The 49,407-nt window shown below is 54.2% G+C and carries 46 protein-coding genes and 1 pseudogene; 24 read left to right on the top strand and 23 right to left on the bottom strand.

Going from position 1 to position 49,407, the window contains the following annotated elements; genetic code table 11:
- Nucleotides 1–288 precede the first annotated feature (288 nt).
- Complete coding sequence (locus IEW12_RS28635) at nucleotides 289–1,116, top strand: SprT-like domain-containing protein (protein ID WP_188569582.1); 828 nt, start codon at nucleotides 289–291, stop codon at nucleotides 1,114–1,116.
- Nucleotides 1,117–1,182: 66 nt separating this feature from the next.
- Here the strand turns inward: IEW12_RS28635 and IEW12_RS28630 are convergent, their stop codons facing one another.
- From IEW12_RS28630 to IEW12_RS28610, 5 genes are all read right to left on the bottom strand, one after another.
- A complete protein-coding gene (locus IEW12_RS28630; RefSeq protein ID WP_188569581.1) occupies nucleotides 1,183–2,331 on the bottom strand; it encodes a TIGR03118 family protein in 1,149 nt (382 codons plus the stop codon).
- Nucleotides 2,332–2,481: 150 nt separating this feature from the next.
- Nucleotides 2,482–3,150 carry a TorF family putative porin gene (locus IEW12_RS28625; protein ID WP_188569580.1) on the bottom strand — a complete coding sequence of 223 codons (669 nt, stop codon included), beginning with the start codon at nucleotides 3,148–3,150 and terminating at the stop codon, nucleotides 2,482–2,484.
- 34 nt (nucleotides 3,151–3,184) lie between these two features.
- Nucleotides 3,185–4,474 (bottom strand): S8 family peptidase, encoded by a 1,290-nt coding sequence (locus IEW12_RS28620; protein WP_229751410.1) that lies wholly within the window; start codon nucleotides 4,472–4,474, stop codon nucleotides 3,185–3,187.
- Complete coding sequence (locus IEW12_RS28615; protein WP_188569579.1) at nucleotides 4,471–5,121, bottom strand: zf-HC2 domain-containing protein; 651 nt, start codon at nucleotides 5,119–5,121, stop codon at nucleotides 4,471–4,473. Before IEW12_RS28615 ends, IEW12_RS28620 begins: the two co-directional genes overlap by 4 nt.
- The gene (locus IEW12_RS28610) at nucleotides 5,118–5,723 is read right to left on the bottom strand and encodes an RNA polymerase sigma factor (protein WP_188569578.1); all 606 of its coding nucleotides are present in this window, start codon (nucleotides 5,721–5,723) and stop codon (nucleotides 5,118–5,120) included. The genes IEW12_RS28615 and IEW12_RS28610 overlap by 4 nt, the downstream gene beginning before the upstream one ends.
- A 227-nt stretch (nucleotides 5,724–5,950) precedes the next feature.
- On the opposite strand from IEW12_RS28610, the gene IEW12_RS28605 reads away from it, so the two are divergent.
- From IEW12_RS28605 to IEW12_RS28580, 6 genes are all read left to right on the top strand, one after another.
- Nucleotides 5,951–6,472, top strand: coding sequence for a DUF2726 domain-containing protein (locus IEW12_RS28605; RefSeq protein ID WP_188569577.1), 522 nt, complete (start codon nucleotides 5,951–5,953; stop codon nucleotides 6,470–6,472).
- 137 nt (nucleotides 6,473–6,609) lie between these two features.
- On the top strand, nucleotides 6,610–7,119 hold the full coding sequence (locus tag IEW12_RS28600; protein ID WP_188569576.1) for a methylated-DNA--[protein]-cysteine S-methyltransferase: 510 nt from the start codon (nucleotides 6,610–6,612) through the stop codon (nucleotides 7,117–7,119).
- Between the two features lie 165 nt (nucleotides 7,120–7,284).
- Entirely contained in the window at nucleotides 7,285–7,539 is a 255-nt protein-coding gene (locus IEW12_RS28595; RefSeq protein WP_188569575.1) for a FeoA family protein, read from the top strand.
- Nucleotides 7,536–9,425: a ferrous iron transport protein B gene (gene feoB, locus IEW12_RS28590; protein WP_188569574.1), complete on the top strand. Its 1,890-nt coding sequence runs from the start codon at nucleotides 7,536–7,538 to the stop codon at nucleotides 9,423–9,425. The genes IEW12_RS28595 and feoB overlap by 4 nt, the downstream gene beginning before the upstream one ends.
- Nucleotides 9,426–9,427: 2 nt before the next feature.
- A complete protein-coding gene (locus IEW12_RS28585) occupies nucleotides 9,428–9,703 on the top strand; it encodes a hypothetical protein (protein ID WP_188569573.1) in 276 nt (91 codons plus the stop codon).
- A gap of 202 nt (nucleotides 9,704–9,905) precedes the next feature.
- Nucleotides 9,906–10,535, top strand: coding sequence for a hypothetical protein (locus IEW12_RS28580; protein ID WP_188569572.1), 630 nt, complete (start codon nucleotides 9,906–9,908; stop codon nucleotides 10,533–10,535).
- A gap of 41 nt (nucleotides 10,536–10,576) precedes the next feature.
- Here the strand turns inward: IEW12_RS28580 and IEW12_RS28575 are convergent, their stop codons facing one another.
- From IEW12_RS28575 to IEW12_RS28535, 9 genes are all read right to left on the bottom strand, one after another.
- Complete coding sequence (locus IEW12_RS28575) at nucleotides 10,577–11,704, bottom strand: ABC transporter substrate-binding protein (RefSeq protein WP_188569571.1); 1,128 nt, start codon at nucleotides 11,702–11,704, stop codon at nucleotides 10,577–10,579.
- 155 nt (nucleotides 11,705–11,859) lie between these two features.
- A complete protein-coding gene (locus IEW12_RS28570; RefSeq protein WP_188569570.1) occupies nucleotides 11,860–13,461 on the bottom strand; it encodes an ABC-F family ATPase in 1,602 nt (533 codons plus the stop codon).
- Nucleotides 13,462–13,665: 204 nt separating this feature from the next.
- Nucleotides 13,666–15,747 carry a 3-hydroxyacyl-CoA dehydrogenase NAD-binding domain-containing protein gene (locus tag IEW12_RS28565; protein WP_188569569.1) on the bottom strand — a complete coding sequence of 694 codons (2,082 nt, stop codon included), beginning with the start codon at nucleotides 15,745–15,747 and terminating at the stop codon, nucleotides 13,666–13,668.
- 218 nt (nucleotides 15,748–15,965) lie between these two features.
- The gene (locus tag IEW12_RS28560; RefSeq protein WP_188569568.1) at nucleotides 15,966–16,667 is read right to left on the bottom strand and encodes an ABC transporter ATP-binding protein; all 702 of its coding nucleotides are present in this window, start codon (nucleotides 16,665–16,667) and stop codon (nucleotides 15,966–15,968) included.
- 3 nt (nucleotides 16,668–16,670) lie between these two features.
- On the bottom strand, nucleotides 16,671–17,432 hold the full coding sequence (locus tag IEW12_RS28555; RefSeq protein WP_188569567.1) for an ABC transporter ATP-binding protein: 762 nt from the start codon (nucleotides 17,430–17,432) through the stop codon (nucleotides 16,671–16,673).
- Nucleotides 17,429–18,715 carry a branched-chain amino acid ABC transporter permease gene (locus tag IEW12_RS28550; RefSeq protein WP_188569566.1) on the bottom strand — a complete coding sequence of 429 codons (1,287 nt, stop codon included), beginning with the start codon at nucleotides 18,713–18,715 and terminating at the stop codon, nucleotides 17,429–17,431. The genes IEW12_RS28555 and IEW12_RS28550 overlap by 4 nt, the downstream gene beginning before the upstream one ends.
- A 2-nt stretch (nucleotides 18,716–18,717) precedes the next feature.
- Nucleotides 18,718–19,665 carry a branched-chain amino acid ABC transporter permease gene (locus IEW12_RS28545; RefSeq protein WP_188569565.1) on the bottom strand — a complete coding sequence of 316 codons (948 nt, stop codon included), beginning with the start codon at nucleotides 19,663–19,665 and terminating at the stop codon, nucleotides 18,718–18,720.
- Nucleotides 19,666–19,762: 97 nt separating this feature from the next.
- Nucleotides 19,763–20,935: a branched-chain amino acid ABC transporter substrate-binding protein gene (locus IEW12_RS28540; protein ID WP_229751413.1), complete on the bottom strand. Its 1,173-nt coding sequence runs from the start codon at nucleotides 20,933–20,935 to the stop codon at nucleotides 19,763–19,765.
- Between the two features lie 195 nt (nucleotides 20,936–21,130).
- Nucleotides 21,131–22,783, bottom strand: coding sequence for a 3-(methylthio)propionyl-CoA ligase (locus tag IEW12_RS28535; protein WP_308789162.1), 1,653 nt, complete (start codon nucleotides 22,781–22,783; stop codon nucleotides 21,131–21,133).
- A gap of 179 nt (nucleotides 22,784–22,962) precedes the next feature.
- Between IEW12_RS28535 and IEW12_RS28530 the strand changes: the two genes are divergently transcribed.
- Nucleotides 22,963–23,211, top strand: a complete 249-nt coding sequence (locus IEW12_RS28530; RefSeq protein ID WP_188569563.1) for a hypothetical protein — start codon at nucleotides 22,963–22,965, stop codon at nucleotides 23,209–23,211.
- A gap of 170 nt (nucleotides 23,212–23,381) precedes the next feature.
- On the opposite strand, the gene IEW12_RS28525 is transcribed toward IEW12_RS28530, so the two are convergent.
- The 6 genes from IEW12_RS28525 to mltG all read right to left on the bottom strand — a co-directional run bounded on the left by IEW12_RS28525 (nucleotide 23,382) and on the right by mltG (nucleotide 28,261).
- Nucleotides 23,382–24,296 (bottom strand): 23S rRNA (adenine(2030)-N(6))-methyltransferase RlmJ, encoded by a 915-nt coding sequence (locus IEW12_RS28525; RefSeq protein WP_188569562.1) that lies wholly within the window; start codon nucleotides 24,294–24,296, stop codon nucleotides 23,382–23,384.
- Nucleotides 24,297–24,551: 255 nt separating this feature from the next.
- Nucleotides 24,552–25,082 carry a GNAT family N-acetyltransferase gene (locus IEW12_RS28520; RefSeq protein WP_188569561.1) on the bottom strand — a complete coding sequence of 177 codons (531 nt, stop codon included), beginning with the start codon at nucleotides 25,080–25,082 and terminating at the stop codon, nucleotides 24,552–24,554.
- Nucleotides 25,083–25,087: 5 nt separating this feature from the next.
- Nucleotides 25,088–25,474 carry a PilZ domain-containing protein gene (locus IEW12_RS28515; RefSeq protein WP_188569560.1) on the bottom strand — a complete coding sequence of 129 codons (387 nt, stop codon included), beginning with the start codon at nucleotides 25,472–25,474 and terminating at the stop codon, nucleotides 25,088–25,090.
- Nucleotides 25,475–25,488: 14 nt separating this feature from the next.
- Entirely contained in the window at nucleotides 25,489–26,523 is a 1,035-nt protein-coding gene (holB, locus tag IEW12_RS28510; protein WP_188569559.1) for a DNA polymerase III subunit delta', read from the bottom strand.
- A 20-nt stretch (nucleotides 26,524–26,543) separates the two neighbouring features.
- Nucleotides 26,544–27,185: a dTMP kinase gene (gene tmk, locus IEW12_RS28505; RefSeq protein ID WP_188569558.1), complete on the bottom strand. Its 642-nt coding sequence runs from the start codon at nucleotides 27,183–27,185 to the stop codon at nucleotides 26,544–26,546.
- 89 nt (nucleotides 27,186–27,274) lie between these two features.
- A complete protein-coding gene (gene mltG, locus IEW12_RS28500; RefSeq protein ID WP_188569557.1) occupies nucleotides 27,275–28,261 on the bottom strand; it encodes an endolytic transglycosylase MltG in 987 nt (328 codons plus the stop codon).
- Between the two features lie 153 nt (nucleotides 28,262–28,414).
- Here mltG and ygfZ point away from each other — a divergent pair, with 153 nt between their 5' ends.
- The 3 genes from ygfZ to IEW12_RS28485 are packed head-to-tail and all read left to right on the top strand — an operon-like array spanning nucleotide 28,415 to nucleotide 30,558.
- Nucleotides 28,415–29,500, top strand: a complete 1,086-nt coding sequence (ygfZ, locus tag IEW12_RS28495) for a CAF17-like 4Fe-4S cluster assembly/insertion protein YgfZ (protein WP_188569556.1) — start codon at nucleotides 28,415–28,417, stop codon at nucleotides 29,498–29,500.
- A 36-nt stretch (nucleotides 29,501–29,536) separates the two neighbouring features.
- On the top strand, nucleotides 29,537–29,821 hold the full coding sequence (locus IEW12_RS28490) for a DUF4936 family protein (RefSeq protein ID WP_188569555.1): 285 nt from the start codon (nucleotides 29,537–29,539) through the stop codon (nucleotides 29,819–29,821).
- Nucleotides 29,812–30,558, top strand: coding sequence for an NRDE family protein (locus tag IEW12_RS28485; protein ID WP_188569554.1), 747 nt, complete (start codon nucleotides 29,812–29,814; stop codon nucleotides 30,556–30,558). The genes IEW12_RS28490 and IEW12_RS28485 overlap by 10 nt, the downstream gene beginning before the upstream one ends.
- Before the next feature lie 26 nt (nucleotides 30,559–30,584).
- Here IEW12_RS28485 and IEW12_RS28480 read toward each other — a convergent pair whose 3' ends face one another.
- From IEW12_RS28480 to IEW12_RS28470, 3 genes are all read right to left on the bottom strand, one after another.
- Nucleotides 30,585–31,835 (bottom strand): MFS transporter, encoded by a 1,251-nt coding sequence (locus tag IEW12_RS28480; protein WP_188569553.1) that lies wholly within the window; start codon nucleotides 31,833–31,835, stop codon nucleotides 30,585–30,587.
- A 125-nt stretch (nucleotides 31,836–31,960) separates the two neighbouring features.
- Nucleotides 31,961–33,271 (bottom strand): homoserine dehydrogenase, encoded by a 1,311-nt coding sequence (locus IEW12_RS28475; RefSeq protein WP_188569552.1) that lies wholly within the window; start codon nucleotides 33,269–33,271, stop codon nucleotides 31,961–31,963.
- A 92-nt stretch (nucleotides 33,272–33,363) separates the two neighbouring features.
- A complete protein-coding gene (locus IEW12_RS28470) occupies nucleotides 33,364–34,593 on the bottom strand; it encodes a pyridoxal phosphate-dependent aminotransferase (protein ID WP_188569551.1) in 1,230 nt (409 codons plus the stop codon).
- A gap of 586 nt (nucleotides 34,594–35,179) precedes the next feature.
- On the opposite strand from IEW12_RS28470, the gene IEW12_RS28465 reads away from it, so the two are divergent.
- The 13 genes and pseudogenes from IEW12_RS28465 to IEW12_RS28405 form a co-directional block, all read left to right on the top strand.
- The gene (locus IEW12_RS28465) at nucleotides 35,180–35,557 is read left to right on the top strand and encodes an Mth938-like domain-containing protein (RefSeq protein WP_188569550.1); all 378 of its coding nucleotides are present in this window, start codon (nucleotides 35,180–35,182) and stop codon (nucleotides 35,555–35,557) included.
- Entirely contained in the window at nucleotides 35,554–37,269 is a 1,716-nt protein-coding gene (locus tag IEW12_RS28460) for an ArnT family glycosyltransferase (protein ID WP_188569549.1), read from the top strand. Before IEW12_RS28465 ends, IEW12_RS28460 begins: the two co-directional genes overlap by 4 nt.
- Nucleotides 37,270–37,319: 50 nt before the next feature.
- Complete coding sequence (locus IEW12_RS28455; RefSeq protein ID WP_188569548.1) at nucleotides 37,320–38,447, top strand: DegT/DnrJ/EryC1/StrS family aminotransferase; 1,128 nt, start codon at nucleotides 37,320–37,322, stop codon at nucleotides 38,445–38,447.
- Nucleotides 38,448–38,463: 16 nt separating this feature from the next.
- Entirely contained in the window at nucleotides 38,464–39,429 is a 966-nt protein-coding gene (locus tag IEW12_RS28450) for a glycosyltransferase (RefSeq protein WP_188569547.1), read from the top strand.
- 13 nt (nucleotides 39,430–39,442) lie between these two features.
- Nucleotides 39,443–40,381: a formyltransferase gene (locus IEW12_RS28445; protein WP_188569546.1), complete on the top strand. Its 939-nt coding sequence runs from the start codon at nucleotides 39,443–39,445 to the stop codon at nucleotides 40,379–40,381.
- 96 nt (nucleotides 40,382–40,477) lie between these two features.
- Nucleotides 40,478–41,425, top strand: a complete 948-nt coding sequence (locus IEW12_RS28440) for a polysaccharide deacetylase family protein (RefSeq protein ID WP_188569545.1) — start codon at nucleotides 40,478–40,480, stop codon at nucleotides 41,423–41,425.
- A gap of 307 nt (nucleotides 41,426–41,732) precedes the next feature.
- Nucleotides 41,733–42,209 carry a peroxiredoxin gene (locus tag IEW12_RS28435; RefSeq protein WP_188569544.1) on the top strand — a complete coding sequence of 159 codons (477 nt, stop codon included), beginning with the start codon at nucleotides 41,733–41,735 and terminating at the stop codon, nucleotides 42,207–42,209.
- A 120-nt stretch (nucleotides 42,210–42,329) separates the two neighbouring features.
- On the top strand, nucleotides 42,330–44,039 hold the full coding sequence (locus IEW12_RS28430) for a PhoH family protein (RefSeq protein ID WP_188569543.1): 1,710 nt from the start codon (nucleotides 42,330–42,332) through the stop codon (nucleotides 44,037–44,039).
- Between the two features lie 168 nt (nucleotides 44,040–44,207).
- Nucleotides 44,208–44,687, top strand: a complete 480-nt coding sequence (locus IEW12_RS28425) for a MarR family winged helix-turn-helix transcriptional regulator (RefSeq protein WP_188569542.1) — start codon at nucleotides 44,208–44,210, stop codon at nucleotides 44,685–44,687.
- 1 nt (nucleotide 44,688) lies between these two features.
- Nucleotides 44,689–46,221 carry an efflux transporter outer membrane subunit gene (locus IEW12_RS28420; RefSeq protein WP_188569541.1) on the top strand — a complete coding sequence of 511 codons (1,533 nt, stop codon included), beginning with the start codon at nucleotides 44,689–44,691 and terminating at the stop codon, nucleotides 46,219–46,221.
- A complete protein-coding gene (locus tag IEW12_RS28415; protein ID WP_188569540.1) occupies nucleotides 46,221–47,429 on the top strand; it encodes an HlyD family secretion protein in 1,209 nt (402 codons plus the stop codon). The genes IEW12_RS28420 and IEW12_RS28415 overlap by 1 nt, the downstream gene beginning before the upstream one ends.
- Nucleotides 47,426–48,979 (top strand): DHA2 family efflux MFS transporter permease subunit, encoded by a 1,554-nt coding sequence (locus tag IEW12_RS28410; protein WP_188569539.1) that lies wholly within the window; start codon nucleotides 47,426–47,428, stop codon nucleotides 48,977–48,979. The genes IEW12_RS28415 and IEW12_RS28410 overlap by 4 nt, the downstream gene beginning before the upstream one ends.
- A 215-nt stretch (nucleotides 48,980–49,194) precedes the next feature.
- A pseudogene (locus tag IEW12_RS28405) lies at nucleotides 49,195–49,407 on the top strand (response regulator); the annotation flags it as partial.

Genomic DNA, 49,407 nt, shown 5'->3' with positions numbered 1-49,407 from the left:
GCTTTTGCTTCTTTCCCGTCTCATTCCGCTCGTAAAACTCGCTCTCAAACAACCCTGTTTCCTGCTGTTCGTTTCGCGTCATTTACTGCGTGTCGCGACGGGAGCCGAACTATAGCAAGCCACTTCTGCACTGGCAAGCTTTTTTGTAAATTATTTTAAAAATAGTATTTTGCAGTTCCCAAGTGAGTTTGCACCTTAGCCCGCCCCTATATATAGAGCGAATAACAGAGATAGCAGGAAAGCTTCTTTTTCTTTGACATTCAATGTTTCGTACGATACATTTTTTGAATGAAAGTTACAGAAATCAAACCAACCGACGAGTTTTACGGGCGTCTGCAGCATGCCTTTGATTACTTCAACATGCAGCTTTTTGAAAACAGCCTGCCGCACTGCCTTATTACAGTACAAAGAGAAAAGAACACCATGGGCTTCTTTTCTGCCGCGCGCTGGAGCAAGGATGGCAACAGTGAGGTACACGAAATCGCACTTAATCCTGCCTATTTTGCCAGGCGCAAGGTCATTGAAGTATTCCAGACCCTGGTCCATGAGCAATGCCACGTCTGGCAGCATGAATACGGCAATCCAAGCAGAACCGGCTATCACAACCGGGAATGGGCGGAAAAAATGGAGTCGATAGGCCTGATGCCCAGCTCCACCGGCGAGCCGGGAGGGGAAAAGATAGGTCAAAAAATGTCGGATTACCCTATCGAGGCCGGCCGTTTCAAGCAAGCCTGCATCAGGCTGATCATGAGCGGCTACCAGTTCAACTGGGTAGACAGGCGGGTCGCAAGGCAAATCGGCGACGAGATGGAGCATCCAACAGGAGAAATGGATGATATTGATGCAGAAGAAACCTATGACGAAGATCTGTCCGATACTACCGACAGTGTAGAAATCACAGAAGCGCCGCTTGCGGTCAGGGCCGCAGAGAATGTATTGAGCCTGCCCATGTCAAAGCTCATTCCCAATCTCGCGCTGCAACTGATTTCGCCATCCATCACTGTGGCTAAAGCCAAGACAAAATACTATTGCCCCGGTTGCGGCGTGAATGTGTGGGGCAAACCCAGTCTTGCCATACGCTGCGAAGAGTGCGAGCTTTCCTTTATTCCCGCATAGACATGCATGCACAGGTGGCGAAAATCTTCCTTTCGCCACCTTCCCGCCAAAGCGACTCAAACCACCCTACTGCACATCAATCCGCCCATATAGTCCGTGCGCCTCTTCTGCAGGGCCTGCTGTAAAGAACAGGGTATTCACGGGCTGGTTATTAATCCCGTTTCCAAACGCGATCCCCCATAATCCATCAATGACAATCGGTGTGCCGTCGGCCTTACTGATGGTTCCAGCAAAACTACCGTCAGCCGGATCATACGCATTGATTTTGCCATCGCCAAAATTCGCGACCAGCAACTTGCCGCTGAAAGGCCCGAAATTGGCCGGCGCCATCGCAAGGCCCCAGGGGGCATTCAACGCGCCGGCTTTTACCAGTTGCTTAAGAAAAGTACCGCTGCTATCAAACACGTCGACAATTCCAAGCCCTGCTCCCATCACATCATCATGCGCCTGGGCATCCTGCTTGGCATAGGTGACATAAATATTTGAGCCTATGGCCTGTATGCCAAAAGGCGCAAAGCCAGCAGGAATGGACGCGTCCTTGAAGCCACCCGGCAGCGATACCTGGGTAAAAGTACTGTCATAGACGTCGACGTTTCCATTATGAAAATCAGTCGCATACAGATAGTTCACGCCAAGATAGCTGGAAATCGCCAGCCCTTTATAAACCTTGCCGCCGGCACCACCATCAACCACATTGATCGTGCTATTCAGATTCACCGACGGCGACCAGCCCGATACCGTGCCGGATTCGCCGACAAAAATGAAAGCGCTCGCGCCTGTTTTTCCGCCTTGGCTTACCTTGAAGTCCTGGCTGGAGTTAAAAACAATTCCAGTGGGACTATTTGCGCCGGACTGGCCCGCAGGCAAGGAAACTATCAGTGTTTGCGGCACGCCATTGCCGTCATACAAAGTCGAAGTTGAGCTTCCATTGTTGGCAACCCAGACAAAGCCAGTCGGATTAAAGGCAATTCCCCACGCATTTTTCAGGTTGGCATCTGTATTGGCAGCATTGCCGACCACATCGGAAACGATGCTTTTTGCAGAATAAGCCATCGTCACAACAGGCGGCGTTACCGGTGGAAGCTGCGTAGGAGCCGCCGGCGTGGCCATGCCTCCCCCATAGTCACTACCGCCACAAGCAGCCAGGCTACCAGCCAAACCTAGGGCAAACAAATTTGCTGCCAGCCATCCTGCACTACGAGTTTGAGTTTTCATCACATCTCCTTTTTGCTTCGACAAAAAATGCACACGGTTTCCCGTGTATCCTTGGTCATGGCAAAAAGGTTCTGAATTTATTTTCCGGCAAGCGCCGTCTGTCGGTCTGTAAAAATCAATACGGACAGTAAAGCCAGGAAGAGGCCGGCTTTAAAATGAATAGGACGCACTCAGCGTCAATGCACTTGGGTTGTGCGCGCCATATAGATAATAGCGGGAGCGGGTTTTCAGAACACCGACCCATGCCAGTTGCACGCGCCAATCGGCCCAACTGCTACCGACACCAAGCAATGCATCGACGCGCGACAAGGGAACGATGCCTGGGCCGTCCGCTCCGGAAAAAGACCTCAGATACCCCAGATGCGCCAGCAAATGGGTTCGCTCTGCAATCAGATGCGATGCATTCAATTCTGCATAAACACTAGGCATCGCCTGGCCAAAATAATTCGGAGATACGTATATTCGCCCGCTCAGGTCTTCAAAGCCCAGGCCCGCATATACTTCGGCATAGTTATAGGCCGCCGTTTTGAGGAACACGGAGTTTGTAACCCCGACTTCCCATGTCAGGCCGAATGGCAGCCGCTGCGCATACCCGGCATAGGCGATCACTTGCACGTCACGCCGCTCGCGCAACTCGGTACCGGCCCCGAAAGCGCCGACATACCATCCTGCCGGGCTGTCGTAGCCAAGACTCAATTGCGGCTGGGGTTTTCCGTCGCTTAACGAGATACCGCGGAACCTGTAGTCGGAAAGCACAGACACGCTCCCACTGACCTGGGACCGGGCGTCCGCAGCAAGGGCGAGCAGCGCCCCGGCCACGCAAAGCAGCCAAACAGAAGCACCGTTCTTCAAGTCAAGGATTATGATTTACTTTCAATGCATGTGCCGAGGAGCATAAGCATAGACACTTTCCTGCCTGGTTGGCAACAGTCGCACAAACATCAATGGAACTCAGCAAAGCCGCGCCGCTGTCATTCCCATCTGCCGCGGTGAGAACTATGCCTTCGCGAATATGGGAAGTTCGCCCCGGGTGCAGCTCCAGCAACAATGCCATCATGCCCGACACATGCGCTGCAGCGTATGAAGGACCTGAAACAAAACGCCATTTGGCGCCCGGCACTGTAGTCGGGATATCTCGGCCGGGAGCGATTAGCACTTGGGCTGTAGCGGCTTTTGCCGCGTCATCGCTGACCGCCACCACCCCGGGATAAGACGCAGGGAATCCCCCACCCTTGACATGCGGATCTACCGCACCAATAACTATAATGCCGCGACTCAGCGCGGCATCCACCAGTCGTTGCAGCAGCCGGTCAGGGGGCCCGCTCAAACTCAGGTTGATAATCTGCGCATTGTGCAAGATGGCGAAGTTAAGCGCCTTCCCCAAGGTGAAGCTATTACACTCGGCAGTCTTGCCCGGATTTTCCCAGCACGCTCGCAGAGCCATCAACTTTGCATCCGGCGCCACGCCGGCAATGCCCACTCCATTTCCAGCACGCGCCGCAATAATGCCGGCCACCGCAGTGCCATGAGATTCCGGTACATAGGGATTACCGTCAATGAAATTCTCTTTGAGTTGGACTTGCCCCTGCAAATCGGGGTGCGTATCCTCTATGCCGCTGTCAATCACCGCCACGCGAATATTGCGGCCGGTAGAAACACTATGGATTTCCGCCAGGTGCCAGGCCTTGCCACCCGGTTGCACCGGATACAGAGGGTCGCTGCTTTGCTGGGCATGAAATACGCCCATCTCCTGTACCCACTCCACCCTGGCATCCTTGGTGAGCGTATCAACAATCTGCGCAACCGATTCACGCGACGCACGCGCAGGCGCAGGCACCGCCATCACATAGCAATCGACACCCAGCATGGCCATGGGCCAGTCGCCTACCAGCGTCAAACCATGCACCCGAGCCAGATCCTCAGCGATGCGGCGGCGCGCACTGCGGCCACTATCGTCCGTATAGCGTCCGCTATAGCTGTTATCCGGGCGAAAATGAGGTGCAGGCAAATGCAGCATCACCAGGATTTGCGCAGGAGCACCCTGCCCCGGACGCTCAGCGCTCGCCGCCCCCGTATCTGCTGCATAGCACGCGGAAATAGCAACGTGGACAGCAAAAACCCAGAATGCCCAGAATTTGATCAACGTCCGCTCCCGGAATCCAAGGGCTCCGCCAATGCCACGGCAGGCTCTGCACGCAACTGCACCAGCGCCTGTGCCACCGAGGCCTCTGGAACGCTCAGTAAATACGCGTCACTCACCGTTGGACCATCCACCAGCCTTGCATTGCTTGCGTGAAGTATCCGCCGCAGGTCCTGCTCTTTAACCTCGGGCCTGAACATGACGACCAGATTGCCGCCCGCTTCCTTCGGCGTGCCCAGCACATGGTAGGCTGAATGGTCGGCAACAGGCGACGCGACCTGGAATAGCAGCCCAACGATAATCGCACATTGGGCGGCCAGTCCCCAGCGCATCCATTGCACATTCTCGCTTGAAAACAAGGAGCGCACTATTGCCAGCAGATTGCGCTTTGGCGCCTGCGGCTGCGCCGGAAGCTTCGCCAGCAGTTGCGCAAACGCCTTATCAACATCCGGCGCTGCATCGCTCGGCAGGTAGACGGATTGGAACTTGCGCTGCCATGCGATATCGGCCTGGCACTGCGCGCAATTGCGTATGTGCTCCTGCACCATCGAAAGCTGCTCACCTTCCAAAGTATCCGTAACAAACCACGGCAGCAATTCCTGCGCTGCCTTGTGCACCGTGGCATCCAAAGTAACTATACGCGCGCTCATCCCTGCGCCTCCACATAATAAGAAAGCAAAGTTTTCAAACGGCGGCGCGCATGGAACATGCGCGTCTTTACCGTGTTGACCGGACAATCCATGATCTCGGCGATCTCGCCGTAGGCCATGCCGTGGAAATAAGTAAGATGAATCACCGCGCTTTGCTCTATTGGCAAGGCGTGCAAAGCCTGCTCTATACTCGCATGCAGTTCCTTATGCATCACACCCTGCTCCGGCTCGTTCAAGCTTTCATCCAGGCAGATCTCATCATTGTCCTGCTCAAGCGGCTCATCCATCTGGCGCAGCCCCTTCAAGGCCTTTCTATAGGCAATTGCGAAGATCCAGGTAGATACCTTACAACTGCCATTGAAGCTGAATGCCTTTTGCCAAACCGTGAGCATCGTGTCGTTGATAATTTCCTCAACCAAGGCAAGGCTACGTGTCATCCGGCCGAGAAACTTTACCAGCCGGGGAAAATAATTCCGGTACAAGGCCTCGAACGCACGCCTGTCCCCCTCAGCAATACGGCTGATGAGGTGTTGTTCATTTAATTCTGTTGCTGAAGCCCTGCTTTCAGTGCCCGTGACGTCTGCTTCGCGATTCTGCGCCATCAACTCCCCTTTGTCTTGTCCGTATATACCCTGACGAAGCAAGACGGTTCAATCTATTTACAGAAATCAATCCTCCATACCCGAATTACATAACCATAGCCTAAAAGTATCAAATTGTTGCTTTTTGACTATTTTGTTTCATTTGGTAAAGTTCGTTACATTTACTCGACAGAAAGTGCATGCTGTTACATATAGTATTTAATAGTCGATTCGCTCAAGGAACTGCAATGAACATGACTTATCTCGCTTATATCTTAATCGTCTTTGCCCTAGGTGCAGCAGGATGGTTCATTTATAGCCGTCAAAACCGGAGTGAATTCGACTTCCGCAAGAAAAAACCGTTGAGCGATAGCGGCGAGCTCATGTATTGGAGACTGGCCAAGGCCTTGCCGGAACACCTGGTATTCACCCAGGTCAGCCTGCCAAGGATACTCAGTTCATCCCATGCCGAAGCCAGAAGTTCGATCGCCATGCAGGCGGTCAGTTTTTTGATTTGCGAAAAAGACCTGAATATCGTAGCCGCCATCGACATCGAGGAAAAATCGCCCAGCCGCGGCAGGAAGCAGGCCGACGAGGCAAAGAAATTTGCCCTGGATAAAGCAGGAATCAAGCTGATCCGATGGAAATCTGCTGCCCTGCCGGTTGAAACCGAGATATTGAGCCGGGTTCTTGGCATACGCCCCAAGGCGCCGCCGCTAAAGGTCGTGCCTCAGCAAAGCTTCGATACCGAAAATGGCACGCACGGCTAACCAACAAGCCTCGTCCAATAAAAAGGGAGTGGCATGGCCGCTCCCTTTTTTTGTTGAAGCAGCCAGTTCAAACATCCGCAATTGCTTTATGATCAGCATATCAAAAAGATAAGCAAGCAATGGACTAGCCAGACGGCATGAAAACGCGGGACAAAATAGAACGGAACGCCGTTTACAAAACCATGGAAAGCCCGGTGGGGCTACTGGTCATGCTCGCCTCAGAACATGGCTTGCACGCAATCAACTGGGAGGGAGAAGATCAAGTCCGGGCAGAAGGCTTCCAGCCGGAGCCGGAGCATCCCTTATTGATGGAGACAGAACGGCAACTAAAGGAATACTTTGCCAGCCAGCGCAAAGTGTTTGATCTGCCGTTGGCGCCCAGGGGTACGCCATTTCAATTGCAAATATGGAAGCTGCTGCTTGATATTCCCTTTGGCCAGACAGTCACCTACGGCGAACTGGCCGCATCGGCAGGCGACCCCAATGCATCGCGCGCAGTTGGCATGGCCAACAACAAAAATCCCATACCAATTATCATCCCCTGCCATCGCGTGATAGGACGCTCCGGCGCACTGGTCGGTTTCGGTGGCGGCCTGGAGAACAAATCTATCCTGCTGGATCATGAGAGCCAGTTCCGCCTGTTCTAAAAGGCGGCAAACCTGCCTTACCCCCTGCTAAAGCCCCTTTTGAAATCCACGTCGAAAGACGAACTTGATCCAATTTGATATTTATTCTCATTATCATTTAGAATGGCATATCATTAAGTAAGAACGACTCATATGCCTGATGCTTCAAGGACTGTAAAAATCACGATGACCACCCTGGATCAATTGTCTGTAGGTACAAGTGCACTGGTAGATTCAATTGCAAGCATCAAGGATGGCGGCGATTTTGACGTAAGCCTGCGGCTGAAAGAGCTTGGCTTCGTACAAGGCGAGTCGGTCAAGGTATTACACAAGGGATATTTTGGTGGAGAGCCTATTGCGGTTCGCATAGGACAATCCACTTTTGCTTTACGCAAATTTGAGGCTGCCCTGATTTCTGTCACGCAGCCTGGATCAGTATGAACACAGTCAATATTGCATCGCCACTCACATCGCCTCGCATCGCCCTGGTAGGCAACCCTAATTGCGGCAAAACCGCACTATTCAATCGACTGACAGGCGCGAGGCAAAAAGTCGCCAACTACGCCGGCGTGACCATAGAACGAAAAGAAGGAAAATTTCGCTCCGAGTCCGGCCGCCTGTGGCATGTACTGGATTTGCCGGGCACCTACAGCCTGAACGCCATTACTCCGGACGAGAAAATCACCAGTGACGTCGTCAAGGGCTTGCGCCCTGATGAAGCCTTGCCCGATGCCGTAGTGTGCGTCGTGGATGCCACCAACCTGAAGCGCGGCCTGCGCATTGTGCTGGAACTAAAGAGCCTGTCCATTCCCATGGTACTTGCCGTCAATATGATGGACGTGGCGAAGAAGAGAAACATCCACATCAATATCCAGACCCTGCAGGAAATGCTCGGCGTTCCCGTGGTGGAAACCGTCGCCGTTGCCCCCAAGGGCGTGGACAGCTTGCTGACTGGCCTGGAAGATCTGGCCGGCAGCCTGCAGACCGCCGCCGCCCCAGTCAGCTCCGCGCTACCGCAATCGCCGGAAAATATCCAGCGTGAAGCAAATGCGATTCTGGCGCGCGCAGTCTCTTATGCCGATGTCAAAGAAGGCAGCCTCAGCCAGAAAATTGACAGCCTGGTACTGCATCCATTGCTCGGACCTGTCATCTTCGCAGTCCTGATGTTCCTTGTATTTCAGGCGGTATTTGCCTGGGCTCAGTGGCCCATGGACCAGATCAAGGATTGCATGGACAAGCTGGGCGGCCTGATCGAGTCAGTAATGTCGCCCGGCGCACTGCAAGGTCTGCTGGTCAAGGGAGTCATCGGCGGCGCCGGCAGCGTGCTGGTATTCCTTCCACAAATCCTGATCCTGTTCTTCTTCATCCTGGTGATGGAAGATTCAGGATATCTGCCCCGTGCGGCTTTCCTGCTGGACAGGATCATGGGCAAGGTCGGCCTCTCCGGGCGCGCCTTTATCCCTCTGTTGTCCAGCTTCGCCTGCGCCATCCCCGGCATCATGGCTACTCGTACGATACAGAACCCGCGCGACCGCCTGGTGACGATCATGATTGCGCCATTGATGACCTGCTCAGCCAGGTTGCCGGTCTATGCATTGATCATCGCCGCCTTCATTCCAGAAAAAATGATCTGGGGCTGGCTCAGCCTGCAAGGCCTGGTGCTGTTTGTTCTTTATATCGCCGGTATTGTCGCGGCCATGCTGGTTGCCTTTGTCTTGAAAAAACAATGGGGCGGCACGCAGCAACAGTCTTTGCTGCTGGAGCTACCAGACTATCGTTGGCCAAATTCCCGCAACCTGCTGATAGGACTGTGGGAACGGGTCAAGATATTCACTACCCGCGTCGGCACTATCATCCTGTCGCTGATGATCTTGCTGTGGTTCCTCAGCAGCTTCCCGGGAGCGCCGGAAAATGCCACGCATCCCGCCATTTACTACAGCATCGCGGGGCTACTGGGTCGCGCACTGGAAACCGTATTTGCGCCGATAGGCTTTAACTGGCAAATCTGTATCGCACTGGTTCCCGGCTTGGCGGCCAGGGAAGTCGCGGTCGCCGCGCTCGGCACCGTGTATGCACTGTCGCAATCCGGTGAGGAACTGGCCAGTTCGCTGCAACCGCTGATTGCGCAATCCTGGAGCCTGCCAACCGCCTTGTCGCTGCTGGCCTGGTATGTGTTCGCGCCGCAGTGCATCGCTACCCTGAGCGTGGTCAAACGGGAAACCAATACCCTACGCTATCCATTTCTGATGGCAGGCTATCTATTTGCGCTGGCCTATCTTGCCTCTTTCGCGACCTATCATATAGCTCGCCTGATTATGGGAACTTGAATATGCAAACCTTGATCACTGCGCTGATATTACTATTCGCTGCGGCCTACCTGGCCTGGCGCTGGATGCCTAAATCCTTGCGCGCAAGCCTGGGTGGCTGGATCTCCCGCAAGGCGCCAGCCTTGTCTCCGTATTTCTCAGCGCCGGCAGGCGGCTGCTCCAGCGGCTGCTCATCTTGCGGCAGCAGCAACGCCGACAACACAGCTTGCAGCAGCGACAGCATGCCCAAAACCAACAGCAAGGGCCGTCCGGTTATCCTGTTAAAACAAGAACAATAATTAGTGGTTCATCACGCTAATATTGCAGCCTATCCAACAATGGGCGCCACAGTGATTGGCGATATCCCCATATTTGGTGTATCCTAAAATCAATAATTAGTATTTTGTACAACGTGCTTCCCGGCACGCGTCATGGCAATGACTTGCTCCCCGCCATGACATGACAAAACATAAGAGACAATCAAGGATAGCGACAGCCGACATGAGCACGCTGATATACGACAAAACCGACAAGGGCCGCGAAGAAATAGCGACTCGCAAGTACCAGCTTGCGTCCCGCATCAGGACTCTGCTCGTGATGGTAGACGGCAAGCAGACTGAAGATGACTTGCTGAAGAAAGTCGCCGGACTAGGCTTGGGCCAGCAAAACATCGATGACCTCATCGAGCAGCAATTCATCGCTGCTGTCACGGCAGCTCCTGCTGCCGCCACTGCACCCAGGGCACCTTCAGTTAACAGCAGTCCGCCGGAGAACACCGCAGCGGCCACAGCCCCCTTGGCACCGATGGAAGATAACGGCCCCGACTCCGTCCTTGGATTGGGCGCTGGTCCAGAAACAGAACTCGATGAAGCTGCACGCTTCCAGGCCGTCTATAACTTCTTCAATGAGACCATCAAATCAACGCTGGGCTTGCGCGGCTTCACGCTGCAAATGAAAGTAGAACGTGCTGCCACGCTGGAAGATTTCCGCGAACTGCGCCGGCCGTATCTGGAAGCGATACAAAAAGCCAAGGGCAATGAAATGGCACGCAGCCTGCGCGACAGGCTGGATCAGTTGCTGGTGCGTCCAGGTGAAAAATTGCCTACCGATACCACCCTGCTGGGCTCATAAGCAGTATTTGGCAGGCTGCCCTGCATCACAAGTCAGTCACATCAAAACAGCAAACCGCCGCCCTTCCTGAACAAGGCAATATCCACGTAGCCGGATAAATGCAAATCGGGGTCGGCGGGATTGATCGTCAAACCACCCAGGTCTATCTGCCCCTTTTGCGCAAAGAAGTTCTGCGCCCCCGGCTTGCCTGCCCCCCCCATCTGTATTGCCTTCACCAGCGTTTTGCCGACAGCAAAGCCTTCCAAGGTCAGCGAGGAAATGCTTTCGTCGCGGTATTTCTTCATCATGCGCATATGGTCGTTCTGTATTACGGATACGCCGGCAGACGGATTAGGCACTACCTGCGCAAAGACCGTCCACTCCAGCATCTTGGGATTTGTCATTTCTGCCAGCGTGGTCAGATTAATCAGCGACGTGCCGGCCACAAAAGTCCTGGCTGCATGCTTGCGAAATTCTTTCAGGAACAGACCGGTACTGATCGTATCGGCGACGGCAATGACAATATCCGGTGCTGCTGCTGCCAGCTTCTTCGCTTCTTTTTCAGTATCGGCCGGCAGTCCCAATATCTTTGCAGTGCCGCTCAGAGTCAAATTTCGCCGTCCCAGCTCCGCCACCACATATTGGTAGGTTTCCTGGTTCAGCGAATTTTCCTGGTAGGCAATGCCTACCTTCTTGATTCCCAATTTGCCGAAATACGAAAAAATATACTGTATCTCCTGCTCCTGGCTGGGTCGCCAGAACAAGACTTTCTGGCCGAAATTTTTCGATGTGTTTACTAAGGGCGCAAACAGAACTTGCCCGCTTCTGGCAAAGCTGCCTGATGCAACGACGGATTGTACCGTATCACCGCCGATGCCGCCGATCAGATAGTCTGCCTTGTCCTGCTCCAGCAATTCAGTCACCGCCTTGACCGACTCTGCCGCATCGCCGCGATCGTCCTTGGCAAGGTATTTGATACGCTTGCCGTTGATGCCGCCGGAAGCGTTCACGCTATCGAAGTAAGTTGCCAGGCCGGTGACATAGTCGCGGCCTATGCTGCCGTTCTGGCCGGATAAATCGATGGCCTGTCCAATGACAATATTCTTTTCTGCCGCAGTTGCGACAGCCATATCAAAACCTGCGCTCAGCAGCGCAAAGACAGGAAACAGGTACCGGACGAAGATGGGCATGCAGTATTTTCCAGATAGAAATTCTGGAGTGTGCACACCGAATATGACCTGAGAATGACGCGCCCCAAAATATGCCGCGCAATGTCACGCAATGCCATGCGAATAAAAGAAAAAAGCCAGGGAAGTCCCTGGCTTTATATGCTGCAGATCCGGTATTACTGGATGCCCTGGCTGTTCAGGTACTCTTCGTAGCTGCCATGGAAATCAATAATTTCATTTTCCTTGACTTCCAATACGCGCGTCGCCAGTGAAGATACAAATTCGCGGTCATGCGAAACGAAGATCAGCGTGCCGGCATATTTTTCCAGCGCGATATTCAGCGATTCAATCGATTCCATATCCATGTGATTGGTCGGCTCATCCATCAGCAGCACATTGTGGCGGCCCAGCATCAGCTTGCCGTACATCATGCGGCCTTTTTCTCCACCGGACAGTACCTTGACCGATTTTTTCACGTCGTCACCACCAAACAGCAAGCGGCCGAGGATGGAGCGCACCGCCTGGTCATCGTCGCCCTCTTGCGTCCAGCGCCCTATCCAGTCCGTCAGGTTGCGGTCTTCGGCAAACTCTTCAGTAGGATCCTGAGGCATATAGCCGACGTTGGCGTTTTCCGCCCATTTGGACATGCCCTTGTCAGCCTGCAGGCCGGCAATATCGGTACCGCCTATGCAGCGCAGCAGTGTCGTCTTACCGGCACCGTTGGCACCAATGATCGCGATGCGTTCACCGGCTTCCACCATGATGTTGAAGTTGTTGAACAATGTCCTGTCGTAGGCCTTGGTCAAACCCTGCACTTCGACAGCCAGCCTGTGCAATTTCTTCTCGCCGTCAAAGCGAACAAATGGATTCTGGCGGCTGGAAGGCTTGATGTCTTCCACCTTGATCTTCTCGATCTGCTTGGCACGGGAGGTTGCCTGGCGAGCCTTGGACTTGTTTGCCGAGAAGCGGCGTACGAAATCCTGCAACTCGGCGACCTTGTCCTTGGCTTTTGCATTGTTGGCCATTTGCTGCGCACGTGCCTGCGACGATGCCAGCATGTAGTCATCGTAATTGCCCGGATACACTTTCAGCGTGCCGTAATCCATATCGGCCATGTGCGTACACACCTGGTTCAGGAAGTGGCGATCATGGGAAATGATGATCATTGTGGAATTGCGCTCATTCAGCACATCTTCCAGCCAGCGAATGGTATTGATGTCCAGGTTATTGGTTGGTTCATCAAGCAGCAGGATGTCTGGATTGGAGAACAGCGCCTGGGCCAGCAAGACACGCAGTTTCCAGCCTGGCGCAATCGCGCTCATCGGTCCCTGGTGCTGGTCGGTAGGAATACCCACGCCCAGCAGCAGCTCACCCGCGCGCGCTTCCGCCGTATAGCCGTCGTATTCGGCGAACTTGGCTTCCAGATCGGCGGCTTTCATATAGTCGTCGTCGGTCGCTTCCGGATTCGCGTAGATCGCATCCCTTTCGGCCATCGCTGCCCACATCTCGGTGTGGCCCATCATGACCACATCCAGCACACGCATGTCTTCAAAGGCAAACTGATCCTGGCGCAGCTTACCCAGGCGCTCATTCGGATCCAGCATGACGGTACCGGACGATTGTTCCAGGTCACCACCCAGAATTTTCATAAATGTGGATTTACCACAGCCATTGGCGCCGATCAGGCCATAGCGGTTGCCTTCACCAAACTTGACGGTGATATTTTCGAACAGCGGCTTGGGGCCGAACTGCATAGTAATATTTGCGGTGGATAGCACGAAAAACCTTTTGCAAGAGAATACAGGGAATAATCAACCTTACATTATACCATTCTCCCCTGCTTAAGCCCCAAAACAGCTTCTCAAGCATGGATTTTGACTCCAGAATCCACGTTCAACTCCCAAGCTAGCCTTCCCCCCATAAAAAAACCCGGCAAGCTTTTCAGCCACCGGGTTTTATTATTTTAGCAATTCACACGACTTTTAGCCGTTAAAACCCTTGCCTTCTGCTGCCAGCTTGGCCAGCAGTGGAGCCGGCTTCCATGCATCGCCATGGCGGCCTTTTGCATATTTGTCCATGGCCATCACAACATTTGGCAGACCAACGGTATCGGCGTAGAACATAGGACCGCCGCGGTGCAATGGGAAGCCATAGCCGGTCAGGTAGACCATATCGATATCGGAGGCACGCATGGCGATACCTTCTTCCAGGATATAGGCACCCTCGTTGGCCAGTGCAAACACTAGGCGTTCAACGATTTCCTGGTCACTGATCTTGCGGCGCTCCACACCCAGATCTGCCGAGTGCTTGATGATCATGTCATTCACCAGTTGCGAAGGATATGGTTTGCGGTCGCCCGGTTTGTAGTCATACCAGCCGGCGCCGGTTTTCTGGCCGAAGCGCCCCATTTCGCACAGCAAATCCGCTGTCTTGGAATAGCTGATCTGTGGCTTCTCTACATAACGGCGCTTGCGGATATACCAGCCAATGTCATTACCGGCCAGATCGCCCATGCGGAACGGGCCCATCGCAAAACCGAATTTTTCAACAGCCTTATCCACCTGCTCCGGCGTGCAGCCTTCTTCCAGCAGAAAGCCTGCCTGGCGGCTGTACTGTTCTATCATGCGGTTGCCGATAAAGCCGTCGCAAACACCGGATACCACGCCGGTTTTCTTGATTTTCTTGGACAATGCCAGAGTCGTCGCCAGCACGTCTTTCGCCGTTTTTTTGCCGCGTACGATTTCCAGCAACTTCATCACGTTCGCAGGGCTGAAGAAATGCGTACCGACCACGTCTTCCGGACGCTTGGTAAAGCTGGCGATCTGGTCCACGTCCAGCGTCGAAGTATTGGACGCCAGGATCGCGCCGGGCTTCATCACTTCATCCAGCTTCTTGAATACCTGCTCCTTGACGCCCATGTCTTCGAATACCGCCTCTACGACGATATCGGCCTGGCCTATGCCTTCATACGACAGGGTGCCGGTGATCAGGCCCACGCGCTGGTCAAACTTCTCTTGCGTCAGCTTGCCCTTCTTCATCGTGTTTTCGTAGTTCTTGCGTATCGTCGCCAGACCCTTGTCCAGCGCTTCCTGTTTCATTTCCAGGATTTGCACAGGAATACCTGCATTGGCAAAGTTCATCGCAATGCCGCCGCCCATCGTACCCGCACCGATAACGGCGGCAGACTTGATCGCGCGTGTCGGTGTATCTTCCGGCACGTCAGGGATCTTGCTGGCAGCGCGTTCTCCAAAGAAGGCATGGCGCAAAGCCTTGGATTCTGTCGTCTGCACCAGTTCAACAAACAGTTCACGCTCAAACTTGATGCCGTCGTCGAATTTCTTCGTGATCGAAGCAGCGACTGCTTCCACGCATTTGAGAGGCGCGGGGAATGGACCCGACATGGCCTTCACAGTATTGCGCGAGAATTGCAGGAAGGCTTCGTAGTTCGGATAGTTGACCTTGATATCGCGCACGCGTGGCAGTGGACGTGCATCGGCAATCTTGCCGGCAAACGCCAATGCGCCTGCCAGCAGGTCGCCTTCTATCATTTCATTGAACAGCGCGGTTTTCGCCAATTTTTCGGAAGGCACAGGTGTGCCGGACACGATCATGTTCAAAGCCATTTCCAGGCCCAGCACCCGTGGCAGGCGCTGTGTGCCGCCGGCGCCAGGCAAGATGCCCAGCTTGACTTCAGGCAGCGCAATTTGCGCACCTGCAGTCGCGACACGGTAATGGCAACCCAGTGCCAGTTCCAGGCCGCCGCCCATGCAGACGGTGTGGATCGCGGCAACCACCGGCTTATCCGAACCCTCGACCACATTGATGACCGTATGCAGCGTAGGCTCTGCCATCGCTTTAGGGGAATTGAATTCCTTGATGTCTGCACCGCCCGAAAATGCCTTGCCGGCGCCGGTAATCACGATGGCTTTGACAGCGGCATCGTCCAGCGCTTTTTTCATGCCTTCCACAATCGCGCTGCGCGTCGAATGGCCAAGGCCGTTCACGGGAGGATTATTCAGGGTGATGACGGCGACATTGCCGTTGACTTGATATTCTGCAGTCATGTCTCTTCCTATGGTTGATTTTGATGTTCAGACAAAAACTGTCTGCGTTGTTATGTCCGGTGCATTAATATACCGCAAAAAGAACGACCGTATTATTTTTTTTGAGATGTTTAGCGAGTTTCAGGAATCCAGGAGGAAACAGCCAAATGCCAATGACAACAGGGAAGTATTCTCATACTTCCCTGCGGCAATTCAGCAAAAAATTGCTCCAGATAAATCTACACCTCCAGCCATTCCTTGCGAATGTTTTCATTCGCCTTCAAATCCGCCGGGCTCCCCTCAAACACTATAGAACCGTGCCCCATCACATACAAGCGCTGCGAGATTTCCAGGGCAATTGCCAGCTTTTGCTCCACCAGCAAAACCGAGATGCCACGATTTTTCAGCTCCTTCAGGTACTCCGCCACCAGTTCGACGATCTTCGGTGCAAGCCCTTCGGTAGGCTCATCGATCATGATCAGGTCGGGATCGCCCATCAGGGTGCGGCACAGCGTCAGCATCTGTTGCTCACCGCCGGACAACACGCCGGCCGCCGTATGCTGGCGCTCTTTCAGGCGGGGAAACATCTTGTACATGTCATTCAGCGACCAGCGTGATTTCTTGCCGGACTTTTCTCCCAGGATCAGATTCTGCTCCACCGTCAAGGTAGGGAAGATATCGCGGTTTTCCGGCACATAGCCCAGACCCTTGTGGGCGATCTGGAAAGCCTTCAAGCCAATGATTTCCTCTCCCTTGAAACGTATGGAGCCGCTTGCATTGACCTGCCCCATGGTTGCCTTCACCGTGGTGGAGCGCCCTACCCCATTGCGCCCCAGCAGGCTGACGATTTCACCCTGATTGACCACCAGATCCACGCCGTGCAACACATGGCTCTTGCCGTAATAAGCGTTCAAGTCCTTAATTTCGAGTAATGCACTCATCGTTCAAGCCTCCACCGGTGCGTGACCACCCAAATAAGCATCTTTTACCTTTTGATTATTGCGGATATTCACCGGAGTATCGCAGGCAATCACCTCGCCATAGACAACCACGGCTATCTTGTCCGCCAGGCCGAACACCACGCTCATGTCATGCTCCACCATCAACAGGGTCTTGCCTACCGTGACTTTGCGTATCAGCTCCACTGCCATGTCGGATTCGGAACGGCTCATCCCTGCAGTAGGCTCATCCAGCAAGATCACATCGGCACCGCCGGCGATCGTAATGCCGATCTCCAGCGCGCGCTGTTCCGCATACGTCAGCAAACCCGCAGTAATATCACGGCGCCGCTTCAGACCGATCTGCTCCAGTACGGCCTCGGCCCTCTCATGCGCATCCTTCAAGCCACCCAGCCTGTGCCAGAAGGAATATTTATAGCCCAGCGACCACAGTACAGCGCAGCGCAGGTTTTCATAGACCGACAGACGATGAAAAATATTGGTGATCTGAAAGCTGCGCGACAAGCCACGGCGATTGATTTCAAACGGACGCAGCTTCGTCGTGCTCTCCCCATTCAGCAGGATGTCACCAGAACTGATAGGGAAACGGCCCGATATCAGATTGAACAAGGTCGATTTGCCGGCACCGTTGGGGCCAATGATGGCAAAACGCTCGCCCTTCGGCACCTGCAGCGACGCACCGCGTATGATTTCAGACTTGCCAAAACTTTTGCGAACTTCTTTCAATTCAAGCGAGAACGTCGTCATGCTTGCGCCCTCCGCATCTGATCTTCAATTTCGGTATTCACTTCGCCCCACTTTTGCATAAACACCACTTTGCAGCGTGTGAAACCCCAGCCGCCCACTGCAATCAGCAGCACTGCCACGATCCATGGCGTAGGTTGCGAAGTATCCACAGACACGCCAAACAAGCTGATGACAGGCCCTTGCGTGGAATCCAGCGTACGCTGATACAGCATCTCTACCGCGATCACACAGCCAGCCAGGGCAACCACGGATACCAGGACGATTTTCCACATCGACGACCAGATGCGCTTGAACAGGCCAAACTTGGCGACCCGCAAATTCATCATCAGGATGCTGGCGATACCGCCAGGAGCAAACATCACCATCGCGATAAAAAACACGCCAAGATACAATTGCCATGCCTTGGTAAAGTCGGACAGCATCACACTGAGGAAAATACCGATTACCGCGCCTATCATAGGACCGAAGAAGAAACCGACGCCGCCGATAAAGGTGAACAACAGTACACTGCCCGAGCGCAAGGCACTGACATTTTCTGCACTGACGATCTCGAAATTGATCGCCGACAAGCCGCCGGAAATTCCGGCGAAGAAAGCCGACAGGATCAAGGTCAGGTAACGCACCCATTGCGTGTCGTAGCCAATGAACTCCACACGTTCAGGATTGTCCCTGACAGCATTGGCAAGCCGGCCCAGCGGAGTCTGTGTAAACGCATACATGCCTATGGTGCTGACAAACAGCCACAGCGCGATCAGGTAATACACCTGGATCTGCGGTCCGTAGGTGATCCCCATGAAGGACTGACCAATGACACGGTTAGTCGAAATGCCGCCCTCGCCGCCGAAAAAGCTGGGGAACATCAGCGAGCAGGCAAACACCAGCTCAACGATACCCAGCGTAATCATGGAGAAAGTCGTACCGGATTTTTTGGTCGTGACATAGCCGAATAGCACGCCGAACGCCATGCCGGCAAGGCCGCCAATCAAGGGGATCAGCGTGATCGGAAAATTGACAGCGCCGTTCGTCACCAGATTCATCATGTGAATGGCAAAGAATGCACCCAGGCCGGAGTACACAGCGTGGCCAAAGGACAGCATACCCCCTTGTCCCAGCAGCATATTGTAGGAAAGTCCGAAGATCATCACTGTACCCATCTGCGACAGCAGCGACAGTGAGCCGCCCTTGTTGAAGATCAACGGGGCAACAATCAGCATCACTGCAAAGCCTGTCCAGATAATCCAGCGCGCGAGATTCAGAGGTTTGTATTTAAGAGTATTTGTCATTTTTATCCTTCGCGTGTACCCAGCAAACCTTTTGGCCGGAAGATGAGGATAAGAACCAGGAGCAGATAAGGCAGGATAGGCGCGGTTTGCGCTATCGTCAGACTCAGCAATGGATATCCCGGTGTAGTCGGTGTGACTTGCGTCCCGATTTTTGCCAGCAGCGACATGAATGAATAGTCCAGCGCCACCGCATAAGTCTGGATGACGCCGATCAGCAGCGACGCCACGAAGGCACCGGCCAGCGATCCCATGCCGCCCACCACAACCACGACGAAGATAATGCTGCCCAGCGTTGCCGCCATACCCGGCTCGGTAACGAAGGCATTGCCCCCCACCACGCCAGCCAGCCCGGCCAATGCGCAGCCGCCGCCAAATACCAGCATGAAGACGCGCGGAACATTATGACCAAGCGCCTCGACTGTGTCCGGATGTGTCAACGCCGCCTGGATCACCAAACCTATCCGGGTGCGGGTCAGCAGCAGGTAAATGGATAGCAGCATCAGCAGAGCCACCAGCATCATGAAGCCGCGATACATAGGGAATGTTGTCGTGTACAGCGTGAACAAAGGGCCGTCCAGCGATGCAGGGATAGGATAAGGAACTGTAGAGCGCCCCCACACCAGTTGCACCAGCTCGACGATCACGAAAGAAAGGCCGAAGGTAAACAACAGTTCGGGGATATGCCCGTACTTGTGTACCGAACGCAATCCATAGCGTTCTACCAGGGCACCGAGCAAACCTACCAGCATCGGCGAAATAAACAGCGCAGGCCAAAAACCTATCTTGACACTGATGCCGTAGGCGAAATACGCGCCTAGCATATAAAAGCTTGCATGGGCGAAGTTAAGTACGCCCATCATGCTGAAAATCAGCGTTAGCCCCGACGAAAGCATGAACAACAGCAGGCCGTAACTAACTCCGTTCAGCAAGGTGATCAGTGTGAATTCCACAGCGAGATCCTTATTAAAATTCTTGAACGATCGTACTATTTTCAAGTACAAAAAAAGAGAGTGCGCACCTAGGTACGACTCTCTCGTTGGGAGCTATTTAGCCAGGGCGTTTCATCTGACAGGAAGTCGGCTGGGTAGCGACGAAAGCATCAATTTTTTGATTGGTCTTCCATCCCAGACCAGTATTTTCCTGATCAAACTTCACATCCTTGCCGTTGACCTTCACCCATGTCGCGATATACAAAGGCTGCTGCAACTGGTGATCCGACTTGCGCATCACGTCTTCACCGTTCAAGCTCTTGATCTTGGCATTTTCCAGAGCCAGGGCCACGTCCTTGGGCTCTATCGATTTAGCCTGCTTTACAGCCTGCGCCATCGCAGCAACGATGGTGTAAGTCGCCATGGAATAGTAGTCGTCTTTGTACTTGGCCTTGAATCCTTCCACCACATCCTTGCCGGCGAAAGTTTCGTTGTTGGCATTCCAGTAGCCCACATACTTGACGCGGTCCTGGCCGGCAGCGCCCATTGCGGTAGGAACACCTGTCGTTGCACCGTAGTAGGTGTAGAAGTTGGCTTTCAGGTCAGCGTCTTTCGCGGCTTTAATCAGCAATGCCAAGTCGGCACCCCAGTTACCCGTGATGACTGTGTCAGCACCGGAAGCCTTTATTTTTGCGATGTATGGAGAGAAGTCTTTTACCTGGCCGATAGGATGCAAGTCATCGCCGACGATCTGTACATCTGGGCGTTTGCGCGCCAAGTATTCTTTGGCAGCGCGCGTCACCTGGTGGCCGAAGGAATAGTTCTGGCCGATGATGTAGACCTTCTTGATATTCTTGTCCTGCGCCATGTAGGTTGTCAGCGCTTCCATCTTCATGTCGGAATTGGCATCAAAACGGAAATGCCAGAAGCTGCACTTGCTGTTGGTCATGTCTGGATCAACAGCAGCGTGGTTCAGATAGACGATTTCCTTGCCTGGATTACGTTCATTGTATTTATTGACCGCGTCCAGCAAAGCCAGGCCAACACCGGAGCCGTTGCCCTGCGTGATATAGCGGAAGCCCTTGTCGATCACAGTCTTCAGAACGCTCAGGGATTCCTGCGGGCTGCCTTTATTATCGAAGCCCACGATTTCAAATTTGTGCGCGCCGGCCCAGCTTTTTGCATTGGCTTCATCCGCGACATATTGAAAAGAGTTCAGGATATTTTGACCTACCGGCGCAAAAGGTCCTGACAGAGGGTCGATATAGGCAATCTTGATCGTGTCAGCCATAACAACCGGGGCTGCCAAGGCAAAAACGATTGCTACCACTGGTGCACGTAATTGAAATTTCATTTGTCTCACTCCAATTCCTCATTGATGGGATTTAATTATTAATAATCGGTCCGGCTCGCACTACACCGGAATAACTATTTTTATTGCTTTGAAACACCAAACGTCTAAAGCGGCACTGCTTCCCTCTGAGAGTCATGCGGTCGGTAATTTATACTCTTTGAATTGTTCTCTCAGTTTATTTTTTAATATCTTACCGGTAGCGCCCAGTGGCAATGCCTCGATAAAGACGACATCGTCCGGGGTCCACCATTTTGCTATCTTTCCTTCATAAAACTTGATCAGATCTTGTTTTTCTACTTCTACTCCCGGTTTTTTTACGACTAATAATAAAGGCCTCTCATCCCATTTGGGATGGAACACGCCTATGCAAGCGGCTTGCAATACCGCAGGATGGGCCATCGCCACGTTTTCAAGATCAATGGTACCTATCCACTCGCCGCCGGATTTGATGACGTCCTTGCTTCTGTCGGTAATCTGCAGATAGCCGTCAGCATCGATCGTAGCAACGTCGCCTGTTGGGAACCAGCCATCCTGCAACACATCTCCGCCTTCGTTCTTGAAATAGCTGCTGACTACCCATGGCCCCTTGACCAGCAGGTTTCCGTAGGTACTGCCGTCCCACGGCAATTCCTTGCCGGCATCGTCAACGATCTTCATATCCACGCCATAAATCGCGTGTCCCTGCTTTTCAAGCACGGCCTGCTTCTGTTCTTCCGGCAGGGACAGGTGCTTGGTCTGCAAGGTGCCGGCAGTACCCAGCGGCGACATCTCGGTCATGCCCCATGCGTGCACGACTTCCACGCCATAGGTATGGCGCAAGGTCTTCATCATCGCCGGCGGGCAGGCAGAGCCGCCTATCACCGTGCGCTTGAAGCTGGAAAATTTCAGATTGTTTTGGGCGACATAGGTCAGCAGGCCCAGCCATACGGTGGGCACACCGGCAGAAAATGTCACCTGCTCCTGCTCGAATAATTCAAACAGTGATTTACCATCCAGCGCGGGGCCAGGAAACACCATCTTGGCGCCGGTCATCGGCACAGAATAAGGCAGTCCCCAGGCGTTGACGTGGAACATGGGAACGACCGGCAATACGCAATCCCGCGCTGAAACGTTCAGGCTGTCCGGCATCGCCGACGCGTAGGAATGCAGTACCGTGGAGCGGTGCGAATACAAAGCCCCTTTCGGGTTACCCGTGGTGCCGGAGGTGTAGCACAGGCTGGATGCAGAATTTTCGTCAAACAGCGGCCATTCGAATTCTTCAGAGTTTTCAGCGATCAAATCCTCATAGCACATCAGGCCAGGGACTTTGCCGTCAGTCGGCATGCGATCGCGGTCGCACATCATGATGAAACCCTTGATCGTCTTGCAGTGCGCAGAGATCGCTTCAATGATGGGCAGGAATGTCAGGTCAAACAGCAGATACTGGTCTTCTGCGTGGTTGATGATGTAGGCAAGTTGCTCAGGATGCAGGCGCGGGTTCAGCGTGTGCAGTACGGCACCGGAGCCGGAGACGGCATAATAGGTTTCCAGGTGGCGATAACCATTCCAGGCCAAAGTGCCGACGCGGTCGCCGATCTTGATGTTCAGTTTTTTGAGAGCGTTTGCCAGCTTCTTTGAGCGCCGGTGGCATTCCCTGTAGTTGTAGCGGTGAATGTCTCCCTCGGCGCGGCGCGATACAATTTCATTACTTCCGAAATACCGGTCCGCATGCTGGATGATGCTCGAAATGAGCAAAGGTTGGCCCATCATCTGCCCCATCAAAGGGCTTTTCTGATACTGCAACATCTGGTCTCCTGAAGTTTTTAATTTTGGCTAGTACATTTAATGCGCTGCTCTTTATTATTTGTGACTTCAGGTCGATTTTTGTACGACCGTACTAATTCGTCAATGATTATTTTTGCTGCATTGCGACATATCTTGCGGGTAATTGCTTGAGAATATTCTCATAGTTTCTGCAATCATCCATGCAACACCTGCATTGCAGTGCAGCATTTCACTTCGCAGTATCGGACGGGTTTGTTCCGGCGCAGGTCTTTTCGGCGCAATTTTTGGATGAAAAGACTTTCAATGCGGCGCGCTGGATCGCCAGAAATGCGCAGAAACTCAACGATGCGGCTCTCGCAATCCTCTCAAAAAGTTTGGTTTATTGTTGGTTTGAGTTGCGGATTACGCGCACGGCAGGTGCCAGCGATAAAAATCGCTTCAAATGCTAAGGAATATTGAAGATTTTTGTTGTTATGACGCCGCATGGGCAAGAAAAGTCCGGGATACTCGCGGCCAAAAGCAGCAAGGCCTGCAATCAAAAAACTTGCAGGCCTTGCTGTTTTAAGCGACTTTTGTGCTGCACTGCGGATTACACCGCATACAGTACAAAATGAGGGATTTATTTTGGCCGCTTCTTGCCTATCGTCTGTGTCTCGCCGGATTCCAGCAAAAACTCGGCGCCGGCATCGCGGCCCAGCACTTTGACCAGGTAGGGCATTACCTCTCTCAGTGTCGCTTCAAGAGTCCACGGTGGATTGATGATGAACATGCCGCTGCTACGCAGGCCAAAACCGTCCGGGGATGGACCACTGATAGACAGCGTCACATTCAGCCAGCCGTTGCCTGGAATACGCTTCAGGCGTTCCGGCAACTGTTTGGATTCCGGCCTTTGCAATACCGGATACCATACCGCGTAAGTGCCGGTGGGGAAACGCTTGATCGCATCTTCCACGGTTTCCTTGACGCGGCGATAATCGTCCTTCACTTCGTAAGGTGGATCGATCAGCACCAGCCCACGGCGCGAAGGCGGCGGCAGCAAGGCCTTCAGCCCCAGAAAACCATCTCCCGCGGTGATGATGGTGCGTTTGCCGCGAGTAGTCGGACGCTGTCCCTGCGCCTCTTTGTGTGCATCCAGACGCTGGAAATTCTCGCTGAGTATCTTGATCTCGCTCGGATGCAATTCAAACAAACGCAGCCTGTCCTGCTCGCGCAGGATTTTTTCAGCGCAATAAGGCGACCCCGGGTAGTAGCGCATTTTGCCGCTGGGGTTCATTTCCTTGACCAGGTTCACATATTCCGCCAGCGCCGGCGGCAGATCCTTGCGGTCCCACAGCGGGCCGATACCGGTCTCATATTCGGCATTCTTGCTCGCATAGCCACCATCCAGCGCGTACAGGCCGGCGCCGGCATGGGTGTCTACGTAGGTATAGGCAGTATCCTTCTGGGCCAGGTAGTTGAACAGTTGTATCGTGACAAAATGCTTGAGTACATCAGCATGATTGCCAGCGTGAAAAGCATGGCGATAGCTCAGCATGGCTGGGTAATTCCTATAAAATCGAATGTGAGATGGGTACTTGGCAGAACTGGTTTCGTCAACACCGGAGCGATGCGCAGCAAACAGGTTCTCATCGCTTTTTGCTCGCGAAAACAAGTCATCAAGGCGGGATAAGCCAGATTTTAACCTTTTTAGGGCATTGCCGCCAGAAATGCGGCAGGACGGCACGTACGCCGCCCTGCTGTCGGCGCAACAGCTTGCCCGGCCCCGGGCATGAAAGTCCGAGGTAAGCCCTTAGGCGACGCGCTTGCCGACGATGATCAAATCCCGTTCTATACCGTCGAGATTGGCGACTTTAGGCATATTGGCCCAGGTTTGGAAGCCGAAGGCCTCAAACAACTTCAGGCTGGGCGTGTTATGTCCAAAAATAAAGCCCAGCAGCGTATGTACCTGGATCTTGGGTGCGTAGGCAATCGCCTCAGTCAGGAAATAGCGTCCAAGCCCTTTACCTCGGGCATCTTCATGCAGGTAAATGGACAGTTCGGCGGTTCCGGAATAAGCCGGCCGGCCATAGAAATTGGAAAACGACAACCATCCCAGTATCTTCCCCTCCTCTTCCATTACCCATAGCGGGCGTTTGGCCGGATCATGGTCATCAAACCAGGCAAGACGGGATTCCACGGGAATGGGTTCGGTGTCGGCAGTCACCTGCCTGGACGCGATGGTCGAATTATAAATGTCGACGATGGCGGGTAAGTCGTCAAATCGAGCCAGCCTGTATGCAGGCTTATTTGCATCGGTAGTTGCAGAATTAGTTACAGACATGCAGTTTACAAAGTATGGGTTGCTCGCGACGAGCGCAGCGCTGCACCTAGCAGCTCCTCCACTCGCAATTTGATCCTGGTGCCGCTTTCATCATCCGGGAAGTGCACGCCTATGCCCTGCGACTTGTTGTTGCCGGCACCGGCAGGCGTAATCCAGGCGACCTTGCCTGCGATAGGATATTTGTTGGGATCGTCCAGCAGCGTCAGGATAAGATAAATCTCTTCGCCGAGGCGATAGGATTTATTGGTGGGTACGAAGATACCGCCATTCTTCAGAAAAGGCATATACGCTGAATACAGCGCTGCCTTCTCCTTAATAGCCAGTGACAGCACCGACGGCCTTGCCGGCGCAGGCGCGTTCACTGGCGTGGTTGTATCTGGTGTGTCGGCCATATGCAAGCTTTCAATCAATGGAAAAGCGCTGAATAATCCAGCAGCATGTCTTCTATAAACAGTTTAGCAGCCAGAGGATGGCTAGCGATAGCCTGCCGCTCATTGGTATTTCTTATCACTTGCAGCAATTCCGTGCTGCCCGCGCGACCGGCCAAAACAGCCAATTCCTTCTGATAGCGAGGATAATACCGGATTGTACCCGTTTGTTTACAAGAAAAAATATCGTACAGCCAACGTTGCATCCAAGACACGGTCGTCGGCACATCCATTTTTTGCATCTTTTCTGCAATTTTCAGGCTTGCCTCAGGTCCAGGTTTGCACAACTGCCTTAAAAATTCATCCAGTTCCGCCCGGCCCTCGGACTGAGAGGCTTCCAAAGCACCCAGCGGTGAACCGCCCTGCTGCGCCAGCCAGCTTTCCGCATCACTGACATTCTGTGATTTCAGCCAGGCCAGCGCCTCTTCCTTCGCAGGCAAACCCAGACCGAACTTGTGGCAGCGCGACAATATGGTCGGCAACAGCCGGTCCAGGCTATGGGTCACCAGGATAAAGACGGTATTGCTGCTTGGTTCTTCCAGCGACTTCAGCAAGGCATTGGCGGCAGGGATGTTCAACGCCTCGGCAGGATAAAGAACAATGATCCTGCGCCCAGAGCGATGGGTAGAAATATTCATGAAGTCAGCCAGCGCACGGATCTGGTTGATCACGATTTCCTTGGAGGGCTTGGCCGACTTTGCCGATTTTTTTTCTACCTCCACCACCTCACCCTCGGCACCGGCAGACTCTTCCTCGTCCAGCAGTTCCGGGCGCACGCGGCGGTAATCCGGATGGCTATACTGGGAAAACCAGCCGCAGGAAGCGCAATGGCCGCAAGCGTGCCCACCCTGCTCCGGCGTTTCGCACAACAGCGATTGTGCAAAATGTTCGGCAAAAAGGGTCTTGCCTATGCCCTCCGGCCCGTGCAACAGGATCGCATGCGGCAGGCGATCGCCAAACTGCTGCAACTGCTGCCACGCGGATTCCTGCCAGTTAAATAAGGGATTTGTCATTGTTGAGTCCAGCTCATTCGCTATTCATTCGCTATTGCGCGAGTACGCGTAATCAAACCGGAAATCAGCTGATGTAAAAATTCACGTATTTCAGGAATGGGCCTGGTTGAGTCTATCACCTGGAACCTATGCGGAAACTCCGCCGCACGACGCAGGTACTCAGCCCTGGCCGCGGCAAAAAAGTCGGCTTTTTCCTGCTCGAATTTATCCTGTACCCGCGTCGCATCCAGCCGCTCACGCGCCACCTCCAGCGGTACGTCAAACAATAGGGTCAGGTCAGGCTGGACGTCAGGATGCACCCATTTTTCCAGCGTGTTCAACTTTTCCAGGGATAAATTGCGGCCACCGCCCTGATAGGCAAAACTGGAATCGGTAAATCGGTCGGAGATCACCCAATCGCCGCGCTGCAGCGCCGGCTCTATCACTTGCGCCAGGTTCTCGCGACGCGCCGCAAACATCAGCAGCGCCTCGGTTTCCAGATGCATCTTTTCATTCAGCGCCAGATCGCGCAGGCGCTCCCCCAGCGGCGTGCCACCCGGTTCCCGTGTGCTGACTACTTCAATACCGTGCTGCTTGATCAGCTCAATCACATACGCAATATGCGTGGACTTGCCGGCACCGTCTATGCCTTCAAAAGTTATAAATTGCCCTGACTGCTTCATTCAAATTCCGTTTTTAATTTCAACTCTGATTCCAACTCTACTTCCAACTTATATTTCAGGTCACATCCTGAACCGCGCGGCAACGCTTCCTAGCGCTGATATCTATTCACTGCCTTATTATGTTCAGTCAGATTTTCAGAAAAATGACTGGTGCCATCACCTCTGGATACGAAGTACAGCGCACTGGAATCGGCAGGATTCAGCGCCGCCGATATCGATGCGATTCCCGGCAAAGCGATAGGGGTAGGCGGCAGGCCGGCGCGGGTATAAGTATTGTAGGGGGTATCTGTCAGCAAATCACGCTTATAGATCTTGCCCTTATACGCATCGCCCATGCCGTAGATCACGGTAGGATCGGTTTGCAGCAGCATCCCACTACGCAAGCGATTGACGAATACGGCGGCAATCAGGCCGCGCTCCGATTTTTGCCCGGTTTCTTTTTCGACAATGGATGCCATCGTCAACGCTTCATACAAGTTTTTATATGGCAGGGATGGATTCCTGGCGCTCCAGGCTTCGCCCAGGCGCTTGAGCATCGCGGCGTGCGCCTGTTGATAAATCTGCAAGTCACTGCTACCCTTGGCAAACAGATAGGTATCCGGGAAAAACAAGCCCTCCGGCCATTTATAATCCGCATCCACTTTCTTCATCAACTCTGCATCCGACATCCCTGCCGTATCGTGCCTGATGGCGGGATGGGCGTCGATCAGCTTGCGCATCTGCTGAAAAGTCCAGCCCTCGATAATCGCAATGGTCGCCTGGGAAAACTCGCCGTTGGCGATTTTATCCAGCAAGCGGAAAGGCGTGATGCCCGGCTCAACTTCATAGGATCCAGCCTTCAGCTTTGCACCCTTGCCGCTGGCTCGCACCAATAACTCAAACAAATAGGGGTTTTGCGGAACACCTGCCTCGACGATCTGCGACGCCAGACTGCGCACGCTGCTACCGGGCTTGATCGTGAAATCGATAGATTTGTCGGATTGCTGTATAGGCTGCGCAGCCCAATACGCGAGCCCGGCTGCGGCCGCAATAAAGAGCAATATCAATAATAAAATTAGTTTTTTGAGAGATGCCATGCAAATCGGTTTCAAACGTAAATTTTGTGGCGCTACTATAATCTGTGCAACAGAGTCCGTAATATCTTTACGCTAAGCGTTTCAGGATAGGGCCGGACAAGAGCGTAATGATACTGGTTTATTCGGTAACACCACAGAATTATGAGAGAAAAGATGACGACTTGGCAGCAATTCCTGGCGCAATACGGCGCGCAATTATCAACTAAAGCCGGTGCAAACGAGGGTACAGGCATTTCAATGGATTCCGAAAACCTCAATGCCTCCCTGCCTGCCTGGAACACTAACAGCCTACAAACCGGCTTTGTCGCGCCACTGGCCGACCTCGGCCTGATACGCGTGCAGGGCGATGACGCTGCCAGCTTCCTGCACAATCAACTCACCAACGATATTGAAGGCCTGGGCCTGACTGAGGCTAAACTGGCCGCCTATTGCTCACCCAAAGGCCGCATGATTGCCAGCTTCTTGAGCTGGAAAACCTCTGAAGGTATTTTCCTGCAATTGTCACGCGACATACAGGCACCGATACAAAAACGCCTGTCGATGTTTGTACTGCGGGCCAAAGCCAAGCTGGCAGATGTCAGTACAGAACAACTGATGCTGGGGCTGGGTGGGCAGGCTGCAGCAGACACGCTGAAACAATGGTTTCCCACATTACCGCTACAGGCATACGCAAAAACAGACAATGAATACGGTAGCCTGATACGCGTGCCGGATGCAGACGGTGTCGCGCGCTACCAATGGATAAGCACGGCAGAGACTCTGGAGCAAGCCTGGCCTGCCTTGTCTGCCAGCCTCGCGGTTACAGATGCCAGCGCATGGCGGCTGACTGAAATACAGGCAGGCATACCAAGGATTACTGTTAAGACGCAGGAACAGTTCGTTCCACAAATGGTGAATTTCGAATTGATAGGCGGCGTCAACTTCCGCAAAGGCTGCTACCCTGGCCAGGAGATCGTCGCCCGCAGCCAGTATCTGGGCAAACTAAGGCGCCGCATGGCGATTGCCGTCATTGCAAGCAATGAGGTTGCCGCTGCAATGGAAGTCTTCAACGGCAGCGACGCCACGCAGCCCTGTGGCATGATCGTCAACGCCGAGATCTGCGGAGAAAACCAGAGCCTGTGCCTGGTAGAGATGAAAGTGGCAGACCAGGAAGCCGGAGACATCCGCCTGGGCAGCAACGACGGCATCGCACTGGAATTTCAGCCACTACCCTATGCAGTGCTGGATATCACGCAGTAGTCGCCGAAGCTAATTACAACATCGCAGGATCAGGCAATGGATTGTTATATCTACTACCGCTCGGCAGTCAGCCATCAGCAGCAAGTCGCGGAACAGGCCGGCAAACTGCAATTACTGCTGCAAAAGGCTGCAGATGCGGCAGAGTTGAAGCGGCGGCCGGAAGCCGAAAAGGAAATGCACACCTGGATGGAAATTTACAAGAATATTCCGCTTGATTTTGCAGCACAGATGGAAGCCGCACTACCGCTGACAATGCTGCCCTCGCTGATAGACGGCCCGCGCCATATCGAATATTTTATGGACGTGCCTCCATGTGCCTGATCGTTTTCGCCTGGAAATTACTCCCCTACACACCGCTGGTCGTTGCAGGCAATCGCGATGAATTCTATGAGCGCCCCACCGCTGCCGCAAGCTGGTGGGATGAAGAACCAAGGGTGTATGCGGGCAAGGATCTGCAAGCCGGCGGCACCTGGATGGGCATTACGCGCAAGGACGGTCCGGGCTCGCCAGCCGGCAGGTTTGCTGCAATCACCAATATCCGGGCGCCATCGGAAAAACGCCCGGATGCTCCCAGCCGCGGCAAACTGGTCTCCAACTATCTGCACGGCGATATGTCAGCCGCCGGCTATGTGGAACAAATCAGGGATGGTGCGCCAGCCTACAATGGTTTCAATTTGCTGCTCGGCGATGGTGAAAACCTGGTCTGGTTCTCCAACCGCGCAGATGGTGATGAGCGCAATGGAAAACCTCTCCCACCCGGTATTTATGGCGTTTCCAATGCCTTACTGGACACGCCCTGGCCCAAGGTCGTGCGCACCAAGGCCGAGTTCGCCAGCCTGATCTGCCAGAGAGCGCCGGAAGACGCCTACTTTGAAATGCTGTCCAACTCCACGCAGGCGCCGGATTGCCGCCTGCCGGATACCGGGGTCAGCTTTGAAATGGAGCGGCTATTATCATCGGCATTCATCGAATCGCCAGCATACGGCACCCGCGCCTGCAGTCTGGTACGCATCTATGATGACAAGCCTGCCGATTTCCTGGAAAAAGTCATTCGTTAGCAATGCACGCTGAGCAAAGCTAGCCTTCAGCGCAGATCACGCAGCGGTGAGCGCCACAGGATGATGAAGGCGGCAAGCTTTAGCGCGCAAGGTACCAGGGCATAGGCAACAGAAAGCGCCTGTAGCCCCTGCTGGCTACCGGCACCCGGTAGGTATCCAAGATATTCCAGCAAGGGAAGCGAAATCCCGGCCGCCAGCGCCAGATTCATTTTCGTGGCCCAGCTCCATACGCCAAAATAGGCGCCTTCTCTCCGCCCACTGTGTCCGCCATCCCGAATCACCGCAGCGAGCAAGGCCGGCGGCAGCGCCAGGTCGGCTCCCAAGGTGAATCCCGAAAGCACGCAGATCACGCCAAAAGCGGTAGTGTCGCCAGCACCCAGCAGATAAGCCCAGACAAACACGATGACAGACAGCAGCATCGCCGCAAGCCAGGCTCGCGCCTCGCCAATGCGGCTGGCAAGCAAAACCCACAAGGGCATGGAAAAAGCTCCGGCGACAAAATACAGGATCAGGAAAATGCCCGATGATGCCGCCAGTTGCAAGCGATCCCTGACAAAGAAAAGGAACAGGGTTGCGGGAATCGCCGCCGCGATGCCATTCATCACAAATACGGCAAACAGCCATCTAAAGACCCTATTTTGAAATGGCAGGCGCAGGCTGGCATCCTGACGCTCAGGCTTTGCCAGGCTTAGCGGACGCGGTGCATAGCGAATCAAAAAGAATCCAGCCAGTAACAGCGACATCATAAACGCCAGCGAGAGCCAGGCGATACCGGCCAGTTGCGACAAGGCCGCCGCACCGATAACGCCAATCAGGCCGCAGGCCTCCCTGGTAGAGGTCAGGCGTATTCGCTCCCCTGCCTGCTGCGTCAGTGCCGCACCCCAGCTTTGGTGCGCAATGCTAGCCAGACTAAATCCTGCATATACCACGGCCAGGGAAGCCAGAAACCAGGCAAAAGGCTGCTGTCCGGCCAGCATGAGAGGATGAAACAGGGCGAAGTATCCTGCCGCCAATACAGGCGCCGCGATCAGGATGAAGCGGGGATATCCTGTCCTGGCCTGAGTGCGGTCTATCCAGGCGCCCATTGCAGGATCGATGAATGCATCAAACACTCTGGCCAACAGCAAGGCACCGCCGATCAGGGATAGCGACAGATGAAAGCGTTCAGAGTAAAACTGCGGCACATACACATAGATGGGCAAAGCCACCATGGCCAACGGCAGCCCGAACAAACCGTAGGCCAGCAATGCAGAGAACCTGAGTGTCTTCGTTGTCATGGCTGGTCCGGCTAACGGTCTGATCCATTTGGGATGCGTATAAAAAAACAGTGTGTCATGCGATCACACTGTTTCCCTTTCCAACTCGCCATGACGGCAGGTTCGCCGTCAGCAGCTGGCTAGCCTCAGCTCAATTCTTCCAGGCGCAGCTTGGTGACTGTACCAAACACGGAACTGAGTGCCTCAATCTTGGCGATCGCAGCAACGATATGTTTTTCCTGCGTCTGGTGCGTCAGAATAATGATGTCGGTCTGGGTTTCACCTTCAGCCGGTTCTTTCTGCAGCATCGCATCGATGGAAATCGAGGTATCAGCCAGGATGCGAGTCACATCGGCCAGAACGCCAGCCTGATCCGCCACATGCATGCGCAGATAGTAGCTGGTCACGATCTCAGACATCGGCAGAATAGGCAGATCGCTGATCGCATTCGGCTGGAACGCCAGATGCGGCACGCGATGTTCAGGATCCGCAGTCGCAAGGCGGGTGATATCCACCAGGTCAGCAATCACAGCGGAAGCCGTCGGCTCCGCGCCCGCGCCCTTGCCGTAGTACAAAGTAGCGCCTACTGCGTCGCCTTGCACCAGCACCGCATTCATCGCACCTTCCACGTTGGCGATCAGGCGGCGGGTCGGGATCAGCGTAGGATGTACGCGCAACTCTATGCCCTTGTTGGTGCGCTTGGTAATACCCAGCAGCTTGATCCTGTAGCCCAGTTGCTCCGCATAGCGGATATCAGTAGCTTCCAGCTTGGTGATGCCTTCCACGTGCGCCTTGTCGAACTGCATAGGAATGCCGTAGGCAATCGATGCCATGATCGTCGCCTTGTGCGCGGCATCGATACCCTCGATATCAAAGGTGGGGTCGGCTTCGGCATAACCCAGCGCCTGCGCCTGCTTTAGCGCTACGTCAAAATCCAGGCCCTTGTCACGCATTTCAGACAGGATGAAATTGGTGGTGCCGTTGATAATGCCGGCAATCCACTGGATACGGTTGGCCGTCAAGCCTTCGCGCAAGGATTTGATGATGGGAATCCCGCCGGCAACAGCCGCTTCAAATGCGACCATCACACCCTTGTCCTGCGCTGCCTGGAAGATTTCATTGCCGTGCGTTGCCAGCAAAGCCTTGTTGGCTGTCACCACATGCTTGCCTTGCGCAATCGCCTTCAGCACCAGGTCCTTGGCAATCCCGTAACCGCCTATCAGTTCAATGACGATGTCGATGTCCGGATGATTCACCACCAGATTGCCGTCACTGACGACTTCGCATTCGCCATTGGTCAGCTCGCGTGCCCGCTCAATATTCAGGTCTGCCACCATCGTAATCTCAATAGAACGGCCCGCGCGACGCATAATCTCTTCCTGATTACGCTTCAAGACGTTGAATGTGCCGGAACCGACAGTGCCTATGCCTAACAGACCTACTTTGATGGGTTTCATATAGTCTTCAATATTGCGGGTTAAAATAAAATTACTGCTTTGCTGCCTTGCCACCTTAAAGTCCTACTTTACTGCTCTAAATTTATATCTGATCAAGCGGTGCCGTGGCGTTTGCGATACCCCTCAAGGAAAGTCGCAATACGGCCGAATGCATCGGTCAAATCATCGGTATTGGGCAAAAATACGACGCGGAAATGGTCGGGCTTGATCCAGTTGAAACCGGAGCCTTGCACCAGTAAGACTTTTTGCTCAGTCAATAGTTCATGAATAAATTCCTGATCATCCTTGATCGGATACATTTCAGGATCCAGCTTGGGAAACATATACAGGGCGGCCTTGGGTTTGACGCAAGTCACGCCCGGTATCGCCGTCAACAGCTTATGGGCCAGGTCCCGCTGGCGCAGCAAGCGGCCGCCGGGGCCGACCAGGTCATTGATGCTCTGGTAGCCCCCTAGCGCTGTCTGGATGGCAAACTGGCCCGGCGCGTTCGCGCACAGGCGCATAGACGCCAGCATGTTCAAGCCTTCAATATAGTCTTTGGCATGCTTCTTCTCGCCGGACACCACCATCCAGCCGGCGCGATAGCCGCAGGAGCGGTAATTTTTTGATAAGCCGTTCAGGGTCAGGAACAGTACATCGTCCGCCAGCGATGCAATCGACGTATGCTCGGCTTCGTCATACAGTGTCTTGTCGTAAATCTCATCCGCAAACACGATCAACTGGTGCTGGCGGGCGACGTCCACAATCTGCTGCAGTACTTCTACCGGATACAGTGCGCCGGTAGGGTTGTTGGGGTTGATGACAACGATGGCGCGGGTATTGGGAGTGATCTTGCTCTTGATATCTTCGATATCCGGCATCCAGTCTGCGCTCTCGTCGCAGATGTAGTGCACCGGCTTGCCTCCGGACAGGCTGACTGCGGCCGTCCATAAAGGATAGTCGGGGGCCGGCACCAATACTTCGTCTCCGGTATTCAGCAAGGCATTCATGCCCATCACGATCAGCTCGGATGCGCCATTGCCTATATAGATGTCTTCTATCGTCACGCCGCGAATATGCTTTTCCTGCGTGTAGTGCATGATGGACTTGCGCGGTGCGAACATACCCTTGGAGTCGGTATAACCGGCCGCATTATGCATGTTGTGTATCATGTCCTGCACGATTTCGTCAGGCGGATCAAAGTTGAAGACGGCGAGGTTGCCAATATTCAGCTTGATGATCTTGTGCCCCTCGTCTTCCATTTGCTTGGCTTTTTCCAGCACGGGTCCGCGGATGTCATAGCAAACGTCGGCGAGCTTATTGGACTTTTGTACGGGTCTCACAAGAGCGATCTTTCTATTTTAATTCGCGGAAGCTTGATACCCGGCGATTAAGCGCCTGGGCAGACAAAAACTTCTCTGATAGGTATATGTTAGCCAGCTTATCAATGGAAAGCACCTGCCTTAACAGCGACAAATGCTGCACTGCCGAACTAAGCATTCTGCCCAATGCGCTCAGTTTTATCAATCCGTTTTGCGAAATTGTCTAATATTATTTGCTTTTTTTATTGTTCACATTAGATTTGCAGGTGGGCATCTTGCGACAATGAACCGTCCGCTGGCGAAAATACGGGGCTAGGAGGTCTTTTTTGGCATCTCTCCAACCGGCAAAATCACACGCCCCATTAATATATTAACGATCGTTGTCGTTTGTGCAAACTCGGCAGGAAATGCCAGCTCACGGATTGATCTTGCCACTATGTTAAATACATCGCGCCAGATGCATCCACCGTCCCTAACAAAAACTCGGTACACAGAGAGAAACTGATAAGCTGTGCAACAAAAAAGCAGCTACAATGCGGCAGTTATCAAGCTAAAACACGCCTGACGATTTGCCAAAAGCGGGCGTCGGCATATCAAATATCCGGCCATGAAGCTGCACTCTACACTTACCCAGCAATACCAAACTGTTACCGCATACGACAAAGACAGCGTAGAACTGAACGCGATACGCTACAACTACAGTCTGGTCGTACTTCCGGAAGTCGCCCCTACCGCCTGGCCGGTAAGCCGCTTTGAAGACTTGAGCAAAGAACATTTTGCCCAACTGGAAGCCACCCAGCCAGACGTTATCATTCTCGGCACCGGCCCAAAGCAGCGTTTTGTGCATCCCAAGCTGATCTCCTCCTTGACAGAAAAAAGGATAGGCGTCGAGTGCATGGATAGCCAGGCCGCGTGCCGTACCTACAATATCCTGATGGCAGAAGGCCGCAAGGTGGCATTGGCCCTGATTATGGAAACTGCATGAAGCAACACTCCTCTTCTTTTGCATCATCCTCTGCATCCCCTTTCAATTCCCGCGGCCTGATCTGGATACTGTCGCTGCTGTTCCTGGCGATCTGGTTTTACATGCTAGGGTCCCGCACGCTGGTACCGACGGACGAAGGCCGTTACGCGGAAATGGCGCGAGAAATGCTGGTTACCGGCGACTGGGTCACTCCACGCCTGGACGGCATCAAATATTTCGAGAAACCGCCGCTGCAGGCGTGGATGAATGTTATTACCTTCGAGTTGTTCGGCGTTGGCGAATGGCAGGCCAGACTGTGGACCGGCCTGTGCGGTTTGCTGGGCGTTGCGCTGGTTGCACATACCGGGCGCAAGGTATTTAACTCCCGCGTGGGCATCAATGCGGCGCTAGTGCTCGGCTCCAGCGTACTGTGGGCGGCTTCTGCCCACTATAACTCGCTGGACATGGCTGTTGCCGGCATGATGACGATTACCTTGTGCGGCGTGCTGCTGGGCCAGCGCGCCGATGCAAGCGATGCCGAGCAGCGAAACGGCATGCTGCTGTGCTGGGCAGGCATGGCGCTGGCAGTATTGACCAAGGGCCTGATCGGCGTCGTACTGCCGGGCGCGGTACTGGTAATTTACACCTTCGTCTCGCGCGACTGGGCGATCTGGAAACGCCTGCACATGGGCAAGGGCCTGTTGCTGTTCTTTGCCATCGCAACGCCATGGTTTGTGCTGGTCGCATTGAAAAATCCGGAGCATCCGCATTTTTTCTTTATCCATGAACATCTGGACCGCTTTACCAGCAATGTACATAAACGCAACCAGCCGGCCTATTTCTTTATCGGCATCCTGGCTATTGGTATCGTGCCCTGGCTGGGCCTGCTGCTGCAAGGCATGTGGGCTGGCGTAAAGAGAGAAAACCGCGGTTTCCAGCCACGTCAAATGCTGCTGGTATGGACGATCTTCATTTTCGTCTTTTTCAGCGCATCCCACTCCAAGCTGACCGGCTATATCCTGCCTATATTTCCATCGCTGGCGCTGCTGATTGCATGCCAGCTTGAGGCGGGTTCCAGCAAGAGCCTGCGTTTTGCTGCGGGCTTGTTCACCCTGACAGGATTAGGCACGCTGGCCTTCGCCCTGATGGCACCGGCCAAATTTGCCAGCTCCAAACTGCCTCCGCTGGAACTGGCGCTGAACCAGGCAGCAATGCCCTGGGTAATTGCAGTCTCGCTCGTCATTATTGCCGGCGGACTGCTAGCGTTTGTGATTGCGAAGGACAAAAGAGACTGGGCTGTCATCAGCCTGGCGGCTGCCGGCTTTTTGGCCAGCCAACTGCTTCTACTGGGATACGAGCCCTGGGGCTACTATCGCGCCGGCCTGCTGCAATTGAAGCCGATACAAGCCGAACTGAAGCCTGACACCCCGCTGTATGGAGTAGGCCTGTACGAACAATGCCTGCCGTTTTATCTAGGCCGCACCATGATCCCGGTTGAATTTCCTGACGAACTGGCCTTCGGCCTGGAGCAAGAGCCGCATCTGTGGATACCGGAGCGTAAGGACTTTATGGAAAAATGGCGCGCCTACAATGCCAGCGGCAAGCTTGCGATCGCCATCGTGCGGGTAGATGTCTATGAAGACATGCTGAAGCAAGGCCTGCCCATGCGGATAGTCGGACAAGATCCGCGCCGCGTTGTCGTTGCCAGCACAGCCAAAGCGGCAGCGAACTGAGCGCCCGCGCTCGTAAGACCTATAAAAATGAATGATGACAAGGAATATCCATGAGTGAGCAACTGCCCTTTCTGCCGTTTACCAAGCCGACCATCGATGAAGAAACCATCGCCGCGGTAGCGAATGTATTGCGTTCCGGCTGGTTGACCAGTGGCCCCAATGTGCAGGCGCTGGAAGCCCAGTTGTCTGAATATTTTGGTGGCCGTCCGGTGCGCACCTTCAACTCCGGCACCTGCACAATGGAGATTGCCTTGCGCATTGCCGGCATAGGCGCCGGCGATGAAGTCATCACCACGCCCAACTCATGGGTAGCCACTGCCAATGTCATCATAGAAACCGGCGCCACGCCGGTATTTGCCGATATTGATCCGCGCACGCACAATATCGACCTGGACAAGGTCGAAGCGGTGATCACCCCGAGGACCAAGGCTATCATTCCGGTCCATATGTGCGGCCTGCCTTGCGATATGGACAAACTATATGCGCTGGCGAAGAAGCATAATCTGCGCGTCGTGGAAGATGCGGCGCAGGCGATAGGATCTACCTGGCAAGGCAAGCGCATAGGCTCTTTCGGTGACTTTGCCTCGTTCAGCTTCCAGGTAAACAAGAACATCATGACCGGCGAAGGCGGCTGCCTGGTGCTGAACAATGCAGAAGAAGCCCGCCTGGCTGAAAAATACAGGCTGCAGGGCGTCACCCGCAGCGGACTGGACGGCATCGACGTCGATGTGCTGGGAGGTAAGTACAATATGACCGATATCGCGGCGGCGATAGGCCTGGGCCAGATGAAGCATCTGGCAGAGTTCAACGCCAAGCGCCTGGCGCTGGCCAAACATTACTTCACCACCTTCGGTCCCGATTTTGAAGCGCAAACCGGTGCCGAGCTGCCCATTGCCGACTTTGAGCAATGCAACTGGCATATGTTCCATATCGTCTTACCCGAGCGCATCAACCGTGGCAGCTTCATGGAAAAAATGATGGAACTGAAGATAGGCTTGGGCTATCACTACCGCGCCATCCATTTATTCAGCTATTATCGCGCGCGCGGCTTTACCGACGGCATGTTCCCTATTGCAGAAAGAGTCGGCAAGCAGATTGTCACGCTGCCCCTGTTCCCGACGATGAACGAATCTGATGTGGAACGTACCGTAGCTGCGGTAAAATCCTGCCTTCAATAAAAATAAACGCTGCTCGATGAAACCAGAACTCTCAGTTGTCATCCCTGTCTATAACGAAGAAGCGGGCCTGGACCGTCTGTACGCGCGCCTGTACCCTGCGCTGGACGCACTGGCTGCGACCGGCGTCAGCTACGAAATCGTGTTTGTCAATGACGGCAGCCGCGACGGCACCGCCGCCATGCTGGCGACGCAGTTCCGCCTGCGCCCTGACGTCACCCGCGTAGTCCTGTTCAACGGGAACTACGGTCAGCATATGGCCATTCTGGCTGGCTTCCAGGCAACCCGCGGCGATATCATCGTAACCCTGGACGCCGACCTGCAAAATCCGCCGGAAGAAATCGGCAAGCTGGTAGAAAAAATGCGCGAAGGCTATGACTATGTCGGCTCCGTGCGCCGCAAGCGGCAGGATTCCGCATGGCGCACTTACGCGTCCAAGCTGATGAATCGCCTGCGCGAGAAGATCACCCGTATCAAGATTACCGATCAGGGCAATATGCTGCGCGCCTATGGCCGCAACGTAATCGACCTGATTAACCAGTGCAGTGAGGTCAATACCTTTGTACCTGCGCTGGCGTACACCTTTTCGCGCAAGCCGACTGAAATCCTGGTTGAGCACGAAGAGCGCGCCGCAGGCGAATCCAAGTATTCCATCTATAGCCTGATACGCCTGAACTTTGATCTGATGACCGGCTTCTCGGTTGTGCCGCTGCAGATTTTTTCCATGCTGGGCATGATATTGTCGATTGCCTCGGGCGCCCTGGTCATCTGGCTGCTGGCACGCCGTTTCCTGTTCGGCGCAGAGGCTGAGGGCTTGTTCACGCTGTTTGCAATTGCCTTCTTCCTGATGGGCGTGATCCTGTTTGGCATAGGTTTGCTGGGCGAATACGTGGGCCGCATTTACCAGCAGGTACGGGGGCGTCCGCGCTATGTCGTGCAGGCAGTGCTGGAACAAGGCAGTACCGACCGGGCCGATACCAACTGATATGACGCAAGCAATGAGCTCTAGCACACCCTCGCCCGCCAAAGCCGTTGTTTTTGGCTACCACAGTGTCGGCGTGCGCTGCCTGAAGGTATTGCTGGCACGCGGCGTGGACGTTGCGCTGGTCGTTACCCATCAGGACAATCCGGCAGAGACCATCTGGTTTGAATCGGTGGCCGAGCTCTGCAAAGAGCACGGCATACCCTTTATCACACCGGAAGATCCTAAATCGCCGGAATTGATGGCGACTGTTGCAGCTATCCAGCCCGACTTCATCTTCAGCTTTTACTACCGGCATATGCTGCCCGTGGATTTGCTCGCGGTAGCAAAGCGCGGTGCCTATAATCTGCACGGCTCATTGCTGCCAAAATACCGCGGGCGAGTGCCGGTGAACTGGGCGGTATTGCATGGTGAGACTGAAACCGGTGCAACCCTGCATGAAATGGCGGCCAAGCCGGATGCAGGAGCGATCATCGCCCAGACCGCAGTCCCCATCCTGCCGGACGACACTGCCTATGAAGTTTTCAATAAGCTGACCGTTGCTGTTGAACAGACACTGTGGCCGGTATTGCCTGCACTGATCGCCGGTACCGCGCCAAGATTGCCGAATGATTTGTCCAAGGGCAGCTACTTTGGCGGTCGCAAACCGGAAGACGGGCGTATAGACTGGCAACAGCCGGCGCAGCAGGTGTATAACCTGCACCGGGCAGTAGCCCCTCCCTATCCCGGTGCTTTTTTTGAGCAAGCCGGCAAGCGTTACGTCATAGGCAAAGCACGCCTGTCCGGCGTGGATGCAAGCCGACTGCCTTTGGGCCTGGTGATAGACCAATCAGGCGCTAGCGAACGCATCCTGGGAGTCTGCGGCGACGGCCGCGCACTGCACATCCTGGAATTATTCCATGATGGAAAAGCCATGGCCGGTAGCGAATTGCGATCGGCGCTTCAGCAGGGATGACATGGGGCATCCCTTGCCCCCTCCGCAGTCGCTCTCTTTATCAGCAGCATCCAAAAGCAAAACCACGAGTACAACCAAGTTTCCCGGAAATCCCCCATGGCCAGCATCGTATTGAAAATTGACGTAGACACCTACCGCGGCACCCGCGAGGGTGTGCCCAATCTGGTGCGCATGCTGAAGAAGCATCAGGCGCAGGCGACCTTCCTGTTCTCGCTCGGCCCCGACCACACCGGCTGGGCGCTGCGCCGTGCTTTTCGGCCAGGTTTTTTCCAGAAGGTATCCCGCACATCGGTAGTGGAACATTATGGATTCAAGACGCTGATGTATGGCGTCCTATTGCCGGCCCCGGATATAGGAAAAACCTGCGCAAGCCAAATGCGGGCGGTGCAGGACGCAGGTTTTGAATGCGGCATCCACACCTGGGATCACGTTGTCTGGCAAGACAATGTCAAAAATCGCGGAGCCGAATGGACCGTGGCGCAGATGCAGCAGTCCTTCAGCCGTTTCCAGCAAATTTTTGGACAAGCGCCCAAAACACACGGTGCCGCAGGCTGGCAAATGAATGAGCATGCATTTACTCAACTGGACAACTTCCATTTTGCTTATGCATCCGACGGCCGCGCGATGCTAAAAGACAATGGAGAATTGGCAAATCCTGATGCCGGTCCATATCGCTTGACAACAGGCAGTGGCAGCAAGGCGCTATCCTGCCTGCAAATGCCTACGACACTGCCTACGCTGGATGAATTACTTGGCCGCACGATAGATGGCGTGGTCATCGATACGTCAAATATCGCCACGGCGATACTCAAGCTGACCAGCACGCAAAAAAACCATGTGTTTACCCTGCATGCGGAACTTGAAGGGCAAAAACTTGCCCCCATTTTTGAAGAGTTGCTGGCAGGATGGACAAAGCAAGGATACTCGTGCATCTCCATGGCGGACTACTATCAAATGATAAAAGACCATGAGCTGCCCGTTCGCCCGCTGACCTGGGGCGATGTGCCTGGCCGCTCGGGAGAATTGATTACCCTGGCAGCCTGACGGCATAGCATTCACCATCATTGCATTGTTTGCTGTGACAGGTGATCAGGAGAATCCCTTGCAATCAGGGCCTAGTAAGGCATATCATTCCGGTCAAACCTGAAATCCGACTAAAGTCTGCAGCAATATCCCGCTCCTCTGCCTGGAGCGATGCAAGCTCAAATATATCTGCAAAAAGCGTGGCTGCCTCCGGGTCTAAGCATGTGGCGGTCCGCTAGAAGCAACAGTTCGCCCTGCTTCAGCAACATTGAAAAGACTTGGAATTGCCCTTCGTTTTTCTCCCCTCTCAATAATTCAGGAGACCACTGTGGCCGACGAAAGCCCATCTGCACTCAACAAGATTGTTCCCAATTTTTCAGCAGCCATGACAGGAGATCAAACTTTTCAGCTCAGCGACTATGCTGGAAAGAAACTGGTTTTGTATTTTTATCCGAAAGACAACACTCCGGGTTGCACTACCGAGAGCATGGCTTTCAGGGACTTGCATACTCAATTTGAGGAGCACGGCGCCAAAGTATTCGGCGTCAGCCGCGACAGCATACGCTCGCATGAAGGCTTCAAGTCAAAATTAGGCATGCCATTCGACCTGATTTCAGACCCGGACGAGACCCTCTGCAATTTGTTCAATGTAATGAAAATGAAAAACATGTATGGCAAGCAAGTGCGCGGAATAGAACGCAGCACTTTTGTCATTGACGGATCGGGTAAATTAGTGAAAGAATGGCGTGGAGTAAAAGTAGCTGGACACGTTGATGAAGTGTTGGAATTTGTGAGCGCACCTTAGTAATTGAAACCCAAGAATCTTCTTCTCAAAAGCCGCGAATGGAAGTAACCCGGAGTCACTCCGTGTTGCCCATAGCGGCTTTTTGATTTTAAGCACTCACAACTTTGATAAGAGGTCCTAATGCCCCTGCCAAAAATGCCGACTAAACCTGCGGCCCTGTTGTCCCCCAAGGATTACCCGAAAGCAGAAAAGGGGAAATCCGTAAAAACCGATAAACCGGAACCTAAATTAGTTGCAGTTCCCCAACAGCCTTTAGCCACAAAACCGGCTGCCAAGATAGCAAGCCCTGTTGTCGCCAAATTGCCGGCGGCGCCTTCCCGCGCCAAGACGCCTGCAGTAAAAGCCGAAAAACCAGTTGCATCCAAAGCAAAGAGCGCGGAAAGCCGTGTCAAATCGGGCACCAGCCGCGCCGCCGACAAGTCGGGCGTGACCAAGCTGTTCGTACTGGATACCAATGTACTGATGCATGATCCCTCGTCCCTGTTCCGCTTTGAGGAACATGATGTGTATCTGCCTATGATTACACTGGAAGAGCTGGACGACCACAAAAAAGGCATGTCGGAAGTAGCGCGCAATGCCCGCCAGGTATCGCGCTCGCTGGATGCACTGGTCGGCGACATTGATCACCATGAAATTGAACAAGGCATTGCCCTGTCCAAGCTCGGCAATAAAGATGCCAAAGGCCACCTGTACTTCCAGACCAAATTGCAGACCGCGAGCCTGCCTGCCGGCCTCCCACAAGGAAAGGCCGACAACCAGATTCTGACCGTTGTCCGCGCACTGGAAGCCGATCAGCCTGGCCGCCCTGTCGTACTGGTGTCGAAAGACATCAATATGCGCATCAAGGCTCGCGCGCTGGGGCTGCCTGCAGAAGACTACTTCAACGACCATGTGCTGGAAGATTCCGATCTGCTGTACTCGGGCATCGTGCAATTGCCGGAAGACTTCTGGAACAAGCATGGCAAGGGTGTAGAAACCTGGCAGGAAAACAAAAACGGGCTGAGCACGACCTTCTACCGCATCACAGGCCCGCTGATTCCTTCCTTGCTGGTCAACCAGTTTGTGTACCTGGAGCCGAACAACGGCGAAGCGTCTTTCTACGGCCAGGTCAGGCAAATCAACGGCAAGACTGCAGTGCTGCAAACACTGCGCGACTATGGCCACGCCAAGCACAGCGTCTGGGGCATTACGTCGCGTAACCGCGAGCAGAACTTCGCCCTGAACCTGCTGATGGATCCGGAATGCGATTTCGTCACTCTGCTGGGCCAGGCCGGTACCGGTAAAACCTTGCTGGCCCTTGCTGCTGGTTTGGCGCAAGTGTTGGAAACAAAAACCTATAACGAAATTATCGTGACACGCGTAACAGTGCCGGTCGGTGAAGACATAGGCTTCCTGCCTGGAACCGAGGAAGAGAAAATGTCGCCATGGATGGGCGCGTTCGACGACAACCTGGAAGTATTGAACAAGTCCGACAACGACGCCGGAGACTGGGGCCGCGCAGCGACCCAGGATCTGATACGTTCTCGCATCAAGATCAAGTCATTGAACTTCATGCGTGGCCGGACCTTCGTCAATAAATTCCTGATCATCGACGAAGCGCAAAACCTGACGCCGAAACAGGTGAAGACTCTGGTTACCCGCGCAGGTCCCGGTACCAAGATCATCTGCCTGGGTAATATCGCGCAGATCGACACTCCTTACCTGACTGAAGGTTCGAGTGGCCTGACTTATGTGGTTGACCGCTTCAAGGGCTGGGCACATAGCGGTCACGTGACACTGGCACGTGGTGAGCGTTCTCGTCTGGCTGACCACGCGAGCGAAATCCTGTAATACAGCATTAGAAAAGTCACTCACCGTCGGCGCCCACTGGGCGCCGATTTTTTTTGCCCGCATCATCCAGCAAGCCTGCACGCAACACCAAAACATCTTATTTTTCCGTCAAGCAAAAGCTTCTAATTTCGAGTAAACTATTGCCTAGGCAATGATTACAATGGAAATATGAGCAATTCTCCTTCCCCTTTTACGTTCGATAACTATCAGGTAGAAGACAGCGTCGGTTATCTATTGGCTCGCTCCAAAACCATGCTGTCGAAATCCATAGACGAGTCGCTGACCAAGCTGGGCATCACGCACGCACAAGGCAGCGTGTTCATGATGCTGGCCATGGGCAAATGCAACACAGCGGCAGACCTGGCGCGCGACCTGTTCATCGATTCTGCCGCCATGAAGCGCATGCTGGACAGGTTGGAGGCCAAGGGCTTGCTGACACGCGTCCCAGATATGAACGACAAGCGCCTGTTTAAACTGGAGCTGACAGATGCAGGCAAAGAACTGGTGCAAAAGCTGCCGGCAATTTATTCCGATGTCATCAACATAGGATTTACAGGATTCAGCGCTGAAGAAATAGGCTTTTTAAAAAGCCTGCTAAGAAAATTATTGGCAAATCGTCCCTTACTGGAATCGAAAAATATTAATTGACATGACAATCATCGCTTCTCCCTTCAAGACCAGCAATACCAAGGGCCTGATCAGGTCCGCGGGCCTGCTGGCGGCATGCAGCACGATGGTGCTGCTCTCGGCGTGCGTCAGTTTCAGCGGCATACAAAGCGATGCGCAGCTTAAATCCCTGCCTGCCACAAGCAGCCCCAACACCCTGCCCAACCAGACAGGCACCTGGCCAAGTACCAACTGGGCGCAAAGCATAGGAGGCAAGCCGCTGCAAGACCTGATTGATGCCGCTATTGCAGACAATCCGAATATGCAGATGGCCGCGGCACGCGTGGCTGCAGCCAGGGCCTATGTAGAGGCCGCCGGCGCAGACAGGCTGCCGACCGCAGGCGCAAACCTGGGCAGCACCTACCAGCGTTTTACAGAACATGGCTTGATTCCTCCGCCTTTGGCCGGCAACTATTACAGCGACAATGAAATGGCGCTGAGTATTTCGTATGAAGTCGACTTCTGGGGCAAGCATTCGGCTGAGATAAGCGGCGCGCTGTCGCAAGAGAAGGCTGCGCTGGCGGAGCAGCAAAGCGCCAGGCTCGCCCTCAGCAGCGCCATCGCGCATGCATGGGTACAGTTGGCACGCCAGTACGCACAGCTTGATTTGTCCAACCAGCAACTGGGCTTACGCGAAAAGCTGGACAGCCTGACACAGCAGCGCGTAAAAGCCGGTCTGGATACCAGGACGGACACCGAACAAAGCCTGGTCCAGGTCTCCAGCCTGAAAGCAGAGATCACGCAATGGCAGGAAGCAATTGCCCTGACGCGCAACCAGCTTGCCGCCTTGCTGGGCCAGGGACCGGAGCGCGGCCTGAGCATCCCTCGCCCTAGCCTTGCAGAAATTGGCGACGCCACCCTGCCCGCGCAACTGCCGTCAGAATTGCTGGGTCGCCGTCCAGACATCGTCGCGGCACGCTGGCATGTGGAAGCCATGCAGGGCGGCATCGATGTTGCCAAGACCGAGTTCTACCCGAATATCAACCTGAGTGCGTTTGTCGGCCTGTCCAGCCTGGGTGTCGCTGATTTCTTCAAGAGCGGCAGCACCATCATCGGCGGCGGCCCTACAATCAAGTTGCCTATCTTTGAAGGTGGCCGTCTGCGCGCGCAACTGAAAAGCAAAGTCGCGTCCTACGACAATGCAGTGGCGACCTACAACCAGAGCCTGACCGATGCCCTGCATGAAGTAGCGGATCAGGTACAGTCGATGAAAGCAGCAGAAGAGCAAAACAAGAATCAGCGCATTGCGGAGCAAGCCTCCAGCAGAACACTGAAGCTGGCGCAGCAAAGACAAAAGGTCGGTACGGCGAATATGCTGCCGGTACTGGCAGCCGAAGGCGCTTTGATCATGCAGCAAAAAATCCTGCTGGATAACCAGATACGCCGCGCTGATCTGCAGATCAACCTGATCAAGGCACTGGGAGGCGGATTTGAAGCCGGCCCCGAACTGCGCGCACCGGCAAACAATTCCACACAAACAAGCAATCAACAAAAATCACAACCGGAGGCTGCGTAATGAACGCTCCCGCACAAGAAAACAAAGCACCAGATTCAGCAGCACCCGCATCCAATGGCAAGCGCCGCGGCATACTCATCAAGGTCACCATCGTATTGGCCATTATCGGCCTGGCTTATTTCGCCTACTGGGAATTGATAGGCAAAAAATTTGAACACACCGACGACGCCTATGCAGCTGGCAACGTCATCCAGGTAACTCCGCAAGTCGCCGGCACCGTGCTGGCCATCCATGCCGACGATACCGAGCTGGTGCAGGCAGGCCAGCCGCTGGTCGATCTGGACCGTGCCGATGCAAAAGTGGCCCTGGAGCAGGCAGAGGCGCAACTGGCGCAGACAGTGCGCGAAGTCCGCGTATTGTTCGCCAATAACGGCTCCCTGGCGGCCAATGTCAGCCAGCGCAGCAGCGAGGTCGAACGGGCAAAATCCGACCTGTCGCGCCGCCAGCAATTACTGAGCACAGGTGCGGTATCCACAGAAGAAGTGGACCATGCAAAAACCGCCTTGCAAAGTGCCGAGTCAGCCTTGCTGGCCACCAAGGAGCAGCTTGCTTCCAACAAGGTGCTGACTGACCACACCAGCGTGGAACAGCATCCGAATGTACAACGCGCTGCAGCACGCGTGCGTGAGGCCTATCTGGCCTATGCCCGCACCAGTCTGCCGGCACCGATGACGGGCTATCTGGCGAAGCGCTCCGTGCAGCTTGGCCAACGCGTGGCCGCAGGCACGCCCCTGCTGTCCATCGTGCCGCTGAATGCACTGTGGGTAGATGCCAACTTCAAGGAAGTACAGTTGACGCATATGCGCATAGGCCAGGATGTCACACTGGAGTCCGACCTGTATGGTTCCGACGTTGAGTATCACGGCAAAGTAGCCGGTTTGTCCGCCGGTACCGGCGCCGCCTTTGCACTACTGCCGGCGCAGAACGCCAGCGGTAACTGGATCAAGGTAGTACAGCGTGTCCCGGTACGTATCACGCTAGACCCGAAGGAGCTTGCCGCACATCCATTGCGGGTAGGTCTGTCGATGCAGGTCAAAGTGAATATCTCTCAAGAGCAAGGCGCGCCTTTGGCAGCGGCTCGGGCACGCACTGCACCAGCGTATAAAACCGAAGTGTTTGCGCAAACCGGCAATGAAGCCGACAAGCGTATTTCGGAAATCATCGCAGGCAACCTGGCTGCTGCCAATACAGGAAAAAGCCAGCAATGAGCGCACCCGGCACTGCCCCGCTGCAGCCGCTGAAAGGTTCCCAACTCGCGCTGGGAACTCTGGGGCTGTCACTGGCGGTTTTCATGAACGTGCTCGATTCGTCGATTGCGAACGTTTCCATTCCCGCCATTTCCGGCAATATGGGCGTATCGCCGCAACAGGGCACCTGGGTCATCACCTCGTTTTCCGTCGCGAATGCGATCTCGGTACCGTTGACCGGCTGGCTGACACAGCGCTTCGGCCAGGTACGCCTGTTCATCACGTCCATCCTGCTGTTCGTGATTTCTTCCTGGCTGTGCGGCATGTCGCCCAGCATAGAAATCCTGATCGCAGCGCGTGTGTTGCAGGGCGCCGTCGCCGGCCCGATGATTCCTTTGTCGCAATCGCTGCTGTTGGGGAGTTATCCGCCAGCCAAAAGCTCAATGGCCTTGGCCTTATGGGGCATGACGACTCTGGTCGCCCCTATCATGGGCCCCCTGCTGGGCGGCTGGATTTCGGACAACTATACCTGGCCATGGATTTTCTACATCAACATTCCGGTTGGACTCTTTTCCGCCTGGGTCACCTGGTCGCTGTATCGCAAACGGGAATCGGCCATACGGCTGGTGCCTATCGACAAGGTAGGCCTTGCGCTGCTGGTGATCTGGGTCGGCTCCTTACAACTGATGCTGGATAAAGGCAAGGAACTGGACTGGTTCAATTCCGGCGAAATCATTGCGCTGACTGTAGTTGCGGCTGTCGGCCTGATTTATTTTGTGATCTGGGAACTGGGCGAAGAACATCCGGTTGTAGATTTGTCGCTGTTCAAGGGGCGCAACTTCAGCGCTGGCGTGGTCGCGATCTCTATCGGCTATGGACTCTTTTTCGGTAGCCTGGTCATCATGCCTCTATGGCTGCAAACGCAATTGAGTTACACCGCAACCGAGGCCGGCAAGGTCATGGCGCCGGTCGGCGTATTCGCTATTCTATTGTCGCCCGTGATCGGTAAATTTTTGCCGAAGCTGGATGCACGCAGGGTCGCCACAGTGGCGTTCTCCTTGTTTGCGCTCGTGTTCTACATGCGCTCCAAGTTCACCACGGACGTTGACACCATGTCGCTGCTGATACCTACGCTAATACAGGGTGCGGCAATGTCAATGTTCTTTATCCCGCTGACATCGATCATCCTGTCCGGCCAGGCGCCGCACAAGATACCTGCGGCTGCAGGCTTGTCCAATTTTGTCCGCATCATGTGCGGCGGCATGGGAGCCTCCATCGCGACCACGATATGGGATAGCCGCAGCACGCTGCACCACGCTCAGATAACAGAGCATACCGGCAGCGGCAATCCCGCTTTCGGACAAACCGTACAGCAATTGGGGCAACTGGGCATTCCCGAGCCGGGTGCATGGGCTGTCATTGACAGGACGATCAGCGTGCAAGCCAGCACCATGGCTGCAACCGATATTTTCTGGATATCCTCCATCATGTTCCTGATGCTGATCGGCCTGGTATGGCTGACCAAGCCATCGAAATCATCTGCGCCTGTCGATGCAGGCGGCGCGCACTAAGCTACCGCCATGTCGCGTACTTATGTGGGCATGACATAAAATGGCTTGCATATGGTTAATTCCGCCAGTGTTTACTGGCGGAATTAACCATAGTTTGCAATTAATGCCCAAAAAACACATCCTCCCCGCTTTCATAGACTGATCTAATGTTTCCTAGCAGATTCCTTATATACTCCTAATCAGGCGGGTATATACTGAAACTCGGAGAGTTATCTATGAGTTCACACAACAACCTGGATCACGACAGCCTGGTCTTTTTTGAGGACCATGAAGTGCCGTCGGCTCCAGATTCAGAACGCCCCACGTGGCGGATCATGATAATAGACGACGATCCCGACGTGCATTCGGCGACGACCTTTGCACTGGGCAGCCTGGAAATCCAGCACCGCGCCCTGAGTTTCCTGCACGCCTACTCCGCCGCCGAAGCA

The sequence above is a fragment of the Parundibacterium terreum genome, assembly GCF_014636315.1.
GTDB lineage: Bacteria > Pseudomonadota > Gammaproteobacteria > Burkholderiales > Burkholderiaceae_D > Undibacterium > Undibacterium terreum.
The sequence above is the reverse complement of the archived record's forward strand: the minus strand, read 5'-3'. Positions and strand labels throughout refer to the sequence as shown.

Excerpts from the sequence above, each read along its gene's own strand:
- IEW12_RS28430 (WP_188569543.1), top strand. The coding sequence starts at position 42,330 with ATGCCCCTGCCAAAAATGCCGACTAAACCTGCGGCCCTGTTGTCCCCC.
- IEW12_RS28480 (WP_188569553.1), bottom strand. The coding sequence starts at position 31,835 with ATGACAACGAAGACACTCAGGTTCTCTGCATTGCTGGCCTACGGTTTG.
- IEW12_RS28615 (WP_188569579.1), bottom strand. The coding sequence starts at position 5,121 with ATGAGCGCGCGTATAGTTACTTTGGATGCCACGGTGCACAAGGCAGCG.
- IEW12_RS28515 (WP_188569560.1), bottom strand. The coding sequence starts at position 25,474 with ATGGCCGACACACCAGATACAACCACGCCAGTGAACGCGCCTGCGCCG.
- IEW12_RS28605 (WP_188569577.1), top strand. The coding sequence starts at position 5,951 with ATGAACATGACTTATCTCGCTTATATCTTAATCGTCTTTGCCCTAGGT.
- IEW12_RS28440 (WP_188569545.1), top strand. The coding sequence starts at position 40,478 with ATGGCCAGCATCGTATTGAAAATTGACGTAGACACCTACCGCGGCACC.
- IEW12_RS28610 (WP_188569578.1), bottom strand. The coding sequence starts at position 5,723 with ATGGCGCAGAATCGCGAAGCAGACGTCACGGGCACTGAAAGCAGGGCT.
- IEW12_RS28530 (WP_188569563.1), top strand. The coding sequence starts at position 22,963 with ATGCAACACCTGCATTGCAGTGCAGCATTTCACTTCGCAGTATCGGAC.
- IEW12_RS28600 (WP_188569576.1), top strand. The coding sequence starts at position 6,610 with ATGAAAACGCGGGACAAAATAGAACGGAACGCCGTTTACAAAACCATG.
- IEW12_RS28485 (WP_188569554.1), top strand. The coding sequence starts at position 29,812 with ATGTGCCTGATCGTTTTCGCCTGGAAATTACTCCCCTACACACCGCTG.
- tmk (WP_188569558.1), bottom strand. The coding sequence starts at position 27,185 with ATGAAGCAGTCAGGGCAATTTATAACTTTTGAAGGCATAGACGGTGCC.
- IEW12_RS28540 (WP_229751413.1), bottom strand. The coding sequence starts at position 20,935 with ATGGCTGACACGATCAAGATTGCCTATATCGACCCTCTGTCAGGACCT.
- IEW12_RS28555 (WP_188569567.1), bottom strand. The coding sequence starts at position 17,432 with ATGACGACGTTCTCGCTTGAATTGAAAGAAGTTCGCAAAAGTTTTGGC.
- IEW12_RS28525 (WP_188569562.1), bottom strand. The coding sequence starts at position 24,296 with ATGCTGAGCTATCGCCATGCTTTTCACGCTGGCAATCATGCTGATGTA.
- IEW12_RS28535 (WP_308789162.1), bottom strand. The coding sequence starts at position 22,783 with ATGTTGCAGTATCAGAAAAGCCCTTTGATGGGGCAGATGATGGGCCAA.
- IEW12_RS28455 (WP_188569548.1), top strand. The coding sequence starts at position 37,320 with ATGAGTGAGCAACTGCCCTTTCTGCCGTTTACCAAGCCGACCATCGAT.
- IEW12_RS28585 (WP_188569573.1), top strand. The coding sequence starts at position 9,428 with ATGCAAACCTTGATCACTGCGCTGATATTACTATTCGCTGCGGCCTAC.
- IEW12_RS28550 (WP_188569566.1), bottom strand. The coding sequence starts at position 18,715 with ATGACAAATACTCTTAAATACAAACCTCTGAATCTCGCGCGCTGGATT.
- IEW12_RS28420 (WP_188569541.1), top strand. The coding sequence starts at position 44,689 with ATGACAATCATCGCTTCTCCCTTCAAGACCAGCAATACCAAGGGCCTG.
- IEW12_RS28460 (WP_188569549.1), top strand. The coding sequence starts at position 35,554 with ATGAAGCAACACTCCTCTTCTTTTGCATCATCCTCTGCATCCCCTTTC.
- IEW12_RS28520 (WP_188569561.1), bottom strand. The coding sequence starts at position 25,082 with ATGTCTGTAACTAATTCTGCAACTACCGATGCAAATAAGCCTGCATAC.
- feoB (WP_188569574.1), top strand. The coding sequence starts at position 7,536 with ATGAACACAGTCAATATTGCATCGCCACTCACATCGCCTCGCATCGCC.
- IEW12_RS28575 (WP_188569571.1), bottom strand. The coding sequence starts at position 11,704 with ATGCCCATCTTCGTCCGGTACCTGTTTCCTGTCTTTGCGCTGCTGAGC.
- IEW12_RS28595 (WP_188569575.1), top strand. The coding sequence starts at position 7,285 with ATGACCACCCTGGATCAATTGTCTGTAGGTACAAGTGCACTGGTAGAT.
- IEW12_RS28490 (WP_188569555.1), top strand. The coding sequence starts at position 29,537 with ATGGATTGTTATATCTACTACCGCTCGGCAGTCAGCCATCAGCAGCAA.
- holB (WP_188569559.1), bottom strand. The coding sequence starts at position 26,523 with ATGACAAATCCCTTATTTAACTGGCAGGAATCCGCGTGGCAGCAGTTG.
- IEW12_RS28635 (WP_188569582.1), top strand. The coding sequence starts at position 289 with ATGAAAGTTACAGAAATCAAACCAACCGACGAGTTTTACGGGCGTCTG.
- IEW12_RS28410 (WP_188569539.1), top strand. The coding sequence starts at position 47,426 with ATGAGCGCACCCGGCACTGCCCCGCTGCAGCCGCTGAAAGGTTCCCAA.
- IEW12_RS28465 (WP_188569550.1), top strand. The coding sequence starts at position 35,180 with ATGAAGCTGCACTCTACACTTACCCAGCAATACCAAACTGTTACCGCA.
- IEW12_RS28475 (WP_188569552.1), bottom strand. The coding sequence starts at position 33,271 with ATGAAACCCATCAAAGTAGGTCTGTTAGGCATAGGCACTGTCGGTTCC.
- IEW12_RS28560 (WP_188569568.1), bottom strand. The coding sequence starts at position 16,667 with ATGAGTGCATTACTCGAAATTAAGGACTTGAACGCTTATTACGGCAAG.
- mltG (WP_188569557.1), bottom strand. The coding sequence starts at position 28,261 with ATGGCATCTCTCAAAAAACTAATTTTATTATTGATATTGCTCTTTATT.
- IEW12_RS28450 (WP_188569547.1), top strand. The coding sequence starts at position 38,464 with ATGAAACCAGAACTCTCAGTTGTCATCCCTGTCTATAACGAAGAAGCG.
- IEW12_RS28580 (WP_188569572.1), top strand. The coding sequence starts at position 9,906 with ATGAGCACGCTGATATACGACAAAACCGACAAGGGCCGCGAAGAAATA.
- IEW12_RS28565 (WP_188569569.1), bottom strand. The coding sequence starts at position 15,747 with ATGACTGCAGAATATCAAGTCAACGGCAATGTCGCCGTCATCACCCTG.
- ygfZ (WP_188569556.1), top strand. The coding sequence starts at position 28,415 with ATGACGACTTGGCAGCAATTCCTGGCGCAATACGGCGCGCAATTATCA.
- IEW12_RS28630 (WP_188569581.1), bottom strand. The coding sequence starts at position 2,331 with ATGAAAACTCAAACTCGTAGTGCAGGATGGCTGGCAGCAAATTTGTTT.
- IEW12_RS28425 (WP_188569542.1), top strand. The coding sequence starts at position 44,208 with ATGAGCAATTCTCCTTCCCCTTTTACGTTCGATAACTATCAGGTAGAA.
- IEW12_RS28415 (WP_188569540.1), top strand. The coding sequence starts at position 46,221 with ATGAACGCTCCCGCACAAGAAAACAAAGCACCAGATTCAGCAGCACCC.
- IEW12_RS28445 (WP_188569546.1), top strand. The coding sequence starts at position 39,443 with ATGAGCTCTAGCACACCCTCGCCCGCCAAAGCCGTTGTTTTTGGCTAC.